Raw genomic sequence first — 57,068 nt, 5'->3', positions numbered from 1 at the left:
TGCCGCCGGGGAAGTACCGGTAGACCAGGGGCCGCGACACGCCGGCCGCCTCCGCCACGTCGTCCAGCGACACGTCCTCCGGCGCCCGGTGGGCGAACAGGGACAGCGCGGCCTCCAGGAGCTGGCTGCGGCGCTCCTCGACACTGAGACGCCGGTAGGCGGGGGTGGGGGCCTGCGAGGTCATGTCCGCAGCGTAACCGGCCGTGGCGCGCGCGGCGCGCGCCCGCCGGCCCTCGGCCGGATCCCGGCCCCCGGAGCCCGCGGGGCGCGGCTCCGGCCGGGCGCCCGGTCAGGCGAGCAGTCCCGAGGAGCGCCAGAGCCGGCGGCCCGGGCCGCGCAGCACGCCGATGTCGTCGAGGAAGTCCGTGAGCTTCTTCGCGCCCTGCTGCATCACCTCGCGCCGGTGCGCGCTCGCCCGCACCTGGGCGACGGCCTCGCGCCGGTCCAGGCCGACGTTCGTGTAGACCTCCGGGTTCACGAAGGCCACCGAGAACATCCGGGCGAACTCGCCCGAGGAGACCCGGGTGAACTCCTGCGACCAGCGCGGCGCGGTCATCATCTGGCGCCGCAGCTCCTCGCGGGCGTACCGGACGTGCCGCGCCTCCTCGATCACGTGGATCCGGGTGACGCCCCGGATCAGCGGCTGCACCCGCTCGTCGGGGAAGGTCAGCCGCTGCATCCAGTCGAGGACCTCCTCGCCGAGGAGGGTCGCGGTGAACGAGCCGGGTGTGGTGGAGACCGTCTTGAACACGCGGCCCAGGGCCTGGTGGACGCGGCCCACCGGGTACCAGGGGGTGCCGCTGCGCGCGATCACGCGGGCGAACATCTTCGAGTGGCGGCACTCGTCCTCGATCTCGGTGAGGGCGTACCGCACGTGCGCGCTGGTCGCGGACTTGTCGTAGATGTGGCGGACCAGCAACTGCATCAGGATCAGCTCGAACCAGATGCCGAGGGAGGCGAGCGCGGCGGCCTCGTGGCGGGAGAGCAGCAGACGCTGCTCCTCGCTCATCCGCCGCCACAGCGGGGTGCCGTACAGCGACACCAGCTCCGGCGGCCAGAACCACTTGCCGTCCTCGAAGGGCGCCTCCCAGTCCAGCTCCTGGTCCGGGTCGAAGGAGTGCTTCGCGGAGGCCTCCAGCAGCCGGCGGGCCACCGACTCGCGGTCCTTGAGCTGCCCGAGCGCGTCCCGCAGGCCGTCGAGCGCGTCGGTCTCCGACAGGGTCGTCATGACGGTTCCACCTCGGGGCGTCTCGGGTTACCGACAGGTCACCTTTATGAGACTGCCTGTCAGCAAGCCCGTCAATCCCCCGCGCACGACATGTCGCCGGCCGGACCGCCCGGTCCGCCCGGCGCATACGGGCCGGGCGGACCGGTGACGCACCGCAGGGAGCCGCACCGCAGGGATCACCCGGGCCTCAGCACCGCCTCCATCACCGCCCGCGCGACCGGAGCCGCCGTGCCGCCGCCGCTGATCTCCCCCCGGCTGCCCTCGGCGTCCTCCACCACCACGGCCACCGCCACCTTCGGCTCCATCTCGTCCTCCCGCTGCGCCCAGGAGATGAACCAGGCGTACGGCGTGCCCGAGTTGCCCAGCCCGTGCTGCGCGGTGCCGGTCTTCCCGCCGACCACCGCGCCGGGGATCGCCGCCTTCCCGCCGGTGCCGTCCTCCACCACCCCCCGCATCAGCTCCCGCATCCGCATCGCCGTCGCCGGGTGCATCGCCCGCCGCACCGGACGCGACCCCGCCGCGGACACCGTGCCGCCGCCCGCCCGCGTGGTCCGCTCCACCAGGTACGGCTCGCGCACCTGCCCGCCGCTCGCCACGGCCGCCGCGACCGTCGCCATCTGCAGCGGCGTGGCCCGCGTGTTGTACTGCCCGATCGACGACAGCGCGAGCTGCGCCGCGTCCACCGTGGTGTCGAAGGTGCTGGGCGCCACCCGGAACGGCACGCGCCGGTCCGGGTCGTTGAAGCCGAAGCTCTCCGCCGTCTCCCGCATCCGCGCCACCCCCGTGGCGACCCCGAGCTGGGCGAACACCGTGTTGCAGGACCGCACGAACGCGTCCCGCAGCGTGGCGTCCTCGCAGTCCCCGGCCCCGTTGACCAGCCGGGTCGTCGTCCCCGGCAGCAGGTACGGGTCGGGGGAGCGGGTCGGCTCGTCCAGGTCCTTCACCGTGCCCGCGTCCAGCGCCGCCGCCGCGGTGACCACCTTGAACGTCGAGCCCGGGGGATAGGTGCGCTGCACCGCCCGGTTCAGCATCGGCCGGTCCGGATCGGCGTTCAGCCGCGCCCACGTCTCCCTGGCCGTCCTGCCGTTCCCGGACAGCGGCTCCGGGTCGTACGACGGCATCGACACCAGCGCCAGGATCCGCCCGGTCGACGGCTCCACCGCCGCCACCGCGCCCTTCCGCCCGCGCAAGCCCTCGTACGCCGCCCGCTGCGCCCGCGGGTCGATCGTGGTCAGCACGTCGCCGCCCGCGCTGCGGGACCGGGTGAACTCGTTCCACAGCGGCAGCGGCGCCAGCACCGGGGCGGCCCCCGACAGCACCGCGTCCTCCGTGCTCTCCAGCAGCGTCGTGCCGTACTCCTGCGAGGCGAAGCCGGTCACCGGGGCGTACAACGGCCCGTCCCGGTACGTCCGTTCGTAGCGCAGGTGCTCCCCGGTGTCCCGGGACCCGGTGACCGGGCGGCCGTCGACCAGGATGTCGCCGCGCGGCTGCTGGTACCGCACGATCGCGGCACGGCGGTTGGCCGGGTTGGCCTCGTAGTCCTCGGCGTGCAGCACCTGCACCCGGGCCGCGTTGACCAGCAGCGCGACCAGCAGCAGCGCGCAGAACAGCGCCGCGTGCCGGATGTGCCGGGTCACCGGAGGGCACCCGGGGCGGCCTGCCGCCGCGCGCTGTCGCCGAGCCGGACCAGCAGCGCCACGATCGCCCAGTTGGTCACCACCGAGGAGCCGCCCTGCGCCAGGAACGGCATGGCCATCCCGGTCAGCGGGATCAGCCCGGTCACCCCGCCCGCGATCACGAACACCTGCAGCGCCACCAGCGAGGCGAGTCCCACGGCGAGCAGCCGCCCGAACGGGTCGCGCAGGGCGAGCCCGGCCCGGTAGCCGCGCTCCACCAGCAGCCCGTACAGCAGGAAGATCACGGAGAGGCCGGCCAGCCCCAGCTCCTCGCCGGCCGTCGCCAGGATGAAGTCGGACTTCACGGCGAAGCCGATCAGCACCGAGTGCCCGAGCCCGAGCCCGGAGCCCAGGATCCCGCCCTCCGCGAAGGCGAACAGCGACTGGGCGATCTGGTTGGGGCCCTCGCCCGCCTCGATGGAGGCGAACGGGTGCAGCCAGGTCTCGATCCGGTGGTGCACGTGCGGCTCCAGCCGGCCCACCGCGACCGCGCCCAGCGAGGCCAGCAGCAGGCCCACCGCGATCCAGCCGGTGCGGCCGGTGGCGACGTACAGCAGCACCACGAACAGGCCGAAGAACAGCAGCGAGGTGCCGAGGTCCCGCTCCAGGACCAGCACGCCCACGCTGACCAGCCACACGGCGAGGATCGGGCCGAGCACCCGCCCGGTGGGCAGCTGCATGCCCCAGACACGGCGGCCCGCGTAGGTCAGGGCGCTCCGGTTCGCGGCGAGGTACGCGGCGAAGAACACCGCCAGCAGCACCTTCGCGAACTCGCCGGGCTGGATGGAGAACCCGGCCACCCGGATCCAGATGCGGGCGCCGTTCACCGCGGGGAAGAGGATCGGCACGGTCAGCAGGACCAGCGCGGCGGTGACGCAGAGGTAGGCGTAGCGCTGGAGCGTCCGGTGGTCGCGCAGCACCAGGATCACCGCGATGAACAGCGCCACCCCGAGCGTCGACCAGATGAGCTGGGCGGGGGCGGCCCGGTCGCCGGGCGTCTCCAGGTCGAGCCGGTAGATCAGCACCAGGCCCAGCCCGTTGAGCAGCACCCCGATCGGCAGCGGCAGCGGGTCGGCGAGCGGGGCCCGCCAGCGCACCGCCAGATGGGCCAGCAGGGCGAGCACGCCGAGCCCGGCGCCGTAGCCGGCGGCGCCGGGCGGGACGGTGCCGTTCCTGGCGAGGCCGACGGCGCAGTAGCCGTACACCGACAGTCCGACGGCCAGGACGATGAGGGCGAGCTCCACGCCGCGGCGTCCGGTGGGGCGGGCGGCGGGCGCGGGCGGATCCGCCGTCGCCAGGGTCGTACCGGCCTTGCTCATGCCCGGAATTTACCCACATACGACGCTTCGCGTGGTGCGCTCATCAGCACCAGCGTGGCGCGGGACCGATGTTGTCGATGTACCGGGCCGGGGCCCAGGCCCAGGTGCCGTCCGTGAGGAGGTACCAGAGCGGGTTGCCGTCGACCTTGTCGCCCGGCACCTTGCAGTGGATCGAGACGACGTCGCCCTTGTGGGCGTACCGGATGACCTTGGAGCCGCGGTTCGGGGCGCTGCGCAGGGCCAGCTTCTGCGCGGTCACGACGCCGCGGTACTCGCCCTGGTCGCCGTGGTCGCCGCCGGCCTGGTTGCCCCCGCCCTGCTGGCCGTTGCCGCCCTGCTGGTGGGAGCCGCTGTTGTTCCCGGCGCCGTTGCCGCCCTGCTGGCTCCAGTCGCCCTGACTGCTCTGGCCGCTCTGGCCGGGGTCGTCGGCGGCGAGGGCGGGGGTGACGGCGGCCGCGACCGCGAGGGCCCCGGCGGCGAGCGCCATGGGCAGACGGCGGGTGAGCGGGAGACGCGGGGGACGCAGGGGCATGGCGGTACCTCCAGGGGAAGACAACGGGTCGAAGGTGACTTGTCGCCACATTAGGAGCGCCTCCCGGGCACCCGCCCGCCCTGCTGCGCCATCGGGGACGGCGCTCCGCCCTCCGGGTCATCCGCCGCGGCCCAGCGGCCGTCCCCGGTCACTCCGCCAGCATCCGCGCGGTGGCGAGCCCCGTCCGCAGGTAGTCGACGAACAGGTCGTTGTGCAGCGCCCAGGAGGAGCGGCGGGACCGGATCAGCCGGATCGCCGCCTCGGCCGGACGGCCCCGGCGCATCAGTGCGTGCGCGACCACCAGACCGGAGCGGTTGTAACCGTGGAAGCAGCGCACCAGCACCGTGCGGCCCTCGTCCAGGGCCTCGCACGCCGCCTCGGCCAGCCGGATCACCCCCGCGATCTGGGTGCCGTCCAGCGGGCCGTCCGGGATGGGCCACACGTGGTGCTCGACCCCGGGGTCGGGGCCGTGCTCCGGCAGCCGCAGCAGGGTGTGCACCAGGTCGAACTGCCGGCGCACCACCACCTGCTCCAGCCGGCCCGCGGGCCCGCGGACCTGGTGCCCGCCCATCCACAGGCCGGGCACGATCTCGTCCCACGGGCTGTCCGGAGCCGGTACGTCGGGTCGACTCTCGCGGGTACGCAACGGCGCCTCCCACCCTCACCGGCCAACTCCTGTCCACGGTATCCGGCTTCTTGCCCCCGCAGCACCCCGCCTGTTCCCATGGAAACGGGTGAAGACGGGGGGATGCGGGGGGAGACGGGGTGATGGCGCATGGACGGACCACGCGTCGTGCCGGCCCGCCGGCACGGCAGGGACCGGTTCCACGTCCGCCTCCCGGACGGCAGGACCGTCGCCTGGTACGACCCTGAGGCGGCCCGTGTGCACCTCCTCGACGCCGACCACGAGGAGGAGGCGCTCGCCGCCCTGGCCCCCTACCTCACCGGCCCGGTTTCCGTCGGACCGCCCCCGGTCCCCACCCCCGCCGACCTCACCCGGCTCTCCCTCCCTCCCGACGACGACCTCGCCCCGAACCGTCCCGGCGAGGCCCTGCTCGTCGACCTCGACCGGAACCCCGGCCCGGCCCGCCGGCTGCGCCCGGACCCGCGCCGCGGGGAGCCCGCCGCGCAGCAGGCGGTGGGCGCGGCCCTCGACGCGATGGACGGCGCAGGCTGGCACGCCCTGCACTCGCTGCCGCTCCCCGGCGGCCACGACGTCCACCACCTGCTGATCGGCCCGGGCGGCCTGTACGCCCTCCACGCCCGCTCCGCCCACCGGCAGCGGGTGACCGTCGCGGAGCCCCGGGTGCGCATCGGGCGGCGCCCGCCCGAGCCCGTGCTGCCCCGGGTGCGCGCCGACGCCGACCGGGCCGCCCACGCCCTGACCGCCGAGGTGCGGCCGGTGCTGGTCCTGGTCGGCGCCCGCCGGGTGACGGTCACCGCCGCGCCGCGCGGGGTGCGCGTCCTGACGGACGCGGACGTGCCGGGGCTGGCGCGCGGGGGAGGCGTGCTGAAGCCGGCGGACGTGGAGGCGCTGTACGCGACGGCACGGGACCGGAGGACGTGGGCGGGGCTGTGAGCGTCCGGGACGGACACCGTTCCCGTTCCGTCCCGGGCGGGGTGCCGACGGGCGCCGCCGCTCCGCCTCGGTGACGGGAGTCATACGATGAGAATCTAGTGCAAACTATGACAAACGCTCTGATGGTGATCGGCGGACGACCGGAGAGGTGCTGCACGTGAGGTCCATCTGGAACGGCGCGGTCTCGTTCGGGCTGGTCAGGATCCCGATCAAGCTGGTGAACGCCACCGAGAGCCATTCGATCCCCTTCCGCCAGATCCACATCGAGGACGGCGGCAGGATCCAGTACCGGAAGTTCTGCGAGCTCGAGGACCGCGAGGTCAGCGGCAAGGAGATCGGCAGGGGCTACGAGGACGCGGACGGCATGATCACCCCGATCACCGACGAGGACCTGGCCGGGCTGCCGATCCCCACCGCCAGGACGATCGAGATCGTCGCCTTCGTGCCGGAGGACCGCATCGACCCGCTCCAGATGGACGCCGCGTACTACCTCCAGGCGGGCGGGACGTCCGCGGCGAAACCGTACGCGCTGCTGCGGGAGGCGCTGAAGCGGAGCAGGAAGGTGGCCGTCGCCAAGTACGCCCTGCGGGGCCGGGAGCGTCTTGGCATGCTGCGTGTGGTGGGCGACGCGATCGCCATGCACGGCCTGCTGTGGCCGGACGAGGTCCGGGCCCCCGAGGGGGCCGCGCCGGCCGCCTCCGTCACCGTGCGGGACAAGGAGCTGGATCTCGCGGACGCGCTGATGGACGCGCTCGGCGAGGTGGACCTGGAGGACCTGGAGGACGAGTACCGCGCGGCGGTGGAGGAGGTCGTCGTCGCCAAGGCGGCCGGCGAGACCCCGCGGGGGGCGCCGGCCCCGGAGCCCGGCGGCGGCAAGGTCCTGGACCTGATGACAGCCCTGGAGAACAGCGTCCGCGCGGTCCGCGAGTCCCGCGGCGAGGACGCCGGGGTCGAACACCTGCCGCACGGCAGGACGTCCCGCTCGTCCCCGAAGGAGACAGGCGGCAAGAAGTCGACGTCGACGGCGAAGAAGACGACGTCCTCACCGCGCACGTCGACGTCGAAGACGTCCGGGACGAGCCGGAGCGGGAAGAAGGCGACGGCGAAGAAGACCCCGGCGAAGAAGGCGCCCGCCAAGAAGACGGCCTCCCGCAAACGCCCGGCCTGACCCCGGCCCGTGATCCGCAGGCATCCGTTCGTTCTGTACGGCTTGTTCCGTAGGGCTCGCGGGCGGACCGCGAGCCACTTCCAGCGGTGCCCGTTTCGCCCCGGTCCATCAGGCGGGTGACGCGGAACACACTCACCAAGGCGCCGATGCCGGGGAAGAGTTACCGAGACGTAGTGGCACTGTGGAGAACAGCACGAAGCCCGTGCAAGCGGCCTTGTCCGCCCCGCGGAACGCACCCGCACCTCACGTCCCGCGCGGCCGCCTCACCGGGCTCCGCCCCCGACCGGCACGGCGGTCCGACTGATCCCGGCGGCCGGTTCCGGCGTCTTCCCCTGGGGGCGCGTTCCGGCATACGCGACCCGCCGGACCGGCCGGCACGACCGCGCCGGACGGGCCGGAGGGTGATCCGAGACTGCGGTGGAGGGCATGGACGAGAACGAGTTCGACGCTTTCTACGCGGCCGCCTTCCCCCGTCTGACCGGCCGGCTGTTCGCCTTCACCGGGGACCTCGGCGAGGCCCAGGACGTGGTGCAGGAGGCGTTCGTGCGCGCGTGGGACCGGCGCCACCGGCTCACGGCCGACGAGGCGCCGGAGGCATGGGTGCGCACCGTCGCCATGCGCCTCGCCGTGAGCCGCTGGCGCCGCACGAAACGCTGGCTGGAACTGGTGCGGCACTCCCCGCCGCCCGAGGCGACGCCCGGACCGGACCCCGACCGCACCGCCCTGGTCGCCGCCCTGCGCCAACTCCCGGAGTCCCAGCGGATGGCGGTCGTGCTCCACCATCTGTGCGACCTCAGTGTCGAGCAGGTAGCCTCCGAGACCGGCGCACCGGTCGGCACGGTCAAGGCACGCCTGTCCCGCGGACGGGCGGCGCTGGCCAGACACCTGGCGGTGGACGAGGCCGAGGAGCCGGCCTGGGAGGAGGGCGGCCGTGTCGGATGAACTGTCCGCGGCCCTAAGGGAGCTGGCCGCCCGGCACGAGGCCGCGCCGCCCCTGGCCGCCGCGGAGGTCCGGGACCGCGCCCGGCGCCGCTCGCGCCGCCGCAGGACGGTCCTCGCGCTCGGCACGGCGGCCACGGCCGCCTGCGCGGTCACGGTCGTGACCCTCGCCCCGCACACCGGCCACCCCACCGGAGAGCGGCACCGCCCCGGCGCGCCCCCGGCCGCCTCACCCAGCCCCGCCCGGCCCTCCGCCACCTCCACCCCGACCCGCGCACCCCGCCCGTCCGGCCGGCTCGACCCGCGACTGCGCACCCTCACCTTCGGCGACCGCGTGCTGCGGGTCGACCTGCGCGCCGCCGGCCGCCTCCCGTCCGGCGCCCGGCTCACGGTGGTCGCCCGGAGCTCCGGCGCGGTGCTGCCGCTGCGGACCAGGACGGAGGTCCGCGAGGTGAAGGTGCCCCACCTGGTGGAGCTGCGCGCCCCCGGCGGCGAACACCTCTACGCGGGCGCCCTCTCCTTCGACGCCAAGGTGCTGCGCGCCCTCGCGGGCACCACGGGCTGGGTGGGCCTGAGCGCACGGGACGCCGAGTGGCTGCACGACCGGCTGCGCGACGGCGACCGGATCGAACTCGCGACGACACCCGCCCCGCGCTGAACGCCTTTCCCGGACAGGTCAGTCGACCAGTCCGCGCCGGTACGCGTAGACGACCGCCTGCACCCGGTCCCGCAGCTGGAGCTTGGACAGGATGCGGGACACGAACGTCTTGACCGTCTCCTGGCTGATCACCAGCGCCGCCGCGATCTCGCTGTTGGACAACCCGTCCGCGATCAGCCGCAGCACCTCCAGCTCGCGCGGGGTCAGCGGGATCTCCCGGTCGCCGCCCGCGACGGGCCGGATCCGGGAGGCGTACCGGCCCACGAGCTGCCGGGTCACGTCCGGGTCGAGCAGCGCCGCGCCCGAGGCCACCGTCCGGATGCCGAGCAGCAGCCGGTCCGGCGGCGCGTCCTTCAGCAGGAACCCGCTCGCCCCGGCGCGCAGCGCCTCGTAGACGTACTCGTCGAGGTTGAACGTCGTCACCACGAGCACCTTCACGGGATCAGGGACCCCGGAGCCGGCCAGCAGCCGGGTGGCCTCGATGCCGTCCAGCACCGGCATCCGCACGTCCATCACCACGACGTCCGGCCGCACCCGAGCGGCCAGGTCGACGGCGGCGCGCCCGTCCGCGCACTCGCCCGCCACCTCCATGTCGGGCTGCGCGCCGATGATCGTCACCAGCCCGGTGCGCACCAGCGTCTGGTCGTCGCAGACCAGCACCCTGATCGGGGCGCCGCTCACGACGGGCTGCCGGTGGGTATCCGCGCCCGCACGGCGAACCCCCCTCCGGGACGCGGCCCCGCCTCGAACGCGCCGCCCAGGACGTCCACCCGTTCACGGAGACCGGCCAGCCCCCGCCCGCCGCCGCCCGGCGAGGTCACGGCCCCCGCTCCGGGACCGTCCGTGCCGACCTCCACCGTGATGTCCCTCCCGCTGTGCCGCACCAGAACCGAAGTAGGTCGCCTGTGAGCGTACTTGAGCGCGTTGGTGAGGGACTCCTGCACCACCCGGTACGCCACCAGGTCCGCGCTCCCGGTCGACGCCGCCGGGGTTCCCTCCTCGGTGAACTCCACCGGCTGCCCGGCCCGCCGCGTCTGCTCCACCAGCGTCAGCAGCCGGCCCACCGGCGGGGTCCGGGAGCCCTCGCCGTGGTCCGGGTTCAGCAGGTCGAGCAGGTGCCGCAGATCGGCGACGGCCCGCCGCCCGGTGTCGCTGACCGCCGTCAGCGCCTCGTCGAGCCGCTCGGGCGCGGCGGTCAGATACCGCGCCGCCTCCGCCTGCACCACCATCGCGGTCACGTGGTGGGTCACCACGTCGTGCAACTCCCGCGCGATCCGCGCCCGTTCGGCCGCCCGCGTCCGCTCCGCCACCTGGTGGCGCCGCTCCGCCTCGGCGATCCGGGTGGAGCGCAGCCACGCCCCGCCGCCCCACAGCAGGCACAGCGCCACGTAGAACGACACGAACTCGGCCGGCGGCTCGCCCGCCCCGCGCCGCAGCAGCTCGGCGACGAACAGCACGTACGCCAGGGAGAGCACGGCGGCCGTGGTGCGCCGGTACCGCTCCAGGTGGGCGCCGGCGCTCAGCAGCGCGAGGGGGAGCGCCGTGCCCGCGAGCGAGTGGTAGCCGCGGAGCTGGTCGAGGACGAAACCGGCCGCCACCAGGGCCAGGCAGAGGGCCGGCCACTGCCGCCGCAGGGCGAGCGCGAGGGACTGCGCCCCGATCGCCACGGCGGCCACCGCGTCGTACGGGCGCTCCGCGACCGCGCCGATGTCGGTGCCGCTGCCGCGCAGGCTCGGGAGGAACGCCAGGGAACACAGCAGCACGGCGAACGGCAGGTCCCGGACCGTGACGTGCGTCCGGTCCCAGACCTGCCGCAGCCCGCGTGGACGGATCACCGGGAGAGCACGGCCGCGTCGGCCCGCTGCGAGCGACGGGGGGTCAGGTGGCCGCGCCGGCGGGCCAGCAACAGGAAGCCGGCGGTCAGCAGCAGCCCGGCCGCCAGCGTGTACAGGCTGGCCTCGGGGCCGAACTCACCCCCGCTGATCAGGGTCGGCCCGGACGTGGAGGCGTCCAGCAGACCCTGCTGGGTGTCGTTGCCGGAGACCTCGGTGCTGAAGAGACCGGACGCGGCGAAGTTCCACCCGAAGTGCACGCCGATCGGCATCCAGAGGTTACGGGTGGCCACGTACGCGGCCCCCAGCATCGGTCCCGCCGACAGCGCGATGACGGCGGCGCCCCACAGGCTCGCGTCGGGGTTCGCCAGATGCCACGCGCCGAACAGCACACTGGTCGGAACCAGCGCCCCCCACGTACCGAACCGCCCCTCCATGGTCCTGAACAGTACCCCGCGGAACAGCAGCTCCTCCGTGACGGAGGCGCCCGCCATGAACCCGGCCAGCCCCACGGCGCCGGTGTACGACCCCCAGCCCTCCACCTCGTAGTGCCCCAAGAAGGCGATGTTCGCCACCACGGACACGAACATCAGCGTCCCGATCAGCACCCCCCGGCCGACCGCCCCGGCCGCGCCCTTCCGGGCCACCTCCGCGACCGCCCGCCGCTCGGTGCGCCCCACCACCCAGGCGTAGACGTACACGGCCAGCACCGACGCCACCAGCCCTACGCCGAGGGTGGCCCACGGATTGTCCTGGACCGCGGCCACACTCTGTCCCGCGACCATGGACACCACCACCACGGCCAGCAACTGCCAGACGACACGCACGACTTGCTCCTCGGCGAAAGGGGGGGAACGCGGCGGTGAGAGGACCGCCGCTCCGACACCCCTGACGGTACGGATCCGCGTCGCGGGAAGCGTCACCAGCGAGTGGACACCTGCACGTAGCTCCTACGGGGGACAGGGGGCGCGGTGCACCCCGTTCACTGTCGGGGACCAGGGCGCCGCCGGGAGTGGCGGGGGAGTGTGTCACGCGGAGGCCGCTTCGCATGATCGCTGCCTACCGGGCGCATGACTCGTCATACTGTCCGACTAGCCTGCCTGCATGGGGCTTGGCGACATCAGGTACGACCACGTCATCGCGGCGACCGAGGAGTTCCGCCGCCTGGGCCGGGACACCTTCCTCCAGACGTACGGCTTCGGGCGAGCCAGGTCGTACGAGATCGTGCTGGACGGTCTCCGCTACGACTCGAAGGCCATCGCGGGCGTCGCCCACGGGTATGCCACGGGTGACTTCCTGAGGGCGGCGGACTTCAGCGGCGGCGCGGCCACGGTGGCCCGATGCCTGCGCGAGCTCGGCTTCGTGGTGGAGACCGGTGAACCATCCCGCGACCGCGCCGCCCTGCTGGCGTGCCTACGGAAACTCAAGGTCTCCCGTGGCCCCGGAAACCCGGCACCCAGCCGTCACCAGCCGTTGAGCCTCCTGTGGGCGATATCCCGCGCGGCCGACGAGCGGCCCCGCCTGATCCCGTGGCCGACGTTCCGGGACGAGGTCGGCCCGCTCCTCGTCGAGTTCGGCCTGCCCAACGCGAAGTCCACACCGGAGTACCCGTTCTGGCACCTCCAGGGCAGCGGACTGTGGGAGGTCCGAGGCATACCGGCCGAGCTCACCAAGAGCATGCCGAATACGCGTGCCTTCAACGAGCACCATCCGCAGGCCGGCTTCACGGCCGAGACCGCGGATCTCCTCCGCGACCCGGTGACCCGCCTGGACGCCATCGCCACGATCTGCGAGACGTATCTCGAGGACGTCGACCGCCAGGCCCTCTTCGCACGGATGGGCCTGTCCGGATACACCACCGCAGGTGGGCTGCTGAACCCCTCGGGGGAGGAGAGCGGCGGTGCCGCCATGGACGAGCACGGGCGGGCGACCGGCCCCGCACCGCGCCGTGAGGCGACCCGTTCCGTCATCGTCCGGGACGAAGCCCTGGCCAGAAAGGTCAAGGAGCTGGAGGACAACCGGTGCCAGATCTGCGGCACGACCCTCCGCCACCTGAACCGCCCGTACAGCCAGGCCGCGCACATAAGAGGCCTGGGCAGCCCCCACCACGGCCCCGACGAACTCCAGAACCTCCTGTGCCTGTGCGCGAACTGCCACGTCCTCTTCGACGGCTTGGAGATCTACGTCGACTCCGACGGCCTGGTCAGAGGGACGAGAGGCGACAGAGCCCCCAGCCCACTCCGCCGCGACCCCAGACACCCGGTGGACGAGGCGCACATCGCCTACCACCGCGCTCTCTGCGACCTCCATGCACGGACGCCTGGCGCCGGCTGACTCGGCCGCCCACGACCGGGACCGGGAACCGGCCGAGGCGGCCGAACACGCGGACGCTCGCGTCACTCGGCCACGTAACGCGGCATGCGTCCCTACAGCAGGTGGTCGGCCTTCCCGGCCTTGATGTCGGTGATGAGGGTGCGCAGGGCTTCGAGGGAGTCGGTGAGGGGGCTCTCCTCCTGGCCGGCGACAGCTATGTACCCGTTGCCGTCGACATCGGTACCGAGGCGGAAGCAGGAGCTGCCCTCACCGCAGAACGGGGCTTCCCAGGTGATGTCAGCCATGTGGTCACTCCTCATAGGTGATGAGCGATCTCGCGGATGAAGTCGCGGGACCGTTCCGGTGACAGTGCCAGACCTTCCAACAGGTCGAGCTGGGCACGGTATTTCGCGAGTTGGCCGTCCGCGTGGAGAAAATCCGGCCCGTGAGAGTTGTCGATCTGCACGGTGTCGAGCTGCCTCACCGGCCCCTCGGCGTAGACGACCGTCTGTCCCGCTCCTGGGAAGGCGCCGTGGTCGAAGGGGAGCACAAGTACGGTGACGTGGTCCCATTCGGACACTTCCAGCAGGTACTTCAACTGCCCCCGGGCAACGTCCCGTCCCCCGAACTGCATCCGAAGCGCCGCTTCATGGATGACGGCTACGTACGGGACGGGATCGTCGCGAGTGATCACGCTCTGGCGCTCTGAACGATGTGCCAGGCGGAGAGCGACCTCATGCTCGGGAAGTTCCGGTACGACGGCGCGGAAGATGGCCATGGCGTGCTCCGACGTCTGCAACAGCCCTGGCACGTGCACGGTGTTCGCGCCCCGTAGACGTACCGCGTATGCCTCGGTTTCCGAGATGTCCAGTAAACCCTGGGGGAGGCTTCCCCGGTAACGCTCCCACCATCCTGTCTGGCTCGGCTCCGCCATCTCGACGAGGGCTTCGACGTACGTCTCGTCGGTGCAGTCACAGTTGCAGGCCAGCGTGCGCAGCCGTTCGGCGTTGATGCCGCGCTGTCCGGACTCCATGTTGGAGATGCGGCTCCGGTCGACGCCGAGGAGCCCGGCAGCGTACTCCGCGGACATGCCGGCTGCGGTGCGCATCCTGCGCAGTTCACTGCCCAGACGCTTCTGACGCTGAGTGAGAACCGTCCTCGGGGGCATGACGTTCCTTCCGTACGGTGTGGTGTCCGGATCAGTCCTATAAGCACAGGTTCACCGCATCGAGGCCATTGTTCCGGACCACATGGCAAATATGGCCCCTGCTGCTCTACTGTCAGTATCGCGCAAGTTACACAACGCGATGCCGGAAGTGCACCGCGCGAACATGCCCGCCTGCCCTGGGACGGGTATGTCCGCGACCAGGGCGGTAGGCCACCGGCGAGTCCAACCCCTGTACAAGTGAACGGAGTTCGCCATGCCCGAGATCCCCCTGGTGCCCATCCACTGGCATCTCCCCGCCCACCCCGCTTCCGTACGGCGGGCCCGCCACGCCGTGACCGAATCCCTGCCGCGCGCCCTCCGCCCGCGCCTCGGCGACGACCTCGGACTGCTGACCTCCGAACTGGTCACCAACGCCATCCGCCACGGAGCGCGCGGGGAGGACGAGGAGCTGATCGAACTCGTCCTGTGGCCCGCCGAAGGACACTACTGGCTCGCCGTCTCCGACCCGGGCATCGGCAAGCCGGAACTGGCTCACCCGAGCGCGGACTCGGAGAACGGCCGGGGCCTCCTCCTCGTCGACCACCTCGCCGCGGCCTGGACCGTCCGCCCCCGCCCTGCACGGGGCACCTCCGTGGTCGCCGGCCTCGCTTACCGCCAAGACGACTGACCTGGTGAACCGGTCGGCAGGGCCGGCCTGACAGCAGGGCCCTCACCGCACTGTCAGGCCGACCGCCCCAACTCAGCGGAACCGAGGTCGTCGAGCGCGTAGAGACCCCTGGCGTTCCGCCCGCGGCGTCTTTGTGCTCTGCGTCTCAGCTCGTCGGATAGCCGATCTCCGCGATGTCCTCAGAGAGATCCGCCATGACGATTTCCGAGTTCAGCGCGCGGACCACCTCTTCGGTCAGCGGGCGGGAGGAGAAGACGTGACGAACGGCCTCCAGGTGGACCGGGACCTCGTAGTAGTCCTCGGCCCATCGCTGGAACGCCTCCGGGGTGCGATCCACCAGCAGTTGGAAGAGGTATCCGGCACCGTCCGGATCCTCTGTTGCCGTATCGGGAAAATCGATCGTTCCTGCCTTCCAGCGGTCGTCGACTGTCTCTCGCCACGTACAGGCGGTGACAACAGGCATCCCGTCCTCGTCGGAGAACGCCGGCTCCTCGACGTAGGCCCGGAAGACCTCGGGAACCTCGTCGAGCACGCCGGGCCATGGCCCGTCTTCCGCATAAGGGCTCATGGGCGACTCGTGGTCGAACCCTCGCACGTAAGCGCCGGCGGCCGAGAAAACGATCGAGTACTCGTCGCCCGACCCGCTCCGCATCGAGGCCATCGACTCCGTCTCGGACCAGTGGTCGTCGAAGGAGTGGCGACGGCTCTCCCACTCAGGGCTCAGGACTGCCTTCAGGACGGCCATGGAGCGGCAGTGCTCACGTAGGACGGCTATCTCGGGCAGGTGTCGAGCAACGTCATGAACGGTCACCCGCTCATCCAAGCGCACGCATCTGACACGCCAGGGTCCTGACCGGTGGATCACTCCGAAGACTGCGGCCTGTCCGTCCCACCTGGGCAGCTCCGACGTACGGCCGCTCCTAGCGGCATACGCCTGCACGCGAAGACCCCGTTTTCAGCGTTTCCGCTGGTAACGGGGTCCTTGGGCACCTCATGCAGGGTGCCCCCGGCAGGATTCGAACCTGCGCACACGGCTCCGGAGGCCCCTTTGCCTCACATCAAACGTGCTGGTCACAGTCTCAACCGTGTCACGCCGACTGCTTGTCGTCCACGGATAGTCCACGACCGAGCACTCCCTACGACGGCAGCCGTGAGGCGTGATCGGCGCGACCTCTCGCGCCTCCTGCTACTCAGGATGGCGCTACGCGCCCTGTGAGGGCTACGAGCGCTCCACGTTGGGCATCCCACCACGAACTGTCGGAGGCAGCGGCTAGTGTTGGTCCGTCGCTGGATCGGCCAGCGCGGTGGTTGACGGAGACGGTGAAGTTGTCGAGCAAGCGGTTGGCGTTGACTTGGTTCAATCAAGACAAGGCCCTGCTGCCGTTGCCAGCGGGCGGCTATGAGTGGATCGAGCGAGACGACCCCCGCGTGACGGAAGTCCGGCTGCTGAGCGAGACCGACCGCGTGGGTGAGGTGACCGGCACTACTGCTGACAACCTGCTCATCGTCGGAGACTCATACCAGGCCCTACACGCTCTGAACTCGATTCCTGAATACGCGCGGGAATATAAGGGCAAGGTCAAGCTGGTCTACATCGACCCGCCGTTCAATACCGAGCAGACTTTTGGTGAGTTCTACGACGATAATTTTGATCATTCGGTCTGGCTCACTATGTTCCGAGACCGCATCAAGCAGTTGAGTGAACTGATGAGCAATGACGGCGTGATCTGGGTGCATCTCGACGATGCCGAAGTTCACCGCGCGCGAATGGTTCTAGACGAAGAGTTTGGAATAAATAACCACCTGGGAACGGTTGTTTGGCAAAAGGCTGATGGGCCGCGGAATGACCTTCCGAACTTCTCGCCAGACCATGACACGCTGCTTGTTTATGGCAAGACGTCGGAGGCGCAACTCATCCGGTCCGCACGCGATGAGTCCCTGAACTCGATTTACAAGTCCGTAGATGGCGATCCCCGTCCGTGGTACGACGATAACCCGACAGCACCGTCCGCACACCGTAATCAGACGTGGGTGTACGCTATTCAGTCACCTATCACTGGTGAGCTCATGTACCCGGCCAATGGGCGGTGTTGGGGCACAAAGCAGGAGACGGTACTTGCCGCTCTGTCTGAGTATGCGCCCTATAAGCAGGTGGTCCTCGACGATGACGAGAAGCGCGCCGAAGTATGCGGCGTCTCTGTTGAGGAGCTACGCAAGGGAATTCCAGCATTGCTGCTAGATGTGCCTCTTGAGGAAGCGCGCGAGCTGACCGAGAAGCGGAAGGCTGCGGGCATGTGGCCGGAGTACATCATCCGCCCGAAAGGTTCAATTGGTCGTAAAAGAATCCAGCCGGACAAGGGTTCTAACGCGCGAACCATGTGGTTCAACTCAGAAGTAGGTCATAACCGTGAGGCCAAGGCGGAGATCAAGGCTCTCTTTCCGGGCATGAACCCCTTCTCCACACCTAAGCCGGAGAGGTTGCTGCGCAAGATCATCGAAGTGACCACTCGGCCGGGAGATGTCGTGGTCGACTGCTTTGCGGGATCTGGCACTACCGCCGCAGTTGCGCACAAGCTCGGGCGGCGATGGATCACAGTTGAGACCGTAAAGACTACGGTGGATAACTTTACGGCACCACGTTTGGCGAAGGTGGTGGACGGTTCTGACATGGGTGGCGTTACGAAACCCAAGGAACGTGTTGCCAGCATTTCCCTGCCGGATGAGGTAACAGTGGCCGCGCTCGATGAGGCGCGCAAGGTGTTCGAGAAACTTGTGAAAGCGGAAGTGCTGGAGGCCGACGCTGACACGCTCGCTTCACTCGTTAAGCAGATGAAGACGAAGCCCTCAAAGGAACGTCTGTGGCACGGAGGCGGCGGCTTCCGCATGTTGAGGGTAGAGGAGCCGAAGACTGTGGTTGTCGGCGACCGAGTGTTCCTTGCAGATGGTGCGGCCGACCTAGGGCCGTGGGTCGCTGCGCAGCTTGGTTACACGCTCACGCCCGACAGGCGCGGGATTGTCGGGTTGAAGAACCGTGATGCCCTCGTAGTCGTAGACGGCGTGGTGGATGAAGCGCAGATCAAGCATGCCGTTTCTCTGCTCAACGATGACGAGACACTGACCCTCGCTGGTGTCGCCGTACACCCTGATGCCACCTCTCTGCTCGCGGATATGCGGGTTGGCTCGCGAGTAATCAAGGTGCCGAACGGTCTCTTCAAGCAGTCAAGGGTGATCCGATGAGTTGGGTTGAGTACGAGCCGCAGAGGGTCGAAGCTATCGCAGCGCGATTGGACCTCCGTGACGCCAACCAGCGAGCGCTACACAAGGTTGCGGAACACCTGGCGGAAGGTGATGGGCGTGAGTTCATCTGCGACCTTGCTACCGGCGTCGGCAAGACGTATCTCGCAGCAGGTATCCTTGAGTACCTTGCCGAAGCGGGCGTGCGTAACGTCGTCATGATCGTGCCGCTGGACGTCATCTACGAGAAGACCATCCAGAACTTCACTCCCGGTAGTCGAAAGTACATTGAAGGCGCGGCATGGGAGCCCGTGGTCGTCACGGCTGAGAACTTCAAGCAGCACGTGGACGACATGAATGACTCCACGAAGCTCAAGCTTTTCATCTTCAAGGTGCAGACCCTCCTCAAGCCGAGCGAGGAAATGCGCCGAAAGATTCACGATGAGAACGAGAGCATGGGAGAAGCGCTCTATGCGCACCTACAGGGACTCGATGACCTTGTAGTGCTGGCTGATGAGCATCACGTCTACTCTGGTGACGCGGAGAAGTACGGGGCCACCATTCGTGAGTTGGGTGCTCGTGCCATCGTCGGACTGACAGCGACTCCCAACAAGGCCGATGCGAGGGCGGGCAAGGTCATCTTCCGCTACACGCTCGCGGAAGCCATCGCAGACGGCCTCGTGAAGATCCCCGTGGTGGTGTACCGCGAGGACGGCACCAAGGACACTCGCTCGCAGCTTGCCGACGCCTGCCACCTACGGGACGTGAAGGAGTCCGCATGGCGGGCCTACGCACACGCCATCGGCAAGACGACAGTTGTGCCTGTTCTCTTCGTGGTATGCGAGGAGGTCAAGAAGGCCGAGCAGGTAGCTGAAACGCTCCGCGCCGAGTTTCTGACCGAACCGGATCAGGTCTTGTTGATTACTGGTGGATCGAGCGACAAGGCACTACGAGCGCTCAAGGCGGTCGAAGATCCCACCTCCCCTGTCCGCGCCGTGGTCAGCGTGGACAAGCTCAAGGAAGGGTGGGACGTTCGGAACATCGGTGTCATCGTGAGCTTCCGCCCACTGCTATCTGCCACTCTCACGGAGCAGGTGCTTGGCCGCGGCCTGCGTCTGCCCTTCGGCGAGCGCACCAGCATTGAGGCCATCGATACTGTGGACATCGTTGCCCACGAGTCCTACCGACAGTTGCTCGCCAGTAAGCAAGCACTCCTTGAGCAGGTGCTTGAGGAACGTGCCGCCGGTGCCAAGGAGTTGAGCACCACGCCGGCAGTCCAGAAGTCGGGCAAGGAAGGCGGAGGACCCTCCGTACCGGGTGGTCTCGCGATGACTCAGCCGAGTCTGACCTTCGTCTTCGACAACACCCACGGCGGCGAGGTGATCGATCCCTCCGTGCTCCTCAAGGTGCAGCAGTATGACACCACGGTGGAGCAGCAAGAGAAAGGCGCTGCTGCCACCGTTCAGTTCGTATCCCCGGTCAACAGTGCTCCTCGTATCAAGTTCCCGCGGCTTGAGCGCCAAGCCATCCCCACGAAGTTCTCGCTGAGCTTGATCACGGAACAACAGGCTCGAGACCTTGGAAGCAAGTACCTCTCCGACGAGTCGGTCTACATGAAGCGTGTGGCGCTCGACGCCGAACGCGGCATCGATGGCGAGGTAGTGGTCGGTGAGCGCTTCCTAGAAGAAGAGAAAGCCTACATTGAGACGCTGCCATGGTCCACGGTGAAGAAGCAGCTTGAGACCAAGGTGCTTGGACTTAGCGTAGTTGCGTCCACGCTCACTGAGTTTCAAGCCGCAAGTAATGTCATCGGCTGGTTCCTCGACGGCGCAGGAGTGACCGGCAATGAACACGCCCAGTGGAGCGTGAAGCGCACAGCCCTCGCAACCCGCGCCATTGAGACCATGATTATCAAGGCGTACGAGCTGCGCGCCACCACGCCCACGTGGGACTTCAACGTCATCGAGGTGCCGATCTTGCCGCCCTCGCGGCCCATGCCTTCTCCCATACTGAGCAAGTGGGCGGAATTCGCAAAAGGCATCTGGTATGGGGAGTGGCAGAAGAGCGTCGAGAACGTCTCAAGTTTCGATGCCCGCACTACGGAGTTCTCGCTGGCGCAGATGCTCGACTCTTCCTCACAGATCAAGTGGTGGCTGCGCATCTACACCAACGGTCCTACATGGATCGAGTGGGAGGGAGGACGCTACTTTGCCGACTTCATCGCCATCGATACCAACGGGGTTCACTGGCTCATAGAAGGCAAGGCCGATGATGACGCTAACGACGAGAGCGTGGTAGCTAAGCGTAAGGCTGCCGAAGCGTGGGTGGAGCAGGTCAACGACGCGGGCGTATACGGCCAGTGGCGCTACCTCTTCGCCACGGAGACCGCCATAAAGGCAGCGAACGGGCGCTGGCTGGACCTAATCAAATAGCTGACGACTCCACGTGCGCGCCGACACAAGCGCAGGAATGCCCGTAGGATATGTGGCACCCGCGGGCGTTGCGACTACTGTTGTCACCCGCATCATCTTCGCGCTCAAGGGAGAAGGCCCAACCACGTTCGACGCGGTTGGGCCTTCTCGATCGCTGTATTAGGTCAAGTTGAGAAGCCGTTGTCTGCAGGCCGTCGTCGATTATTGTCGTGAAGTATTCCACCTTGTACGGCACAGTGGAGGCCAGGCCGGCGATTGCGGTCTCCTCCAAGTTCGTTAGATGGACGACCCGGCCTCGTACGCCGTCGTTCCCTGGCGGATGATGTGTGGAGCCGCCATATGCTATTCGCGGTGGCTACTCGTGGTCTATCGCTCGGCCCGAAACGCGGGCCGGGAGCGCGACTGCTGAGGTCTACTTAGGCTTCTAGAAACACTGCTCCAGGTTTTTCACTACGCCTTCATCCTGGATGTGCCAAAACCCCCAATTTAGCCAGATATTCTCAACCCCAAAGACTTCACTCGCCTTATTTCCTGGGAATCGATCAGGTATGCAAATCCCCAGATCGTGCACGACTTTCATCGGGAAGGTATGGGAGTATCTATCTGCGTCAGGCCATGGCGCCTCGCGGGCAATGCTCGCTGCTGCAGTTGCCTGGATCTTTGCTCTAAGCCCGCCGTCTCTTGACGGTCCATTTGCGAACCAGACAAATACCCGGTCACCCGCCTGAACCATCTCGGCCGCCTTCTTTGCGTTATTGCTCGCCCCTGGCACACCCCAAATGCCGTGATTCTTGCAAATGTCCCAATTTGATCGGTGTGTCGCCTTGATGCAGGCGATAAAGGCTCGCATGTCAGGGATGGTAGATGCTTCGGTTGCTGCGCAGAACAGGATTCAAGGGTCTGCGTCTGGTTGATGCCAGCGGTCGCTACTCACGCGGTCGGCGTAGCGATTTTGGCCGGGAGCTGCTTTGGCGCGAGTGATCATGGCCCCGTAAGCTTCCGGCGCGTCGGGCAGTCTGTGGACCTGCCCGCTAAAGCACGACGTTGGGGCCATGATCTTCGAGGCTCGCGCCAAAGTGGCTGGCTAAAATCGCGGAGCCGACCGCCCCAGCCACGACGTACTTCCTCTCTGGCGGTAAGCGGCTGATTGATGTGTGCGCGGCACGGGCGCCGGCCGGGCTGAAGCGGGGCGGAGACAGGAGCGCAGGCCCGGCCGGGGGCTGGGCCGCGCGCGGTGAGCGGAGCGAGCCGCCTTGATGTGAAGGTCTGGAGCGTTCGTAAGCGGGACACCAAGACGCCCTCATATGGAGTCCGCTGGTCTGTTGCGGGCAACGTCTTCTCGGAGTCCTTCCGGACCAAGGCGCTCGCCGACCACTACCGCACGAAGCTCATGCGCGCGATGCGCGACGGCGAGGAATTCGACACGGAGTCGGGCCTTCCGGCCTCGATGGAAGAGAAGAAGTCGACCGTGTCGTGGTACGCCTTCGCTCTCAGGTACCTCGCCATGAAGTGGCCCCATGCCGCCCCCAACACACGGGACGGCATCAACGAAGCCCTCACCAGCGTGACGCTGGAACTCCTCGACGAGCGCGCCGGACGATCGTCTGACGAGGTGATCCGCAGAGCACTGCGCAACTGGGCCTTCGTGCTGCCGGGGCCCGATGACCGGGAAGTCCCGGACGACGTGCGGAACGTTCTCCACTGGGTGTCCAAGGCGTCCCGGCCGCTCGCCGATCTTGCAGAACCGGCCAGGGCTCGCGCGGTCCTCGATTCGCTGAAGCTCAAGCTCGACGGCACGGCGGCAGCGGCGGAGACGGTGCGGCGCAAGCGTCGGACGCTCGTCAATGCCGCGAATTACGCCGTCGACCTGGGGGAGCTGCGGGAGAACCCCATCACGGCTGTCCGCTGGCAGAAGCCGAAGGTGTCCAACCAGGTCGATCCGCGGGTCGTCGCCAACCCGGAGCAAGCACGGAACCTGCTGGCGGCGGTTTCCTACGTGGGCGGGTACCGGCGTGCCCGTGGTCGTCGCCTCGTGGGTCTGTTCGCCGCCATGTACTTCGGCGGTCTCCGGCCGGCGGAAGCGGTCGGCCTCGTCGAGACGGACCTGAACCTTCCCGGGCAGGGCTGGGGCTCGGTGCTGCTCCACCGGACGCGTCCGTCCGTCGGCAAGCAGTGGACCGACTCGGGGGAGACCCATGACGACCGCGGGCTGAAGAACCGGCCGACCGAGGACGTCAGGAGGGTGCCCATCCCGCCCCACCTCGTCGCCGTGCTCCGCGAGCACCTGGCCACCTTCGGCACGGCGGACGACGGGCGGCTGTTCTTCAGCGAGAAGGGCTCGATCGTCCCGTCCTCGACCTACTACCGGGTGTGGCAGGAGGCCCGGCTCCTCGCGCTTCCGCCGGCCGTCGCAGCCTCGCCGCTCGCGAGTCGGCCGTACGACCTCCGGCACTCGGCGCTGTCGACGTGGCTCAACGCCGGAGTCGATCCCACCGAGGTGGCCGAGCGCGCCGGCAACAGTGTCGAGGTCCTGCTGACTCGCTATGCGAAGTGCCTCGACGGACGGCAGGACGTCGCCAACCGGCGCATCGAGGACCTGCTTCACGAGTACGAGTGAACTCATTGCATGTGCTTGAGGCCCCTGGACTTGTCCAGGGGCCTCACTGCCATCTGGGGGCCTGATCTCTTCGCCTACTTGCGGACCTTCGCCAGAGCCAGCTGCACCAGCTTCAGCGCTGTCTTAACGGAATCATCGTCGCGAAGTGGGCAGTTCACGACATACTGGTGCCCTGGTCGGACATCGCGGTAGCTGACGTGCGACTCGTGGAGATCGGTCACGTCCTCCTTGGTCAAGCGCAACGTCAGGCCACCGTTCCGGGGCTTGACGTATGCCACAGCCCCGTAGCGGCGGATGCCGGCGTCGCGCACCATCACGTAGTCAGTGAGACCGTCCTGGGTGCGCTCGGACGTGCCTGGACCGATCTCGACATTGCCGAGGTCTGCCACCCCCCGCAAGAAGTCCAGAACTCGCTTGGCGACATCTGCGCTGCGGGCTCGACCGTTGACCAGATCGCTGATCTGGGTCCACTCCAACGCGTCGACAGGTGTGTCGGTGGCGACCTCGGCGGGTGCCCCCGAGTCGCCGTCCTCGTCCGCGCCAGTAAGCCGAAGGAACTCGGCGATCTCCTGCGGCGTGCCATCAATTAGGCGCATTGTTCCCTCTCCCTCGCGAACACTTCATGGTGTGTTCGCTGACTCAAGCTTACTCACACATACTCACGCGAACGCAAGCGCTCGTGTGTAAGTGTGTATGTCCCGTTGGTGTGAGTCCGCGTCCCGAAGCGAGGCGAACTCCGTTTGTTGGCCAGTGAGCGTGGCGAGAACTGCTGGCAGGCGAGGCGAGGTTCAGGTCATCGCTGCCAGGCGCTTCGGTGAGCGCATGGGCAGGTGCCGATCGGCGGGGGCGCGGTTCCGTGAGAGCGAACGGCGTCTCTACCCGCGTTGGACGTTGGCCTGTAGGCCCCGCTTTCGCCAGCAATCACCTGCGGCGATGCTCCAAGATCCCGTCCACGCCTCGTCCACAGGCCCCGACATACGGCCGCTCCCGGCAGCACAAGCCTGCACATACGCGAAGACCCCGACCTCAGCGTTTCCGCTGGTGACGGGGTCTTTGGGCACTTAATCGATGGTGCCCCCGGCAGGATTCGAACCTGCGCACACGGCTCCGGAGGCCGTTGCTCTATCCCCTGAGCTACGGGGGCGTGTCGGGCGCGGTGATCGCGGCGACGGGTAGAACACTACCAGTTCTCCGGGGGTGGTCATGAACCACTTTCCGCGTCGAGCGGGGTCGGCCCCGCCCGGTTCCCCGCCCGACGCTCCATGCGGCCCGTACCCCGGTCGGGGTGGAAGTGGTCAAACGCCGGACGCGGTGGCCGGTCCCGACCTACTCTCGAGTGGTGCCGAGCACTTCGGGCCGGGTTCTTGTGGTGGACGACAACAAGGTCATCCGGCAGTTGATCAGGGTCAACCTCGAGCTGGAGGGCGTCGAGGTGGTGACCGCGGCCGATGGTGCCGAGTGTCTGGAAGTCGTGCATCAGGTGCGGCCCGATCTCATCACCCTGGACGTCGTCATGCCCCGGCTGGACGGGCTCGGCGCCGCCCGGCGGCTGCGGTCCGACCCCCGGACCGCCGGCATCCCCCTCGTCGTCGTCAGCGCCTGCACGCAGCACGAGGTCGAGAGCGGGCTCGACGTCGGGGTCGACGCCTTCCTCGCCAAGCCGTTCGATCCGCAGGAGCTGGTGCGGGTCGTGCGGTCGTTGATCGACGCGCCGGTCGGACATGTGCGGGGGATGCGGGGGAGCGGGGATGCCGAGGCGGCTGCCGGGCACGCCGGGGGATGACACCAAGCCTTTGAAGCTGTCCACGCCCGTCCACATCCCGGGACAGCCCCCAAACGTGTTCGCCTACCCACCCCCCTCCTCGCCTACGCTTGTCTCGTGACCCCCGTCGAGCTCTCCCGCACCGTGCTGCACGCGGTGCGCCGTGCCGTGGACGAGGGGGAACTCTCCGTGGCCGTGCCCGAGCGGGTCGTCGTCGCGCCCCCGGGGCCCGGAGGCTGCGGCGACTACGCCACCAGCGTCGCCCTCCAGCTCGCCCGTCCGGCAGGGCGGCCCGCGCCCGCCGTCGCCGAGCTGCTGCGCGCGCGTCTCCTGCATGCCGACGGGATCAGCGACGTCGTCGTCACCGGACCCGGGTTCCTCAACATCTCCCTCGCCGGCGCCGCCCCCGTCCGGCTCGTGCGCGCCATCCTGCGCGCCGGTCTCCGGTACGGGCACACCGACGACCTCGCCGGTCAGGTCGTACGGCTGCACGCCGCGCACGAGGTGCGGGCCGTCGTCCTCATGGACTCTGTCGCGCGGGTGCTGCGGTCGCAGGGCGCTCGCCCGGAGATGTCCAGCTCCCGTCCGCCCGAGGACGCCTGGGTGCGCGTCCTCGACGTGCCCAGCACCATCCCCACAAGCACAGACACCGAGGCCGCCCCCCTCCGCCCCGTCCCCGCCCCCGCCGACCCCCTGCCCCTCGGCCGCGACGCCGCCCGCTGGGCCCTGCTCCACCCCGCCCCGCACGACCGCCCCCATCTCGGCTTCGGTCACGACGCCGCGCACCTCGCCCAGCGCGAGAGCAACCCCCTCTTCCGCGTCCGGTACGCCCACGCCCGCACCCGCGCCCTCCTGCGCAACGCCGCCGACCTCGGCTTCACCCCCGAGCCCGGCCCTCTCACCCCCGGCGCGCAGGAGCCTGCGGGCGGCAATACCCGCGCCCTCCTGCGCAACGCCGCCGACCTCGGCTTCACCCCCGAGCCCGGCCCTCTCACCTCCGAGGGGGAGGTCCAAGCTCTCCTCCTCACCCTCGCCGACCACCCCCGCGTCCTCGCCGCCACCGCCGCGCACCGCGCCCCCGACCGGCTGGCCCGGCACCTGGTCGCCGTCGCCGACGTGCTGGCGCCCCTGCTGCCCGCCGTACTGCCGCTCGGCGAGGAGAAACCCTCGGCCGCCCACCGTGCCCGGCTCGCCCTCGCCGAAGCCGCCGGGACGGTGCTGGCCGGCGGCCTGACCCTGCTCGGCATCGACGCACCCGAACATCTCTAGGAAGCCCAAGACCTGCCATGAGCCGTTCCGCACACCCCGCCGGGCCCCGTCACGCCGACGTCCTCCCCGAGGGGCACTACCTCGCGCCGCCCGCCGACCCGAACGCCCTCGACCCCAAGGTGTGGGCGCAGACCGTCACCCGTGACGCCGACGGCGTGCTCACCGTGGGCGGGATCGACGTCAAGCGGCTCGCCGAGGAGTACGGCACCCCCGCCTACGTCCTCGACGAGGACGACTTCCGCGCCCGCGCCCGCGCCTGGCGGACCGCCTTCGGCGAGGACGCCGACGTGTTCTACGCGGGCAAGGCGTTCCTGTCCCGGGCCGTCGTGCGGTGGCTGCACGAGGAGGGGCTGAACCTCGACGTCTGCTCCGGCGGCGAGCTGGCCACCGCGCTGTCCGCCGGGATGCCCGCCGAGCGCATCGCCTTCCACGGCAACAACAAGTCCGTCGCCGAGATCCGCCGGGCCGTCGAGGCCGGCGTCGGGCGGATCGTGCTCGACTCCTTCCAGGAGATCGTGCGCGTCGCCCACATCGCCCGTGAGCTCGGCACCCGGCAGCGGGTGCAGATCCGCGTCACCGTCGGCGTCGAGGCGCACACCCACGAGTTCATCGCCACCGCCCACGAGGACCAGAAGTTCGGCATCCCGCTGGCCGGCGGGCAGGCCGCCGAGGCCGTGCGGCGCGCGCTGCAGCTCGACGGCCTCGAAGTGATCGGCATCCACTCGCACATCGGGTCGCAGATCTTCGACATGTCCGGCTTCGAGGTCGCCGCGCACCGCGTGGTCGGGCTGCTCAAGGACATCCGCGACGAGCACGGCGTCGAGCTGCCCGAGATCGACCTCGGCGGCGGCCTCGGCATCGCGTACACCAGCGACGACGACCCCCGTGAGCCGCACGAGATCGCCAAGGCGCTCACCGAGATCGTCACCCGCGAGTGCGAGGCCGCGAAGCTGCGCACCCCGCGGATCTCCGTCGAGCCGGGGCGTGCCATCGTCGGGCCGACCGCCTTCACGCTGTACGAGGTCGGCACCGTCAAGCCGCTCGACGGGCTGCGGACGTACGTCTCCGTCGACGGCGGCATGTCGGACAACATCCGTACCGCCCTGTACGACGCCGAGTACAGCGTCTCCCTCGTCTCCCGCGCCTCCGACGCCGAGCCGATGCTGGCCCGCGTCGTCGGCAAGCACTGCGAGAGCGGTGACATCGTGGTGAAGGACGCGTTCCTGCCGAGCGACCTGGCGCCGGGCGACCTGATCGCCGTGCCGGCGACCGGGGCGTACTGCCGGTCCATGGCCAGCAACTACAACCACGTGCTGCGGCCGCCGGTGGTCGCGGTCAAGGACGGTCAGGCGCGGGTCATCGTCCGGCGGGAGACGGAGGAGGACCTGCTCCGGCTCGACGTCGGATGAGGAACCCCGGGGGGAGACGACGGGCCGGCGGAAGATCTTTCGCCGGCCCGGTCATGGAAATGAAATAGATGTCTCACGATCCGGACTTGGTACAGAAAGTCCCGTTCGGTGGGTGAGACTGGTGCAACCGAGACGGTATTCAGGAAACGAGGTCGGATGATGCGTACGCGTCCGCTGAAGGTGGCGCTGCTGGGCTGTGGAGTGGTCGGCTCAGAGGTGGCGCGCATCATGACGACGCACGCCGACGACCTCGCCGCCCGCATCGGCGCCCCGGTCGAGCTCGCCGGCGTGGCCGTACGGCGGCCGGACAAGGTGCGCGAGGGCATCGACCCCGCGCTGATCACCACCGACGCGACCGCCCTGGTCAAACGCGGCGACCTCGACATCGTCGTGGAGGTCATCGGCGGCATCGAGCCCGCCCGGACCCTCATCACCACCGCCTTCGAGCACGGCGCCTCCGTCGTCTCCGCCAACAAGGCCCTCCTCGCCCAGGACGGCGCCGCCCTGCACGCCGCCGCCGAGGAGCACGGCAGGGACCTCTACTACGAGGCCGCCGTGGCCGGCGCCATCCCGCTGATCCGCCCGCTGCGCGAGTCCCTCGCCGGCGACAAGGTCAACCGGGTGCTCGGCATCGTCAACGGCACCACCAACTTCATCCTCGACAAGATGGACACCACCGGCGCCGGCTACCAGGAGGCCCTCGACGAGGCCACCGCGCTGGGCTACGCCGAGGCCGACCCGACCGCCGACGTGGAGGGCTTCGACGCCGCCGCCAAGGCCGCCATCCTCGCCGGGATCGCCTTCCACACCCGCGTGCGCCTCGACGACGTCCACCGCGAGGGCATGACCGAGGTGACGGCGGCGGACTTCGCCTCCGCCAAGGAGATGGGCTGCACCATCAAGCTGCTCGCCATCTGCGAGCGGGCCGAGGACGGCGCGTCGGTCACCGCGCGCGTGCACCCGGCGATGATCCCGCTGAGCCACCCGCTGGCCTCCGTGCGGGGCGCCTACAACGCCGTGTTCGTCGAGTCCGACGCCTCCGGCCGGCTGATGTTCTACGGCCCCGGCGCGGGCGGCTCCCCGACCGCCTCCGCGGTCCTCGGCGACCTGGTCGCGGTCGGCCGCAACCGGCTCGGCGGCACCACGGGACCCGGCGAGTCCGCGTACGCCGCGCTGCCCGTCTCGCCGATGGGCGAGGTCGTCACGCGCTACCACATCAGCCTGGACGTGGCCGACAAACCGGGCGTGCTCGCCCAGGTCGCCACCGTGTTCGCGGAGCACGGTGTCTCGATCGACACGGTGCGCCAGCAAGGCAAGGACGGGGAGGCGTCGCTCGTCGTCGTCACCCACCGCGCGTCCGACGCGGCCCTCGGCGGGACCGTGGAGGCGTTGCGCAAGCTCGACACCGTGCGTGGTGTCGCCAGCATCATGCGGGTTGAAGGAGAGTAACCAGCAATGACCCACCAGTGGCGCGGAATCATCGAGGAGTACCGGGACCGGCTGCCGGTATCCGACACCACGCCGGTCGTGACGCTCCGTGAGGGCGGTACGCCGCTCGTCCCCGCGCAGGTGCTCTCCGAGCGCACCGGCTGCGAGGTCCACCTCAAGGTCGAGGGCGCGAACCCGACCGGGTCCTTCAAGGACCGCGGCATGACCATGGCCATCTCGCGGGCCAAGGAGGAGGGCGCCAAGGCCGTCATCTGCGCCTCCACCGGCAACACCTCCGCCTCCGCCGCCGCGTACGGCGTGCGCGCCGGCATGGTCTGCGCCGTGCTGGTGCCGCAGGGCAAGATCGCGCTGGGCAAGATGGGCCAGGCCCTGGTGCACGGCGCGAAGATCCTCCAGGTCGACGGCAACTTCGACGACTGCCTCACGCTGGCCCGCTCGCTGAGCGACAACTACCCGGTGGCGCTGGTCAATTCGGTCAATCCGGTGCGCATCGAGGGGCAGAAGACCGCCGCCTTCGAGATCGTGGACATGCTGGGCGACGCCCCCGACATCCACGTCCTGCCGGTGGGCAACGCGGGCAACATCACCGCGTACTGGAAGGGCTACACGGAGTACGCCGCCGACGGCGTCAGCACCCGGACCCCGCGCATGTGGGGCTACCAGGCCTCCGGCAGCGCCCCCCTCGTGCGCGGCGAGGTCGTCAAGGACCCCTCGACCATCGCCACCGCCATCCGCATCGGCAACCCCGCCTCGTGGCAGCTCGCGCTCGCCGCGCGGGACGAGTCGGGCGGCCGCATCGACGAGGTGACGGACCGTGAGATCCTGCGCGCCTACCGGCTGCTGGCCTCCCAGGAGGGCGTCTTCGTCGAGCCCGCGTCCGCCGCGTCGGTCGCCGGTCTGCTGAAGGCCGCCGAGCAGGGGAAGGTCGATCCCGGACAGAGGATCGTCTGCACGGTCACCGGCAACGGCCTGAAGGACCCCGACTGGGCCGTTGCCGGCGCCCCGCAGCCGGTCACCGTCCCGGTCGACGCCGCCACCGCCGCCCAGCGGCTCGGTCTCGTCTGACCCGCGGCGACCGGCTTCGTCCGGTCCGCGGCGGCAGGTTCCGTCTAGCCCGCGGCGGCAGGCTCCGCCCGGCCCGTCCGGCTCGCGGCGGCAGGCTTCGTCCGGCCCGTCCGCGCGCGCTTCCGCCACCGCGGAACCGCGCAACCGGCGTAAGGGACGCGCCTGCCCGGGGACGCTCCCCACAGGGGGTGCACAGGGGGCTTGCGACACGCATCGTGCGCCTCCTGTGCGCCCTATGTCGCAGGTGAACCTTCCTTCGATAGGCTGTAGGGAACCCGCCCGCCGCATATGCCGCGGCAGTGCGTCGTCCCCAGGGTCCCGCCAGTGACCCGGGACGGCCCGGAAGCGGCCGGCCAGCCCGGTCGGCGGCGGCCCCAGGGTTCTCGTCCGCCGTCGAATGTCCATCGAACGTCATTCGACAGTCCACGCAGCTCAAGGAGAGTCTTCGAGCGATGGCCGGTCCCGCGTTCCGCGCCGCCGCCGTCCGGGTGCGCGTCCCCGCCACCAGCGCCAACCTCGGTCCGGGCTTCGACGCCCTCGGCCTCGCGCTGGGCCTCTACGACGACGTCGTCGTCCGGGTGGCCGACTCCGGGCTGCACATCGACATCGCCGGTGAGGGCGGCGAGACCCTCCCGCGGGACGAGAGCCACCTTCTCGTACGCTCCCTGCGCACCGCCTTCGACCTGCTCGGCGGACAGCCGCGCGGTCTGGAGATCGTCTGCGCCAACCGCATCCCGCACGGCCGGGGCCTCGGCTCCTCCTCGGCCGCGATCTGCGCCGGGATCGTCGCCGCCCGCGCCGTGACCATAGGCGCCGAGGCCAAGCTCGACGACACCGCGCTGCTCGAGCTGGCCACCGAGATCGAAGGTCACCCGGACAACGTCGCGGCCTGCCTGCTCGGCGGTTTCACCCTGTCCTGGATGGAGGGCGGCGCCGCCCGGGCGATCAGGATGGAGCCCGCCGATTCCATCGTTCCGGTGGTTTTCGTGCCCGCGAAGCCGGTCCTCACCGAGACCGCGCGCGGACTGCTCCCGCGCACCGTGCCGCACATCGACGCCGCCGCCAACGCGGGCCGTGCCGCCCTGCTCGTCGAGGCCCTGACCAGGCGCCCCGAGCTGCTGCTGCCCGCCACCGAGGACCGCCTGCACCAGGAGTACCGCGCCCCGGCCATGCCGGAGAGCGCCGCACTGGTGGAGCGGCTGCGCGGGGACGGCATCCCCGCGGTCATCTCCGGCGCCGGACCCACGGTCATGGCGCTGGCCGACGCGGGCACGGCCGACAAGGTCGAAGCGCTCGCCGGCGCCGGCTGGGCCGCCAACCGGCTGGGCCTGGACGTCCGGGGAGCGAGCGTCCTTCCGCTCGCCGCCTGACACGGTTGCCGGATTTGGAGAGGGGGAATGTTTGTTGGATCCGGTAGTGTTAATCTCAAGTCTGCACCCGACCCCACCATGGCGAGGTGCCTCGTGTCCCCGTCCGGGACAGACATTCTTCCGGGAGCCCCCCAAGCCGCACTGTGTTCACTGCTACGTACGCGGGCAGTACGTCGTACGCGGACACTGAACGGCCCGCAGGTGGGGGCACCCCCTCTGGGGGAGCTTCGGAACCGGTGCGACCACGCCACGTGACACTGGGTGCCACGGCTCGGGGGAGCGCCATCACCAGATATCTCTTCCGCCGCGCAGGCGGACAACCGCCCCGGCACGGTCCACACCTCAGGGAACGATGCCGGACAGCACAACCGGTCGCCGAGCCAGACAGGCCGACGTCCGCTCCAGGGAAGGACCCTTCGTGAGCGACACCACCGATCTGATGGGCGCACGTGTCGAGGAGACCGCTGCCGCGCCCGCCACGGACGCTTCCGCGCCTGCCTCCGGTGCCGGCTCCCGGCGGCGCCGCGGTACCGGCCTCGAGGGCATGGTGCTGGCCGAGCTGCAGCAGGTCGCATCCGGCCTCGGCATCAGGGGCACCGCGCGCATGCGCAAGAGCCAGCTGATCGAGGTCATCAAGGAAGCGCAGGCCGCCGGTGGAGGCTCCGCCTCCGGGGACGCCCCGGCCAAGGCCGAGTCCGCCGAGACCAAGCCCAAGCGCCGCGCCACCTCCCGCGCCCGTACGGGCGACACGGCCGAGAAGGCGGAGAAGGCCGAGAAGAAGGCCGAGGCCAAGGCCGAGCAGGCGCCCGCCGACAAGGCCGCGGCGCAGCAGCAGATCGAGATCCCGGGCCAGCCCTCGCCGAAGGCCTCCGCCGCCGAGCAGGCCGGGGAGAGCGCTCCCACCGAGCGCCGCCGCCGTCGCGCCACCGCCGACGCGGGCGCCCCGGCCGCCGCGACGGAGACGGTCACGGCCGAGGCGAAGACCGAGACCAGGACCGAGGCCCCGGCGCAGCAGCAGTCGCAGCAGGGCGAGGGCAAGTCCGACCACGACGGCGGCGAGGGCCGCCGGCGTGACCGGGACCGGGGCCGCGGCCGGGACCGCGACCGCGACCGTGACCGCCGCACCAAGGGCGACGATCAGCAGCAGAGCCAGGGCGGCGGCCGTCAGCAGACCCAGCAGGGCGGCGGCGGAGGCCGGCAGGACGACGGGTACGACGACGACGGAGGCGGCCGTCGTGGCCGTCGCGGCCGCTACCGCGACCGCCGTGGCCGCCGTGGCCGTGACGACGTGGCCGAGCCGCAGGTCGCCGAGGACGACGTCCTGATCCCCGTCGCGGGCATCCTCGACATCCTCGACAACTACGCCTTCATCCGGACCTCCGGATACCTGCCCGGTCCGAACGACGTGTACGTCTCCCTCGCCCAGGTCCGCAAGAACGGCCTGCGCAAGGGCGACCACGTCACCGGCGCGGTCCGCCAGCCCAAGGAAGGCGAGCGGCGCGAGAAGTTCAACGCGCTGGTCCGCCTGGACTCCGTCAACGGCATGGCGCCCGAACACGGCCGCGGCCGCCCGGAGTTCAACAAGCTGACCCCGCTGTACCCGCAGGACCGGCTCCGTCTGGAGACGGACCCGGGCGTGCTGACCACGCGGATCATCGACCTCGTGTCGCCGATCGGCAAGGGCCAGCGCGGTCTGATCGTGGCCCCGCCGAAGACCGGCAAGACCATGATCATGCAGGCGGTCGCCAACGCGATCACCCACAACAACCCCGAGTGCCACCTGATGGTCGTCCTCGTCGACGAGCGTCCGGAAGAGGTCACCGACATGCAGCGGTCGGTGAAGGGCGAGGTCATCTCCTCGACCTTCGACCGCCCGGCCGAGGACCACACCACGGTCGCCGAGCTGGCCATCGAGCGCGCCAAGCGCCTGGTGGAGCTGGGTCACGACGTGGTCGTGCTGCTCGACTCGATCACCCGCCTGGGCCGTGCGTACAACCTCGCCGCCCCGGCCTCCGGCCGCATCCTGTCCGGTGGTGTCGACTCGACCGCCCTGTACCCGCCGAAGCGCTTCTTCGGCGCGGCCCGCAACATCGAGGACGGCGGCTCGCTGACCATCCTCGCCACCGCCCTGGTGGACACCGGGTCCCGCATGGACGAGGTGATCTTCGAGGAGTTCAAGGGCACCGGCAACATGGAGCTCAAGCTCGACCGGAAGCTCGCCGACAAGCGCATCTTCCCCGCGGTGGACGTCGACGCGTCCGGCACCCGCAAGGAGGAGATCCTGCTCGGCAACGAGGAGCTCGCCGTGGTCTGGAAGCTGCGCCGGGTGCTGCACGCGCTCGACCAGCAGCAGGCGATCGAGCTGCTCCTCGACAAGATGAAGCAGACCAAGTCGAACGTCGAGTTCCTCATGCAGATCCAGAAGACGACGCCGACGCCGGGCAACGGCGACTGACGTCACCCCCTTCCCGGGCCCCCGCGCGGGCACGACGAACGGCCGTCCCTTAACGGGGCGGCCGTTTTTCGTGCACGGATGTCGTCGGACAGGTGTACGATCACGCTGCTTCGGGCTGTCCCTGAAGGGATCTCAGGCCCGAACTCATCATCCCGAGGGGGGAATTGCATGGATACACCCATGTCCGGATCCGGCCGCCACAGACGCCGGATCGCCGTCGTCGCGGCCGGTGCCGCCGCGGCGGTCGGCGCGGCGCTGCTGACGGCGCCGGCCGCCCAGGCCGCGCCCGTGCTGCCGCAGCCGACGGTCGCTCCGGCGATGGAGTCGCCGTCCCAGGCCGAGCTGATCCGCCGCGCCGTGGGAGCCATGGCGGCGGACGAAGCCGCGCGGGCGAAGGACAAGGCGCCGCTCAGCTCCACCACGAAGAGCGACTCCGGCATCGACGCGAAGATCATCGGTGGCACCACCACCACGATCGCCTCCGCGCCCTGGATGGCGCAGCTGCACTACTACGACAGGGCCAACGACTTCGGCTTCTTCTGCGGCGGCGCCGTCGTCGCGCCGACGAAGATCCTCACCGCCGCGCACTGCGTCAAGGGCTACGACTGGCACGCCAACGGCGTCGTCCTCACGGGCACCGCCCAGATGCTCTCCGAGGACGGCGACCTGAACGGCGGCACCGCCACCGGTGTCTGGCGGCAGTGGCACCACCCGGCGTACAAGGACGCCACCATCGACAACGACATCGCGGTGCTCACGCTGCCGGTGCCGGTGAAGGCCACCCCGATCCGCATGACGACGGCGGGCGACACCGCCTCGTACGCGGCCGGGACCAAGGCCCGGGTCTACGGCTGGGGGCGCACCACCTCCACCAACGACGAGGTCTCCGACGTCCTGAAGACGGCCACGCTGCCCATCCAGTCCGACGCCACCTGCGCCGGAGCCTGGGGCAGCGACTACGTCCGCGGGCACATGGTCTGCGCGGGCACGCCCGCCACCGGCAGCGACGCCGGCACCACCACCGCCTGCAACGGCGACTCCGGCGGCCCGCTCGTGGTCGGCAACCGGATCGTGGGCGTCGTCTCCTGGGGCGTCGAGGACTGCGTGGCGAAGGGCGCCTACGGCGTCTTCACCAAGGTGACCACCTACGTCGGCGCCACCTACCCGCGCATCGACGACACCGACATCAACGGCGACCACCGCGCCGACCTGTGGGCCCGCAAGAAGTCCACGGGCGTCGGCTACTCCCGGAACTCGCTGAGCTCCCGGTTCGCCGCCCAGGAGGAGTGGGGGGACTGGAGGGGCGTCAACACCGTCCTGCAGACCGACCTCGACCGCGACGGCTACCAGGACCTGGTCTACCGCGCCACCGACGGCACCGTGTACTGGGCGCACTACGTGATCTCCAGCGGCACCTGGGCCACCAAGCGGCTCAGCACCGGCTGGAAGTCCGTCCGGCAGATCGTCACCCCGGGTGACGTGACCGGCGACTACGTGCCCGACCTGCTGATGGTGGACTCCGCGGGCGTGCTGTGGACCTACCCGGGCAAGGGCAACGGCACCTTCTCGGCGCGTCTGAAGACCGGCACGGGCTGGGCCGGGTTCGACGTCCTGCGCGGCCACGGCGACTTCACCGGCGACGGCCGGACCGACCTGGTGGCCCGCGTCCGCAGCACCGGCGACCTGTACCTGTACAAGGGCACGGGCAAGGCCGGCTCCGGCTCCTTCACGGGCCGGACCAAGCTGGCCACATGGAAGAGCACCACGTACAACGCCCTCGTCACGGTCGGCGACGTCAGCGGCGACGGCAGGGCGGACCTGCTGGCCCGCACCCCGAGCGGCACGCTGTACGCCTACCGGGGCACCGGACGGAGCACCGCGCCGTTCTTCTCGGCACGGGTCTCCATGGGCACCGGCTACCAGCAGTACGACGTGCTGGGCTGAGCCCACAGCGCGTCCGCGGGACCGCGGGGCGGCCCCGGGAATGATTCCGGGGCCACCCCCGTTTTGGGAGACGGCCCCAGTCCTGGCAGACTGGTACGTCGGCTCCGGTTCACGCTCCCGCATCCCGCGGCGGCGACCCGGCGCCCTCCCGGAACCTAGGAGACACCTTGAAGCGCGACATCCACCCCGAGTACGTCGAGACGCAGGTCAGCTGCACCTGCGGCGCGTCGTTCACCACCCGCAGCACGATCTCCAGCGGCAACATCCGCGCCGAGGTCTGCTCCGAGTGCCACCCGTTCTACACGGGCAAGCAGAAGATCCTCGACACCGGTGGCCGTGTGGCCCGCTTCGAGGCCCGCTTCGGCAAGGCCGCCGGCTCCAAGAAGTAGCGAGCCCCGAATCGCCGGTCCACGGCCGCGCCCCCGTCCGGGGGGCAGGCCGGGACCGGCGTTTTTGGTCGCCCGCCCCTTCACCCACGTACCAGCAGGAGCCCAAGATGTTCGAGGCCGTCGAGGAACTCGTCGCCGAGCACGCCGACCTGGAGAAGAAGCTCGCCGACCCGTCGGTCCACGCCGATCAGGCGAACGCGCGCAAGCTGAACAAGCGCTACGCCGAGCTCACCCCGATCGTCGCCACGTACCGGTCCTGGAAGCAGCACGGCGACGACATCGAGACCGCGCGTGAACTGGGCGCCGACGACCCGGACTTCGCCGCCGAGGTCAAGGACCTCGAGCAGCGGCGCGAGCAGCTCACCGAGAAGCTGCGGCTGCTGCTCGTCCCGCGCGACCCCAGCGACGACAAGGACGTCATCCTCGAGATCAAGGCGGGCGCGGGCGGCGACGAGTCCGCCCTGTTCGCCGGCGACCTGCTGCGCATGTACCTGCGCTACGCCGAGCGCGTCGGCTGGAAGACCGAGATCATCGACGCCACCGAGTCCGAGCTGGGCGGCTACAAGGACGTCCAGGTCGCGGTGAAGTCCCGCGGGCAGACCGAACCCGGCCAGGGCGTGTGGGCCCGGCTGAAGTACGAGGGCGGGGTGCACCGCGTGCAGCGGGTGCCCGCCACCGAGTCGCAGGGCCGCATCCACACCTCGGCCGCGGGCGTCCTGGTGACCCCCGAGGCGGAGGAGGTCGACGTCGAGATCAACCCGAACGACCTGCGCATCGACGTCTACCGCTCGTCCGGCCCCGGCGGGCAGTCGGTGAACACCACGGACTCCGCCGTGCGCATCACGCACCTCCCGACCGGCGTCGTCGCCTCCTGCCAGAACGAGAAGAGCCAGCTGCAGAACAAGGAGCAGGCCCTGCGTATCCTGCGCTCCAGGCTCCTCGCCATGGCGCAGGAGGAGGCGGAGCGCGAGGCCGCCGACGCCCGCCGCAGCCAGGTCCGCACCGTCGACCGCTCCGAGAAGATCCGCACGTACAACTTCCCGGAGAACCGCATCTCGGACCACCGCGTCGGCTTCAAGGCGTACAACCTGGACCAGGTCCTGGACGGCGACCTCGACGCGGTGATCCAGGCCTGCGTCGACGCGGACTCGGCCGCCAAGCTCGCCGCCGCGTAAGCCCCCGTAGACAGTCCGGAGGACCAGTGAACCTGCTGCTCGCCGAGGTGGCCCAGGCCACCCAGCGGCTCGCCGACGCGGGCGTGCCCTCGCCGCGCACCGACGCGGAGGAGCTCGCCGCGTTCGTGCACGGCGTCAAGCGCGGCGAGCTGCACACGGTCAAGGACGCCGACTTCGACGCCCGGTACTGGGAGGTCATCGCCCGCCGCGAGGCCCGCGAGCCGCTCCAGCACATCACCGGCCGGGCGTACTTCCGCTACCTGGAGCTCCAGGTGGGTCCCGGGGTGTTCGTCCCGCGCCCCGAGACCGAGTCGGTCGTCGGCTGGGCCATAGACGCCGTCCGCGCGATGGACGTCGTCGAGCCCTGCATCGTCGACCTGTGCACCGGCTCCGGCGCCATCGCGCTGGCTCTCGCGCAGGAGGTGCCGCGCTCGCGCGTGTACGCCGTGGAGCTGTCCGAGGACGCCCTGCGGTGGACCCGCAGGAACATGGAGGGGTCCCGGGTCGAACTGCGCCAGGGGGACGCCCTGACGGCCTTCCCCGACCTCGACGGCCAGGTCGACCTGGTGGTCTCCAACCCGCCGTACATCCCGCTCACCGAGTGGGAGTACGTCGCCCCGGAGGCCCGCGACTACGACCCCGAACTGGCCCTGTTCTCCGGCGAGGACGGCCTCGAGCTGATCCGCGGCCTGGAGCGCACCGCGCACCGGCTGCTGCGCCCCGGCGGGGTGGTCGTCGTCGAGCACGCCGACACCCAGGGCGGCCAGGTGCCGTGGATCTTCGCCGAGGACCGCGGCTGGACCGACGCGGCCGACCACCCCGACCTGAACAACCGACCCCGGTTCGCCACCGCACGCAAGGCGCTGCCGTGACCGGCCGGGCGCACACTTCATCCCCCCAGCAGCACCTGTACGAGGAGGCCCGCTAGATGGCTCGGCGATACGACACCAACGACGCGACCGACCGCGCGACCGGTCTGCGTGAGGCCGCGTCCGCCGTGCGCCGGGGCGAGCTCGTGGTGCTGCCGACGGACACCGTGTACGGCATCGGCGCCGACGCCTTCACCGCGGAGGCCGTCGCCGACCTGCTCCAGGCCAAGGGCCGCGGCCGCAACATGCCCACGCCCGTCCTCATCGGCTCCCCGAACACCCTGCACGGCCTGGTCACCGACTTCTCCGAGATGGCCTGGGAACTGGTCGACGCCTTCTGGCCGGGCGCGCTGACGCTGGTCGCCCGCCACCAGCCGTCCCTCCAGTGGGACCTCGGCGACACCCGCGGCACGGTCGCGGTGCGCATGCCGCTGCACCCGGTCGCCATCGAGCTGCTCACCGAGGTCGGCCCGATGGCCGTCTCCTCCGCCAACCTCACCGGACACCCGGCGCCGGAGAACTGCGACGCCGCCCAGGAGATGCTCGGCGACTCCGTCTCCGTCTACCTGGACGGCGGGCCCACCCCGGGCAACGTGCCGTCCTCCATCGTCGACGTCACCCGCCCGGTGCCCGTGCTGCTGCGCGAAGGCGCGCTCTCGCCCGACGAACTGCGCAAGGTGGTACCCGATCTCGAGGTGGCGAATTGACGGCCCCTGAGGCGGGGCGTGGCATAGGCAACGAGGAATCCGACGCGGAGGTGACGACCACCTTCGGGTTTCCGCGCGACACCTTCCGCATCCTCCACGTCAGCACCGGGAACGTGTGCCGCTCGCCCATCACCGAGCGGCTGACCCGGCATTTCGTGCACCAGCGCCTGGGCGTCCTGGGCGGCGGGCTGATCGTCGAGAGCGCCGGCACCTGGGGCCACGAGGGCGCCCCGATGGAGGCCCACGCGGAGACCGTGCTGGCGGAGTACGGGGCGGACGCCTCCGGCTTCACGGGCCGGGAGCTGCTCGACGAGCACGTCATCCGCGCCGACCTCGTGCTGACCGCCACCCGTGACCACCGCGCCCAGGTCATCTCCATGGGCCACTCGGCGGGGCTGCGCACCTTCACGCTGAAGGAGTTCACCCGCCTGGTGAACGCGATCGACCCGGCGACCCTGCCGCCCCTGGAGGACGGGCTGGTCATGCGCGCCCGCGCCCTGGTCCGCGCGGCCGCCGCGCTGCGCGGCTGGCTGCTGGCGCCCACCGCCGAGGCGGACGAGGTGCATGACCCGTACGGCGCCCCGCTGACCTTCTTCCGGTCCATCGGCGACGAGATACACCAGGCGCTGGACCCGGTGGTGACGGCGCTGACCGGAGTGCCGACGCGGACCTGAGCGGCCGGCGGCGCCCCACGGGACGGGTGCGGGAACGCGGGCGCACCGGGACGGGCGGGCCTACATTGGTCGTACGCCAGTGCCGACGTCCGGGAGTCCATGATGACGGTCACCCATGCGCTCGAGGCCGATGTCCTGCGCCGGCAGGACCCCGAGCTCGCCGAGGTGCTGCTCGGGGAGCGCGAACGGCAGGCGACCACGCTCCAGCTGATCGCCGCGGAGAACTTCATGTCGCCCGCCGTGCTGGCCGCCCTGGGCTCGCCGCTGGCCAACAAGTACGCCGAGGGCTACCCGGGCAGCCGGCACCACGGCGGCTGCGAGGTCGTCGACGTGGCCGAACGGCTCGCCGTGGACCGCGCCAAGGCGCTGTTCGGCGCCGAGCACGCCAACGTCCAGGCGCACTCCGGCTCCTCCGCGGTGCTCGCCGCCTACGCGGCCCTGCTGCGCCCCGGCGACACCGTCCTCGCCCTCGGCCTGCCCCACGGCGGCCACCTCACCCACGGCTCGCCGGCGAACTTCTCCGGCCGCTGGTTCGACTTCGTCGGCTACGGGGTGGACGCGGAGAGCGGACTGATCGACCACGAGCAGGTCCGCGCCCTGGCCCGCGCCCACCGCCCCAAGGCGATCGTGTGCGGCTCCACCGCCTACCCCCGCCACATCGACCACGCGTTCTTCCGCGAGGTCGCCGACGACGTGGGCGCGTACCTGATCGCGGACGCGGCGCACCCCATGGGCCTGGTCGCCGGGGGAGCGGCGCCCAGCCCGGTGCCGTACGCGGACATCGTGTGCGCGACCACGCACAAGGTGCTGCGGGGGCCGCGCGGCGGGATGCTGCTGTGCGGCGAGGAGCTGGCCGAGCGGGTGGACCGGGCGGTGTTCCCCTTCACGCAGGGCGGCGCGCAGATGCACACCATCGCCGCCAAGGCGGTCGCCTTCGGCGAGGCGGCGACCCCGGCCTTCGCCGCCTACGCCCACCAGGTGGTGACCAACGCGCGGGCGCTGGCCGCCGCCCTCGCCGCCGAGGGGCTCGTGGTCACCACCGGCGGCACCGACACCCACCTGATCACCGCCGACCCGGCCCCGCTCGGCGTCGACGGCCGCACCGCGCGCGGCCGGCTGGCGGCGGCGGGCCTGGTCCTGGACTGCTGCGCGCTGCCGCGCGACGGCCGCGGGCTGCGGCTGGGCACGGCGGCGGTCACCACGCAGGGAATGGGAACCCGGGAGATGACGCTGGTCGCCGGTCTGCTGGCGAGCGTGCTGCGCGGCGGCACGGACCCGGCACGGGCCCGGAAGGACGTACGGGACCTGGTGGCGGCCTTCCCGCCGTACCCGCGCTGAGCCGGACGTCCGGGGCGGGCCGCCGTCGGCGGGACCGTCCGTGCAACCATCGTCGCCATCCGGAAGTCCCCACTTGTATGCGCCCCTCGCTAGGGTGTGGGGCTGTGAAGGCCAGCGAGATCTGTGGGGAAGCCCGTGCGTGAATACCTGCTGACGCTCTGCATCACGGCCGCGGTGACGTACCTCCTGACCGGACCGGTACGGAAGTTCGCGATCGTGGCGGGGGCGATGCCGGAGATCCGGGCACGCGACGTGCACCGGGAGCCCACTCCGCGGCTCGGCGGGATCGCGATGTTCTTCGGCCTGTGCGCGGGCCTGCTGGTCGCCGACCACCTCACCAACCTCGGCACGCTGTTCGAGAAGTCCAACGAGCCGCGGGCGCTGCTCTCGGGGGCCGCGCTGATCTGGCTGATCGGCGTGCTGGACGACAAGTTCGAGATCGACGCCCTGATCAAGCTGGGCGGGCAGATGATCGCCGCCGGCGTGATGGTCATGCAGGGTCTGACGATCCTGTGGCTGCCGATCCCCGGCGTCGGCTCGGTCGCGCTCACCCAGTGGCAGGGCACGCTCCTCACCGTCGCCCTGGTCGTCATCACCATCAACGCGGTCAACTTCGTGGACGGCCTGGACGGTCTCGCGGCCGGCATGGTGTGCATCGCGGCGACCGCGTTCTTCCTGTACGCCTACCGCATCTGGTACTCGTACGGCATCGAGGCGGCCGCCCCGGCGACGCTGTTCGCGGCGATCCTGATGGGCATGTGCCTGGGTTTCCTGCCGCACAACATGCACCCGGCGCGGATCTTCATGGGCGACTCCGGCTCGATGCTCATCGGGCTGGTGCTGGCGGCCGGCGCGATCTCCGTCACGGGCCAGGTGGACCCGGACGCGCTGAAGCTGTTCGCCGGTTCGGAGAAGGAGGCCGTGCACCAGACGGTGCCGGTGTACATCCCGCTGCTGCTGCCGCTGACCATCATCGCGGTGCCGGCCGCCGACCTGATCCTGGCCATCGTGCGGCGCACCTGGCGCGGCCAGTCGCCGTTCGCCGCGGACCGGGGGCATCTGCACCACCGGCTCCTCGAGATCGGCCACTCGCACAGCCGGGCGGTGCTGATCATGTACTTCTGGTCGGCGCTGATCGCCTTCGGCGCGCTGGCCTACTCGGTGAACTCGGCGTCGATGTGGATCGTGCTGAGCGTGGTGATCCTCTCCACCCTCGGTCTGGTGCTGCTCCTGCTGCCGCGCTTCACCCCGCGCGCGCCGCGCTGGGCGGAGGCCTTCGTGCCGCCGCGTTACCGCCGTCGCCGCGCCTCCGTGACGGCCCTGGGGTCCGCGGCCCCGGAGACGGCCCCGGAGACGGCCCAGGAGGCCGCCGAAGGCCCGCAGGCGGCTCTCCCGGCCGGCGACCGCGACCCGGTGGCCGCCGGGGTCTCGGGGGTCAACGGCGCTACGGCTGTCGGCGCCCGTGCCGAATGGGCAGACCGGTCGCGGTGAAGGTAAGAATCCGACTAGAGATTGCCAAGTCCTGGGGCTTCGATGGGCTCCCGTTGGCGCGGCAAAGCGCCTTATATCAGACATCGCGCCCTTGCTCACGCTCATCTGCGCACTTTCACCCTCGTGCGTGACGTGCTCCACACCTCGCAGGTAAAGTCTCGCCCAAATAGTTTGTGATACCGTTCACGAGTCTCGCCGGGCGGAGCCGGCGGACCGTGGTACGACGGTTCGCGGGCGACCGGTGCTGTGCACCCTGCCCGGGGTTTACGCTCGTCCACGACGACACTCCTCGTACCCCTTCTCGCTTTGCCCCCTGCACCAGCGGAGCTGCCGCCATGCCGTCCAACGACGCCCGGATCCTGATCCAGGCCGCCGTGCCCACCGCTGTCGTCGGTGCGGTCGCCGTCGCGATCGGCGCCGCCGTCGAAGGCGGCAAGGGGGCGATCGGGGCGCTGATCGGTGCCGTGCTCGTGATCGTCCTCATGGGCGCCGGGCTCTACGTGCTTCAGTGGGTCGCCCGGCAACTGCCCCATCTGTTCCAGGCGATGGGGCTGATGATGTACATGGCGCAGCTCCTGCTGATCTTCGTCTTCATCGCCCTCTTCAAGGACACCACGCTGTTCCACCCGAAGGTGTTCGCGCTCGGACTGCTCGCCTGCACCCTGACCTGGGTCGCGGCACAGGCGCGCGCCACCATGACGGCCAAGACTCCCTACGTGGAGCCCGAGGCTCCGGCGGACGCGGGCAAGAAGAACCAGGGGCACGAGCAGTGAGCTGTAGGGCCGGGATAAAGGCGCGCGGGCGGCCCTGCTATCGTCCGGTGCCAACCGCGGCATCGCGGGCGCGGGCATCCGAGACGACGCCTGCCGTATCGCGAGGCGAGACGCCTCACAGCCGCCCCCACATCCGTTCCACCAGTCCCGTGACGATCCGCGGCCTCGTGCCGCGCCGACTCCACGAGGTTGCCCCATCCATGCGCCACGCCGAAGGAGCCCGCGGTGAGTGCTGACCCGACGCAGGTGCTCGCCTTCGAGACCGACTGCCACATCTTCGACGGCTGTGGCTTTCCGTCTCCCGGGCTGCACTCGTTCCTGTTCAAGCCCCTCTGGGGCGACGGCGACAGCAACCTGTACTTCAACAAGCCGATGTTGCTGGCGCTGCTCGGCTCGCTCGTCGTGATCGCCTTCTTCTGGGCGGCCTTCCGCCGGCCCAAGGTGGTCCCCGGCAAGCTCCAGATGGTCGCCGAGGCCGGCTACGACTTCGTCCGCCGGGGCGTCGTCTACGAGACGATGGGCAAGCGCGAGGGTGAGAAGTTCGTCCCCTTCATCGTCGCGCTGTTCTTCTTCGTGTGGATCATGAACCTCTGGTCCATCGTTCCGCTCGCCCAGTTCCCGGTGACGTCGATCATCGCCTACCCGGCGGTGCTCGCCCTGCTCGTCTACGTGGTGTGGGTGTCGCTGACCTTCAAGCGGCACGGCTTCGTGGGCGCCTTCAAGAACTTCACCGGCTACGACAAGTCGCTCGGTGCGGCCCTGCCGGTCGTCATGCTGATCGAGGCCTTCTCGAACCTGCTCGTGCGGCCCTTCACCCACGCCGTGCGACTCTTCGCCAACATGTTCGCGGGCCACATCCTGCTGGTGCTGTTCACCATCGCGAGCTGGTACCTGCTGAACGGCATCGGGATCGCCTACGCCGGCGTCTCGTTCGTCATGGTCCTCGTGATGACGGCCTTCGAGCTCTTCATCCAGGCTCTGCAGGCGTACGTCTTCGTCCTGCTGGCCGTCACCTACATCCAGGGCGCGCTCGCCGAGCACCACTGAGCGTCCCTCACCCGCCCCAGTCGTCCGATGGCCCACCCCCATCGGAAACCGTGAAGAAAAGGAAGAACTGGCATGTCCCAGACCCTCGCCGCCGTGACCGGCTCGATCGCTTCCATCGGCTACGGCATCGCCGCCTTCGGCCCCGGCATCGGCGTCGGCATCATCTTCGGTAAGGGCACCGAAGCCATCGCCCGCCAGCCCGAGGCCGCCGGCCTGATCCGCGCCAACCAGATCCTCGGCTTCGCCTTCTGTGAGGCGCTCGCCCTCATCGGCCTGGTCATGCCGTTCGTCTACGGCCTGTAATCACCTGATCCACGACCGGGTCACTAGACGAAAGGCACTCTGATATGAGCCCACTGCTTCATATCGCGGCTGAGGAGCAGAACCCGCTCGTCCCGCCGATTCCCGAGCTCGTCATCGGCCTGCTCGCCTTCGTCATCGTCTTCGGCTTCCTCGCCAAGAAGCTCCTCCCGAACATCAACAAGGTTCTGGAAGAGCGTCGTGAGGCGATCGAGGGCGGGATCGAGAAGGCCGAGGCGGCTCAGACCGAGGCCCAGAGCGTGCTGGAGCAGTACAAGGCTCAGCTCGCCGAGGCCCGGCACGAGGCCGCGCGCCTGCGCCAGGAGGCGCAGGAGCAGGGCGCCGCGCTCATCGCCGAGATGCGCGCGGAAGGCCAGCGCCAGCGTGAGGAGATCATCGCGGCCGGTCACGCCCAGATCGAGGCCGACCGCAAGGCCGCGGCGTCCGCGCTGCGCCAGGACGTCGGCAAGCTCGCCACCGACCTGGCCGGCAAGCTCGTCGGCGAGTCCCTCGAGGACCACGCCCGGCAGAGCCGTGTGATCGACCGCTTCCTCGACGAGCTCGACCAGAAGGCAGAGGCCGCACGATGAACGGAGCGAGCCGCGAGGCCCTGGCAGCCGCACGTGAGCGTCTCGACGCGCTGACGGACTCCACGTCCGTGGACGCGGCGGCGCTCGCCGACGAGCTGGCCGCCGTCACCGCGCTGCTCGACCGCGAGGTGTCGCTGCGTCGGGTCCTCACCGACCCGGCGCAGCCCGGCGAGGCCAAGGCCGATCTGGCCCGGCGCCTGCTCGGTTCGCAGGTCAGCGGCACCGCCGTGGACCTGGTGGCGGGCATGGTGCGCTCCCGCTGGTCGCAGTCGCGCGACCTGGTGGACGCGCTGGAGGAGCTGGCGGACGTCAGCGACCTCACGGCCGCCCAGAAGGCGGGCGCGCTCGACGGCGTCGAGGACGAGCTGTTCCGGTTCGGCCGGATCGTCTCCTCCGACACCCAGCTGCGCGCGGCCCTCACCAACCGGTCCGCCACCGCCTCCGCCAAGGGCGAGCTGCTGAGCAGCCTGCTCGGCGGCCGGGCGCACGCGGCCACGGTGCGTCTGGTGACGCGCCTCGTGACCGCGCCGCGGGGACGTAGCCTGGAGTCGGGACTGGAGTCCCTGTCCAAGCTCGCCGCCGAGCGCCGGGACCGCACGGTGGCCGTCGTCACCTCCGCGGTGCCGCTGAGCGACCGGCAGAAGCAGCGCCTGGGCGACGCCCTGGCGAAGCTCTACGGCCGCCGCATGCACCTCAACCTCGACGTCGACCCCTCGGTCATCGGCGGGATGCGGGTGCAGGTCGGTGACGAGGTCATCAACGGCTCCCTGGCCGACCGGCTCGAGGACGCGGGCCGCCGGCTGGCGGGCTGAGCACCACATTCTTCATAGGCAGTACGTACTTACGGCCCTGGTTGGGCCGTGCAGAGGATTCACCTCCTGTAGGGGGGAGTCCCCATCCCCCCCAAGTGAAACTTCGGGCCCAACAAGGAGAGCAGGGAACTCAGATGGCGGAGCTCACGATCCGGCCGGAGGAGATCCGGGACGCGCTGGAGAACTTCGTCCAGTCGTACAAGCCGGACGCGGCCTCGCGCGAGGAGGTCGGTACGGTCACCCTGGCCGGTGACGGCATCGCGAAGGTCGAGGGCCTGCCCTCGGCCATGGCCAACGAGCTGCTGAAGTTCGAGGACGGCACCCTCGGCCTCGCCCTCAACCTCGAGGAGCGCGAGATCGGTGCCATCGTCCTCGGTGAGTTCAGCGGCATCGAGGAGGGCCAGCCGGTCACCCGCACCGGCGAGGTGCTGTCCGTCGCCGTCGGCGAGGGCTACCTCGGCCGTGTGGTCGACCCGCTCGGCAACCCGATCGACGGCCTCGGCGAGATCGAGACCGAGGGCCGCCGCGCCCTCGAGCTGCAGGCCCCCACGGTCATGCAGCGCAAGTCGGTGCACGAGCCGATGGAGACGGGCTACAAGGCCGTCGACGCGATGACCCCGATCGGCCGTGGTCAGCGTCAGCTGATCATCGGCGACCGCCAGACCGGCAAGACCGCGCTGGCCGTCGACACGATCATCAACCAGCGCGACAACTGGCGCACCGGCGACCCGAAGAAGCAGGTCCGCTGCATCTACGTCGCCATCGGCCAGAAGGGCTCCACCATCGCGTCGGTCCGCCGCGCGCTGGAGGAGAACGGCGCGCTGGAGTACACGACCATCGTCGCCGCCCCGGCGTCCGACCCGGCCGGCTTCAAGTACCTGGCGCCGTACACCGGCTCGGCCATCGGCCAGCACTGGATGTACCAGGGCAAGCACGTCCTGATCATCTTCGACGACCTGTCGAAGCAGGCCGACGCCTACCGTGCCGTGTCGCTGCTGCTGCGCCGCCCGCCGGGCCGTGAGGCCTACCCGGGTGACGTCTTCTACCTGCACTCCCGTCTGCTGGAGCGCTGCGCGAAGCTCTCCGACGACATGGGCGCCGGTTCGATGACCGGTCTGCCGATCGTCGAGACCAAGGCCAACGACGTCTCGGCGTTCATCCCGACCAACGTCATCTCCATCACCGACGGCCAGTGCTTCCTGGAGTCGGACCTGTTCAACGCCGGTCAGCGCCCCGCGCTGAACGTCGGCATCTCCGTCTCCCGAGTCGGTGGTTCCGCGCAGCACAAGGCGATGAAGCAGGTCTCCGGCCGTCTGCGCGTGGACCTCGCCCAGTTCCGCGAGCTGGAGGCGTTCGCCGCCTTCGGTTCCGACCTGGACGCCGCGTCCAAGGCGCAGCTGGAGCGCGGTCAGCGCATGGTCGAGCTGCTGAAGCAGGACCAGTACCAGCCGATGTCGACCGAGGACCAGGTCGTCTCCGTCTGGGCCGGCACCACCGGCAAGATGGACGACGTGCCGGTCTCCGACGTCCGCCGCTTCGAGAAGGAGCTCCTGGAGTACCTGCACCGCAAGGAGCAGGGCCTCATGACCTCCATCCGCGAGGGCGGCAAGATGTCGGACGACACCCTGCAGGCCGTGGCCGACGCGATCGCCGAGTTCAAGAAGCAGTTCGAGACGAGCGACGGCAAGCTGCTCGGCGAGGACGCCCCGTCCGCCGCCAAGTGACGTAAGGAAGGGACCTGACTCATGGGAGCTCAGCTCCGGGTCTACAAGCGTCGCATCCGATCCGTCACCGCGACCAAGAAGATCACCAAGGCGATGGAGATGATCGCCGCCTCGCGCGTCGTCAAGGCGCAGCGCAAGGTGGCGGCCTCCACGCCGTACGCGCAGGAACTCACCCGCGCGGTCAGGGCGGTCGGAACCGGGTCGGACACCAAGCACCCGCTCACCACGGAGGCGGAGAACCCGACCCGTGCCGCGGTCCTGCTCCTCACGAGCGACCGCGGCCTGGCCGGCGCCTTCAACGCCAACGCCATCAAGGCGGCGGAGCAGCTGACCGAGCGCCTGGAGCGCGAGGGCCGGCAGGTCGAGACGTACATCGTCGGCCGCCGCGGTGTGGCCCACTACAACTTCCGTGAGCGCACCATCGCGGAGACGTTCACCGGCTTCACCGACGAGCCCTCCTACGCGGACGCCAAGAAGGTCGCGGCGCCGCTGATCGAGGCGCTGCAGACGGAGACGGCGGACGGCGGCGTGGACGAGCTCCACATCGTCTACACCGAGTTCGTCTCGATGATGACGCAGACGGCGGTCGACTCCCGGCTGCTGCCGCTGCGGCTCGAGGACGTGGCCGAGGAGACCGCCGACAAGGGCGACATCCTCCCGCTGTACGACTTCGAGCCCTCCGCGGAGGACGTCCTCGACGCGCTGCTGCCGCGGTACGTGGAGAGCCGGATCTACAACGCGCTGCTCCAGTCGGCCGCTTCGAAGCACGCCGCCACGCGGCGCGCGATGAAGTCGGCCACCGACAACGCGGGCGAGCTGATCAACACGCTCTCCCGTCTTGCCAACGCGGCCCGCCAGGCCGAAATCACCCAGGAAATCAGCGAGATCGTCGGTGGCGCCAGTGCCCTGGCCGACGCGACCGCGGGGAGTGACAACTAATGACCACCACTGTTGAGACCGCGACGGCTACGGGCCGCGTCGCCCGGGTCATCGGCCCGGTCGTCGACGTGGAGTTCCCCGTCGACGCCATGCCGGAGATCTACAACGCGCTGCACGTCCAGGTCGCCGACCCGGCCAAGGAGGGCGAGCTCAAGACGCTGACCCTCGAGGTCGCGCAGCACCTCGGTGACGGCCTGGTCCGCACCATCTCCATGCAGCCCACCGACGGTCTGGTCCGCCAGGCCCCGGTGACCGACACGGGCGCCTCCATCTCCGTGCCGGTCGGCGACTTCACCACCGGCAAGGTGTTCAACACCCTCGGTGAGGTGCTGAACGTCGACGAGGAGTACACGGGCGAGCGCTGGCCGATCCACCGCAAGGCGCCGAACTTCGACGAGCTCGAGTCGAAGACCGAGATGTTCGAGACCGGCGTCAAGGTCATCGACCTCCTCACCCCGTACGTCAAGGGCGGCAAGATCGGCCTGTTCGGCGGCGCCGGCGTGGGCAAGACGGTGCTCATCCAGGAGATGATCTACCGCGTCGCCAACAACCACGACGGTGTGTCGGTGTTCGCCGGCGTCGGTGAGCGCACCCGTGAGGGCAACGACCTCATCGACGAGATGAGCGAGTCGGGCGTCATCGACAAGACCGCGCTGGTCTTCGGCCAGATGGACGAGCCCCCGGGCACCCGTCTGCGCGTGGCCCTGGCCGGTCTGACCATGGCGGAGTACTTCCGCGATGTGCAGAAGCAGGACGTGCTGTTCTTCATCGACAACATCTTCCGCTTCACCCAGGCCGGCTCCGAGGTGTCGACCCTGCTCGGCCGTATGCCCTCCGCGGTGGGCTACCAGCCGAACCTGGCCGACGAGATGGGTCTCCTCCAGGAGCGCATCACCTCGACCCGTGGTCACTCGATCACCTCGATGCAGGCGATCTACGTCCCCGCGGACGACCTGACCGACCCGGCCCCGGCCACCACCTTCGCCCACCTCGACGCGACGACGGTGCTCTCCCGTCCGATCTCGGAGAAGGGCATCTACCCGGCCGTGGACCCGCTGGACTCGACGTCCCGGATCCTGGACCCGCGCTACATCGCGCAGGACCACTACGACGCGGCCATGCGCGTGAAGAACATCCTGCAGAAGTACAAGGACCTGCAGGACATCATCGCGATCCTCGGCATCGACGAGCTCGGCGAGGAGGACAAGCTCGTCGTCCACCGTGCCCGTCGCGTGGAGCGCTTCCTGTCCCAGAACACCCACGTCGCCAAGCAGTTCACCGGCGTGGACGGTTCGGACGTGCCGCTGGACGAGTCGATCGCCGCGTTCAACGCGATCTGCGACGGCGAGTACGACCACTTCCCGGAGCAGGCGTTCTTCATGTGCGGTGGCATCGAGGACCTGAAGAAGAACGCGAAGGAGCTGGGCGTCTCCTGACCCCCGCGCTCTGAAGTGAGCCGAACGGCTCACCCTTGAGGGGGCGGGCGCGTCCCGCCCCCTCTGCCACGCCCACTAGACTTGTAACCAACACCCGGCACTACCGCCGGGTGGTGACCCGAGGAGCCACCTTGGCTGCTGAGCTGCACGTCGCGCTGGTCGCGGCCGACCGAGAGGTCTGGTCCGGCGAGGCCACCCTGGTCGTCGCGCGCACCACGTCCGGCGACATCGGCGTCATGCCCGGTCACCAGCCGCTGCTCGGTGTGCTGGAGTCGGGCCCGGTGATCATCCGTACGCCCGAGGACGGAACGGTCGTCGCCGCGGTGCACGGCGGATTCATCTCGTTCGCGGACGACAAGCTGTCGCTGCTCGCGGAGACCGCCGAGCTGGCGGACGAGATCGACGTCAGGACGGTGGAGCAGGAGCTCTCCCGCGCCAAGGCGGAGAACGACGCCGAGGCCCAGCGCCGTGCGGATGTCCGCCTCCGGGCGGCGACGGCGGGGCGCTGACCCCGACGAGGTGCGATGACGTAACTCAGCCGCGGCCGGCACCGGAGCGATCCGGAGCCGGTCGCGGCTGAGGCAGATCTGGATGATTTTTCCGTTCCGTTACCTAGGAGACGAGGAGGTCGGTGTCGATGGTCCTCGCTCTGACTGTGTGCGGAATCGTCGTGGCCCTCGTGGTGGTGGGGCTCTTCGTCTTCGGCCTGCGCCGCCGCCTCATCCAGCGGTCCGGCGGCACCTTCGACTGCAGCCTGCGCTGGGACGCGCCCGAGAAGGGCGACGCCGGCGGCAAGGGCTGGGCGTACGGGGTGGCACGCTACAACGGTGACCGGGTCGAGTGGTTCCGGGTCTTCTCCTACGCCCCGCGTCCCCGCCGCGTCCTGGAGCGTTCCGCGATCGAGGTGGCCGGCCGCCGCGTCCCGGAGGGCGAGGAGGAGCTGGCGCTGCTGTCCGACGCGGTGATCCTCGCCTGTCTGCACCAGGGCACGCGTCTCGAGCTCGCGATGAGCGAGGACGCGCTGACCGGTTTCCTCGCCTGGCTGGAGGCGGCGCCTCCCGGACAGCGGGTGAACGTCGCGTAGCGGCGTTCAGGGTCCCGCTGGTGGGGGTCCCCCCGGCAGCGGAGCTGTTGGGGGAGGGTGAACGTCGCGTAGCGGCGTTCAGGGTCCCGCTGGTGGGGGTCCCCCCGGCAGCGGAGCTGTTGGGGGAGGGTGAACGTCGCGTAGCGGCGTTCAGGGTCCCTCCCCCTGGCAGTGGAGCTGTTGGGGGAGGGTGAGCGTCGCGTGGCGGCGTTCAGGGTCCCTCCCCCTGGCAGTGGAGCTGTTGGGGGAGGGTGAACGGCGCCTGATCCTCCGTTCCAGCACATCGCCCCTCCTCCCGGCCGGGAGGAGGGGCGATCGCTCTCTCAGGGGGAGGGAGGGGTTACCTCAGACCGGCGTCGACGGCGGTCGCCAGCTCACCGTTGCTGGTGTCGCCGCTGAACTCCCAGTAGAAGGCGCCGCCCAGGCCCTGGGCCTTGGCCCACGCCATCTTGGAGCCGATGGTGGCGGGGGTGTCGTAGGACCACCAGTTGGTGCCGCAGTGGGCGTACGCGGTGCCGGCGATGGTGCCGGTGGCCGGGCAGCTGTTCTTGAGGATCTTGTAGTCCTCGATGCCCGCCTCGTAGGTGCCGGGCGCGGCGCCGGTCGCGGTGCCGCCGGGGGCGGACTGGGTGACGCCGGTCCAGCCGCGGCCGTAGAAGCCGATGCCGAGCAGCAGCTTCTTGGCCGGGACGCCCTTGGCCTTCAGCTTGGCGATGGCGTCGGCGGAGTTGAAGCCGGCCTGCGGGATGCCCGGGTACGACGTCAGCGGCGAGTGCGGGGCCGTCGGACCCTGCGCGTTGAAGGCGCCGAAGTAGTCGTACGTCATCACGTTGTACCAGTCGAGGTACTGGGCGGCGCCGCCGTAGTCGGCCGCGTCGATCTTGCCGCCGTCGGAGCCGTCGGCGGTGATGGCCGCGGTGACCAGGTAGTCGGGGCCGAACTCGGCGCGGAGCGCCTGGGACAGCGTGCGGAAGGCGGCCGGGCCGCTGTTGTCACAGGTCAGACCGCAGGCGTTCGGGTACTCCCAGTCGATGTCGATGCCGTCGAAGACGTCGGCCCAGCGCGGGTCCTCCACGACCTGCTTGCAGGAGCGGGCGAACGCGGCGGCGTTCTGCGCGGCCTGGCCGAAGCCGCCGGAGTAGGTCCAGCCGCCGAAGGAGTACAGCACCTTGATGTGCGGGTACTTGGCCTTCAGCTGACGGAGCTGGTTGAAGTTGCCGCGCAGCGGCTGGTCCCAGGTGTCGGCCTGTCCGCTGACGGACTGGTCGGCGGTGTAGGCCTTCTCGTACGCGGCGAAGGTGTCGTCGACGGTGCACTGACCGTTCTTGACGTTGCCGAAGGCGTAGTTGATGTGGGTGATCTTCGAGGCGGTGCCCGAGGTCACCAGGTTCTTGACGTGGTAGTTGCGGCCGTAGACGCCCCACTCGGTGAAGTAGCCGAGCTTGATCTTGTCGCCGGGGGGCGGGGGCTCCTCGGTGTTGCCGGTGGTGCGCACCCGGACCGAGCCGCTGACCGGGCCGGTCTGGTCGGCGGTGTCCCGGGCCTGCACGCTGTAGGAGTAGTCGGTGCCCTTGGACAGGCCGGTGTCGGTGTAGGCGGTGCCGGTGACGGTGGCGACGCGGGAGCCGTCGCGCAGCACGTCGTAGTTCTTGACGCCCTTGTCGTCGGTGGCCGCGGACCAGGACAGGCGCACCGAGGTGTCGGTGATGTTCGAGGCGGTGGGGGCGCCGGGGGCGCTCGGCGGGTTGTCACGGGGGTCGGTGGATCCGCCGTCGCAGCTGCCGCCGTTGAGCTTGCAGTTGGCGGGGGAGCCGGAGCCGGCGCCGTTGAAGCCGAAGGTGAGGGAGGCGCCGGGGGCGAGGGTGCCGTTCCAGGGCTTGTTCTTGGCGGTCCAGTGGGTGCCGGAGGAGGTGACGTCCGCGTCCCAGGCGGAGGTGACCGAGGTGCCGGAGGGGAAGTCCCACTCGACGGTCCAGGAGCTGAGGCTGGTGGTGCCGGTGTTCTTGATGGTCCACTTGCCCTCGAAGCCGGAGCCCCAGTCCTGGGTCTTGACGTACGTGGCGGTCGCCGACGTCGCCGCCTGGGCGGGATTCGCGAGGCCGACGAGGCCGGCGAAGGGGAGCACGAGGGTCGCGATCCCGGCCGCGACTCTGTGTCTGAAGCGCATGCCGCGCCTCCTTACTGGGGAGGGGGGCACGACTGAGCCTTCGTGCCCACGGTGCGGCGAGAATAGAAAGGTCTGGACCACGGGTCAATAGGTCTGGACCAGTGGACGCGGTGTTTGCGTTCTAAACCTTCGAGCGGCCTTCAGATGCCCAACTCCTGCGCCAGCACCGCGGCTTGCACCCGGCTGCGCAGCTCCAGCTTCCCCAGCAGGCGGCTGACATGGGTTTTCACCGTGGCCTCGGCCATGTCCAGCCGCTCCGCGATGGCGGCGTTCGACAACCCCTCCCCGAGACACGACAGCACCTCGCGCTCCCGCCGGGTGAGCGCGTCCAGCGCCGACGCGTCGGCCGTCACCGGCCGGGCGGGCTTCGCGGCGAACTCCGCGATCAGCCGCCGGGTCACCGCCGGGGCGACGATCCCCTCGCCGCCCGCCACCGTGCGCACCGCCGTGATGAGGTCCCTCGCCTCCGTGTTCTTCAGCAGGAACCCGGCTGCACCGGCCCGCAGCGCCCCGAACACGTACTCGTCCAGGTCGAACGTGGTCAGCACCAGCACGTCCGCCAGGTTCTCCCCGACCACCTTCCGGGTCGCCGACACCCCGTCCAGGCGCGGCATCTGCACATCCATCAGCACCACGTCCGGGCGCAGTTCACGGGCGAGCGCCACGGCCTGCTCGCCGTCCGCCGCCTCACCCACCACCGCGATGTCCGGCGCGCTGCGCAGGATCAGCACCAGCCCCGCACGGACGGCGGACTGGTCCTCGGCGACCAGGACCCGGATCATCAGGCTTCTCCTTGTTCGACGTCGGTGACCGGAAGGACGGCGCGCACCACCCACAGCGTGCCCTCGGGGCCGCTCTCCGGGCCCGCCTCGAAGGAACCGTCCAGCAGGGCCGCCCGCTCCCGCATCCCGACCAGACCGGCCCCCGAGCCCGGTGCGCGCGGGCCGTCGCGGTCGCCGTAGGCGCTGGTGACCAGGATCTCCAGGGCGTCGGACGAACGGCACAGGGACACGGTCACCCGGCCCGGAGCGGCGTGCTTCAGCGCGTTGGTCAGCGACTCCTGCACGATCCTGTACGCGGCCAGCTCGACCGGCGCGGACACGGCGCCGGGCTCGGCGTCCAGGGTGACGTCGAGGCCGTTGGCGTGGGCGCCCGCCACCAGAGCGGCGAGACCGTCGAGCGTCGGGGTGGCGGCCGGCTCCCGGTCGTCGGCGCCGTCGCGCAGGATGCCGATGAGCCGTCGCATCTCGGACAGACCCTGGACGCTGTTCTCCCGGATCACCGTGAGCGCCTCCTTGGAGGTGGCCGGGTCGTCCAGGGAGAGGGCGGCGGTGGAGTGGATGGCGATCGCGGAGAGGTGGTTGGCCACCAGGTCGTGCAACTCCCGCGCCATGCGCGAACGTTCCGCGGTGACCGCCTGGACCCGGTCCATCTCCGCGAGCAGCGCGGTCTGTTCCGCCTGGAGCCGGGCGGCGTCGGCGGCGTCCCGGTGGTTGCGCACGATCAGACCGGTGGACGCGGGCGCGAAGGCCACCGCGCCGACCACCAGACCGATCAGCAGCGCCTCGGGCACCCGCCACGCGGCGTACGGCACCAGCGTCGCCGCCAGCGTGAGGACCCCGGTGATCCACGGCAGGCGGCGGGCGGTCGCGGGGGAGCCGTAGACGACGGCGGCGTACATCAGGTCGGTGTACATCACGATCGCGGCGACGCTGCCCTGCGTCATGGCGTCCGCGGCCAGCGCCAGCGTGCCGGCCGTCAGCGCGGTGCGCGGGGCGGTGCGGCGCAGCAGCTCGCAGCAGGCCATCACGCCGAGCGGCACCAGCAGCGCCCAGCGGCCCTCGAACAGCACGATCGGGTCGTCGCCCGGCCGCACGCCCAGCCCGAACCCCCACAGCAGCAGTCCGCCCAGGAGTCCGGCGAGCGCGACCGAGACGTCGAAGCGGGGCGGGCGGAGGGGTGGTACGGCCATGGATCCCATCCAACACGGTGCGCGCGGCGTGCGCCTGATCCCCGGGGCCGGTCCTGGACTGCATCTTTCGATGTACCGCGGATTCGTCGGCCGCGACGACGCGCGGAGCCGGCGCGCACGGAAGTCTGGAGGGGTGACCGAGAGGAGCGAACCGTGATCGTCGCCTTGATCATCGCCTGCGAGATCGGGTTCTGGGTGCTGCTGGCGGCCGGCCTGGCCTTCCGCTACCTGCTGCGGATGCCCCGCACCGGCCTGGCGCTGCTGCTGTGCGAGCCGGTGCTGGAGGTCGTGCTGCTCGTCGCCACCGCGTGGGACCTGAGGAACGGCGCCGAGCCGAACTGGACCCACGGGCTCGCCGCGCTCTACATCGGCTACACGGTGGGCCACGGCCACCGCACCGTGAAGTGGCTCGACGGGCACGCGGCGCACCGCCTCGACGGCCGCCCGCTGGTGCGGCCGCCGCGCTACGGCCTGGCCCGCGCCCGGCACGAGGCCACGGTGTGGCTGGGCACCCTGACCGCCGCCGCGGTGGCGACCGTGCTGCTCCAGCTCGCCATCTGGTACGTCGACGACCCGAGCCGCGTCACCTCCCTGGAGTCCTGGCGCTCCACCGCCTGGCGGGCGGCCGGCATCCACGGCGTGATCGCCCTCAGCTACTGGCTCTGGCCGAAGAAGACGCCCCCCGGGCACGGGGAGTCCGCCCCGGACGCGGACGGCCGCGCGGACCGGGAGAAGACGGTCCGATGAGCAGGGCGTCGCGGAACATGCTCGCGGGAGCCCTCACCGCGGGCGCCGGGCTGCTGCTGTGGCGGTACGCCGGGGAGGTGGACGTGCCGGTGGTGACGCCCGCCAAGGCGGGCGTGGTGCTGATGTGCGCCGGGGCCGCCGAGACGCTGCTCGGCGTCTTCCGCGCGCTGATCCGGAGCGGCCGGGCGGCCCCGCCGGGCCGGCCCGGCGGATGACGCCGGAGGAACCGGCGGCGCTGCGCGTCCCGGGTGAGCGGGGTCCGGTGGGACCGGCAGCGCAGCCGATCGCCCCGCGCGGCGGCCGGCGCGTCCCGTGCACCGCCGGACCCCGCGTCTCGGCATGGTCCGCCGACCGGCCCTACCGCTCGCCGCCCGGCACCCACAGGACGTCGCCGGTCTCCTTGTTGGCGACGCGGGCCAGGATGAACAGCAGGTCCGACAGGCGGTTGAGGTAGGTCGCGGTGAGCGGGTTCATCGTCTCGCCGTGCGCCTCCAGGGCCGCCCACGTCGAACGCTCGGCCCGGCGTACCACCGTGCACGCCTGGTGCAGCAGGGCCGCGCCCGGCGTGCCGCCCGGCAGGATGAAGGACCGGAGCTTGTCCAACTGCTCGTTGAAGCGGTCGCAGTCCTCCTCCAGCCGGTCGATGTAGAACTGCTCGACCCGCAGCGGCGGGTGCTGCGGGTTCTCCACCACCGGCGTCGACAGGTCGGCGCCCACGTCGAACAGGTCGTTCTGCACGCGGGTGAGGA

54 protein-coding genes and 1 tRNA gene (2 of these 55 running past the window's edge) are annotated in these 57,068 nt (G+C 70.3%); 36 read left to right on the top strand and 19 right to left on the bottom strand.

The features are described from left to right. From ACIQ8B_RS06000 to ACIQ8B_RS05975, 6 genes are all read right to left on the bottom strand, one after another. Nucleotides 1–184: the beginning of a TetR/AcrR family transcriptional regulator gene (locus ACIQ8B_RS06000; protein WP_403545612.1), read on the bottom strand. It extends 470 nt beyond the left edge of the window; 184 of the gene's 654 nt are visible here — the first part of the coding sequence; its start codon is at nt 182–184; its stop codon lies off the left edge, out of view. A 105-nt stretch (nt 185–289) separates the two neighbouring features. Further along, entirely contained in the window at nt 290–1,228 is a 939-nt protein-coding gene (locus ACIQ8B_RS05995; RefSeq protein ID WP_403545610.1) for a diiron oxygenase, read from the bottom strand. A gap of 176 nt (nt 1,229–1,404) precedes the next feature. Then, nucleotides 1,405–2,865, bottom strand: coding sequence for a penicillin-binding transpeptidase domain-containing protein (locus ACIQ8B_RS05990; protein WP_403545608.1), 1,461 nt, complete (start codon nt 2,863–2,865; stop codon nt 1,405–1,407). Next, a complete protein-coding gene (locus ACIQ8B_RS05985; RefSeq protein WP_403545606.1) occupies nt 2,862–4,223 on the bottom strand; it encodes an FtsW/RodA/SpoVE family cell cycle protein in 1,362 nt (453 codons plus the stop codon). Before ACIQ8B_RS05985 ends, ACIQ8B_RS05990 begins: the two co-directional genes overlap by 4 nt. Before the next feature lie 43 nt (nt 4,224–4,266). Further along, nucleotides 4,267–4,755 carry an SH3 domain-containing protein gene (locus tag ACIQ8B_RS05980; protein ID WP_403545604.1) on the bottom strand — a complete coding sequence of 163 codons (489 nt, stop codon included), beginning with the start codon at nt 4,753–4,755 and terminating at the stop codon, nt 4,267–4,269. A 148-nt stretch (nt 4,756–4,903) separates the two neighbouring features. Further along, on the bottom strand, nt 4,904–5,401 hold the full coding sequence (locus tag ACIQ8B_RS05975; protein WP_403545602.1) for a dual specificity protein phosphatase family protein: 498 nt from the start codon (nt 5,399–5,401) through the stop codon (nt 4,904–4,906). A gap of 129 nt (nt 5,402–5,530) precedes the next feature. On the opposite strand from ACIQ8B_RS05975, the gene ACIQ8B_RS05970 reads away from it, so the two are divergent. The 4 genes from ACIQ8B_RS05970 to ACIQ8B_RS05955 all read left to right on the top strand — a co-directional run bounded on the left by ACIQ8B_RS05970 (nt 5,531) and on the right by ACIQ8B_RS05955 (nt 9,099). Beyond that, complete coding sequence (locus ACIQ8B_RS05970; protein WP_403545600.1) at nt 5,531–6,334, top strand: NERD domain-containing protein; 804 nt, start codon at nt 5,531–5,533, stop codon at nt 6,332–6,334. Between the two features lie 148 nt (nt 6,335–6,482). Continuing rightward, on the top strand, nt 6,483–7,502 hold the full coding sequence (locus ACIQ8B_RS05965; RefSeq protein ID WP_403545598.1) for a Ku protein: 1,020 nt from the start codon (nt 6,483–6,485) through the stop codon (nt 7,500–7,502). A 426-nt stretch (nt 7,503–7,928) separates the two neighbouring features. Beyond that, the gene (locus ACIQ8B_RS05960) at nt 7,929–8,444 is read left to right on the top strand and encodes a SigE family RNA polymerase sigma factor (protein WP_403545596.1); all 516 of its coding nucleotides are present in this window, start codon (nt 7,929–7,931) and stop codon (nt 8,442–8,444) included. Next, nucleotides 8,434–9,099, top strand: coding sequence for a hypothetical protein (locus ACIQ8B_RS05955; protein ID WP_403545594.1), 666 nt, complete (start codon nt 8,434–8,436; stop codon nt 9,097–9,099). The genes ACIQ8B_RS05960 and ACIQ8B_RS05955 overlap by 11 nt, the downstream gene beginning before the upstream one ends. Nucleotides 9,100–9,117: 18 nt before the next feature. Here ACIQ8B_RS05955 and ACIQ8B_RS05950 read toward each other — a convergent pair whose 3' ends face one another. Genes ACIQ8B_RS05950 through ACIQ8B_RS05940 form a run of 3 tightly spaced genes read right to left on the bottom strand, consistent with a single transcriptional unit; the run spans nt 9,118 to nt 11,758 of the window. Further along, a complete protein-coding gene (locus ACIQ8B_RS05950) occupies nt 9,118–9,780 on the bottom strand; it encodes a response regulator (protein ID WP_403545593.1) in 663 nt (220 codons plus the stop codon). Then, nucleotides 9,777–10,934, bottom strand: coding sequence for a sensor histidine kinase (locus ACIQ8B_RS05945; protein ID WP_403545591.1), 1,158 nt, complete (start codon nt 10,932–10,934; stop codon nt 9,777–9,779). The genes ACIQ8B_RS05950 and ACIQ8B_RS05945 overlap by 4 nt, the downstream gene beginning before the upstream one ends. After that, nucleotides 10,931–11,758 carry a lysostaphin resistance A-like protein gene (locus ACIQ8B_RS05940; RefSeq protein WP_403545589.1) on the bottom strand — a complete coding sequence of 276 codons (828 nt, stop codon included), beginning with the start codon at nt 11,756–11,758 and terminating at the stop codon, nt 10,931–10,933. Before ACIQ8B_RS05940 ends, ACIQ8B_RS05945 begins: the two co-directional genes overlap by 4 nt. Before the next feature lie 277 nt (nt 11,759–12,035). Between ACIQ8B_RS05940 and ACIQ8B_RS05935 the strand changes: the two genes are divergently transcribed. Further along, a complete protein-coding gene (locus tag ACIQ8B_RS05935; protein WP_403545587.1) occupies nt 12,036–13,265 on the top strand; it encodes an HNH endonuclease in 1,230 nt (409 codons plus the stop codon). A gap of 92 nt (nt 13,266–13,357) precedes the next feature. On the opposite strand, the gene ACIQ8B_RS05930 is transcribed toward ACIQ8B_RS05935, so the two are convergent. After that, nucleotides 13,358–13,549, bottom strand: coding sequence for a hypothetical protein (locus ACIQ8B_RS05930; protein ID WP_403545585.1), 192 nt, complete (start codon nt 13,547–13,549; stop codon nt 13,358–13,360). A gap of 11 nt (nt 13,550–13,560) precedes the next feature. Beyond that, a complete protein-coding gene (locus ACIQ8B_RS05925) occupies nt 13,561–14,412 on the bottom strand; it encodes a helix-turn-helix domain-containing protein (protein WP_403545583.1) in 852 nt (283 codons plus the stop codon). Between the two features lie 253 nt (nt 14,413–14,665). On the opposite strand from ACIQ8B_RS05925, the gene ACIQ8B_RS05920 reads away from it, so the two are divergent. After that, nucleotides 14,666–15,079, top strand: a complete 414-nt coding sequence (locus ACIQ8B_RS05920) for an ATP-binding protein (protein WP_403545581.1) — start codon at nt 14,666–14,668, stop codon at nt 15,077–15,079. A gap of 145 nt (nt 15,080–15,224) precedes the next feature. On the opposite strand, the gene ACIQ8B_RS05915 is transcribed toward ACIQ8B_RS05920, so the two are convergent. Beyond that, nucleotides 15,225–15,890: a hypothetical protein gene (locus ACIQ8B_RS05915; RefSeq protein WP_403545579.1), complete on the bottom strand. Its 666-nt coding sequence runs from the start codon at nt 15,888–15,890 to the stop codon at nt 15,225–15,227. 509 nt (nt 15,891–16,399) lie between these two features. Here ACIQ8B_RS05915 and ACIQ8B_RS05910 point away from each other — a divergent pair. Beyond that, nucleotides 16,400–18,316 (top strand): site-specific DNA-methyltransferase, encoded by a 1,917-nt coding sequence (locus ACIQ8B_RS05910; protein ID WP_403545577.1) that lies wholly within the window; start codon nt 16,400–16,402, stop codon nt 18,314–18,316. Continuing rightward, entirely contained in the window at nt 18,313–20,745 is a 2,433-nt protein-coding gene (locus ACIQ8B_RS05905) for a DEAD/DEAH box helicase (RefSeq protein ID WP_403545575.1), read from the top strand. The genes ACIQ8B_RS05910 and ACIQ8B_RS05905 overlap by 4 nt, the downstream gene beginning before the upstream one ends. A 424-nt stretch (nt 20,746–21,169) precedes the next feature. On the opposite strand, the gene ACIQ8B_RS05900 is transcribed toward ACIQ8B_RS05905, so the two are convergent. Continuing rightward, nucleotides 21,170–21,595 carry a hypothetical protein gene (locus ACIQ8B_RS05900; RefSeq protein WP_403545573.1) on the bottom strand — a complete coding sequence of 142 codons (426 nt, stop codon included), beginning with the start codon at nt 21,593–21,595 and terminating at the stop codon, nt 21,170–21,172. A 384-nt stretch (nt 21,596–21,979) separates the two neighbouring features. Here ACIQ8B_RS05900 and ACIQ8B_RS05895 point away from each other — a divergent pair, with 384 nt between their 5' ends. After that, a complete protein-coding gene (locus ACIQ8B_RS05895) occupies nt 21,980–23,362 on the top strand; it encodes a tyrosine-type recombinase/integrase (protein WP_403545571.1) in 1,383 nt (460 codons plus the stop codon). Nucleotides 23,363–23,436: 74 nt separating this feature from the next. Here ACIQ8B_RS05895 and ACIQ8B_RS05890 read toward each other — a convergent pair whose 3' ends face one another. Continuing rightward, entirely contained in the window at nt 23,437–23,958 is a 522-nt protein-coding gene (locus tag ACIQ8B_RS05890; RefSeq protein ID WP_403545567.1) for a hypothetical protein, read from the bottom strand. Nucleotides 23,959–24,431: 473 nt separating this feature from the next. After that, nucleotides 24,432–24,506: transfer RNA gene (locus tag ACIQ8B_RS05885), tRNA-Arg, on the bottom strand. 141 nt (nt 24,507–24,647) lie between these two features. Here ACIQ8B_RS05885 and ACIQ8B_RS05880 point away from each other — a divergent pair. The 25 genes from ACIQ8B_RS05880 (at nt 24,648) to ACIQ8B_RS05760 (ending at nt 51,433) form a co-directional block, all read left to right on the top strand. Next, a complete protein-coding gene (locus tag ACIQ8B_RS05880) occupies nt 24,648–25,145 on the top strand; it encodes a response regulator (RefSeq protein WP_391662883.1) in 498 nt (165 codons plus the stop codon). 96 nt (nt 25,146–25,241) lie between these two features. After that, nucleotides 25,242–26,393, top strand: coding sequence for an ArgS-related anticodon-binding protein NrtL (gene nrtL, locus ACIQ8B_RS05875; protein ID WP_403545565.1), 1,152 nt, complete (start codon nt 25,242–25,244; stop codon nt 26,391–26,393). A gap of 17 nt (nt 26,394–26,410) precedes the next feature. Beyond that, the gene (gene lysA / locus ACIQ8B_RS05870; protein WP_403545563.1) at nt 26,411–27,802 is read left to right on the top strand and encodes a diaminopimelate decarboxylase; all 1,392 of its coding nucleotides are present in this window, start codon (nt 26,411–26,413) and stop codon (nt 27,800–27,802) included. Between the two features lie 156 nt (nt 27,803–27,958). Further along, the gene (locus ACIQ8B_RS05865; RefSeq protein ID WP_290006056.1) at nt 27,959–29,251 is read left to right on the top strand and encodes a homoserine dehydrogenase; all 1,293 of its coding nucleotides are present in this window, start codon (nt 27,959–27,961) and stop codon (nt 29,249–29,251) included. Between the two features lie 6 nt (nt 29,252–29,257). After that, entirely contained in the window at nt 29,258–30,316 is a 1,059-nt protein-coding gene (gene thrC, locus ACIQ8B_RS05860; RefSeq protein WP_403545560.1) for a threonine synthase, read from the top strand. A 452-nt stretch (nt 30,317–30,768) separates the two neighbouring features. Then, nucleotides 30,769–31,686 (top strand): homoserine kinase, encoded by a 918-nt coding sequence (thrB, locus tag ACIQ8B_RS05855; protein ID WP_403545558.1) that lies wholly within the window; start codon nt 30,769–30,771, stop codon nt 31,684–31,686. A 418-nt stretch (nt 31,687–32,104) separates the two neighbouring features. Next, nucleotides 32,105–34,141, top strand: coding sequence for a transcription termination factor Rho (gene rho / locus ACIQ8B_RS05850; protein ID WP_403545556.1), 2,037 nt, complete (start codon nt 32,105–32,107; stop codon nt 34,139–34,141). Between the two features lie 180 nt (nt 34,142–34,321). Continuing rightward, complete coding sequence (locus ACIQ8B_RS05845) at nt 34,322–36,085, top strand: trypsin-like serine protease (protein ID WP_403545554.1); 1,764 nt, start codon at nt 34,322–34,324, stop codon at nt 36,083–36,085. A 167-nt stretch (nt 36,086–36,252) separates the two neighbouring features. Beyond that, on the top strand, nt 36,253–36,474 hold the full coding sequence (rpmE, locus tag ACIQ8B_RS05840; protein WP_006130146.1) for a 50S ribosomal protein L31: 222 nt from the start codon (nt 36,253–36,255) through the stop codon (nt 36,472–36,474). 107 nt (nt 36,475–36,581) lie between these two features. Beyond that, nucleotides 36,582–37,649: a peptide chain release factor 1 gene (prfA, locus tag ACIQ8B_RS05835; protein ID WP_106412428.1), complete on the top strand. Its 1,068-nt coding sequence runs from the start codon at nt 36,582–36,584 to the stop codon at nt 37,647–37,649. Nucleotides 37,650–37,675: 26 nt separating this feature from the next. Further along, on the top strand, nt 37,676–38,521 hold the full coding sequence (gene prmC / locus ACIQ8B_RS05830; protein ID WP_093768131.1) for a peptide chain release factor N(5)-glutamine methyltransferase: 846 nt from the start codon (nt 37,676–37,678) through the stop codon (nt 38,519–38,521). A gap of 56 nt (nt 38,522–38,577) precedes the next feature. Further along, the gene (locus tag ACIQ8B_RS05825; protein WP_365421439.1) at nt 38,578–39,225 is read left to right on the top strand and encodes an L-threonylcarbamoyladenylate synthase; all 648 of its coding nucleotides are present in this window, start codon (nt 38,578–38,580) and stop codon (nt 39,223–39,225) included. Further along, nucleotides 39,222–39,899, top strand: a complete 678-nt coding sequence (locus ACIQ8B_RS05820; protein ID WP_106412425.1) for a protein-tyrosine-phosphatase — start codon at nt 39,222–39,224, stop codon at nt 39,897–39,899. Before ACIQ8B_RS05825 ends, ACIQ8B_RS05820 begins: the two co-directional genes overlap by 4 nt. 102 nt (nt 39,900–40,001) lie before the next feature. Beyond that, nucleotides 40,002–41,237 (top strand): serine hydroxymethyltransferase, encoded by a 1,236-nt coding sequence (gene glyA, locus ACIQ8B_RS05815; protein ID WP_403545550.1) that lies wholly within the window; start codon nt 40,002–40,004, stop codon nt 41,235–41,237. A gap of 135 nt (nt 41,238–41,372) precedes the next feature. After that, nucleotides 41,373–42,728 (top strand): MraY family glycosyltransferase, encoded by a 1,356-nt coding sequence (locus tag ACIQ8B_RS05810; protein WP_403545548.1) that lies wholly within the window; start codon nt 41,373–41,375, stop codon nt 42,726–42,728. 335 nt (nt 42,729–43,063) lie between these two features. Then, entirely contained in the window at nt 43,064–43,501 is a 438-nt protein-coding gene (locus ACIQ8B_RS05805; RefSeq protein WP_403545546.1) for a hypothetical protein, read from the top strand. Nucleotides 43,502–43,726: 225 nt separating this feature from the next. After that, nucleotides 43,727–44,548, top strand: coding sequence for a F0F1 ATP synthase subunit A (gene atpB, locus ACIQ8B_RS05800; RefSeq protein WP_106412421.1), 822 nt, complete (start codon nt 43,727–43,729; stop codon nt 44,546–44,548). Nucleotides 44,549–44,620: 72 nt separating this feature from the next. Then, nucleotides 44,621–44,851 carry an ATP synthase F0 subunit C gene (atpE, locus tag ACIQ8B_RS05795; protein ID WP_106412420.1) on the top strand — a complete coding sequence of 77 codons (231 nt, stop codon included), beginning with the start codon at nt 44,621–44,623 and terminating at the stop codon, nt 44,849–44,851. 44 nt (nt 44,852–44,895) lie between these two features. Then, nucleotides 44,896–45,438 carry a F0F1 ATP synthase subunit B gene (locus ACIQ8B_RS05790; RefSeq protein WP_106412419.1) on the top strand — a complete coding sequence of 181 codons (543 nt, stop codon included), beginning with the start codon at nt 44,896–44,898 and terminating at the stop codon, nt 45,436–45,438. Next, nucleotides 45,435–46,250: a F0F1 ATP synthase subunit delta gene (locus ACIQ8B_RS05785; protein ID WP_403545543.1), complete on the top strand. Its 816-nt coding sequence runs from the start codon at nt 45,435–45,437 to the stop codon at nt 46,248–46,250. Before ACIQ8B_RS05790 ends, ACIQ8B_RS05785 begins: the two co-directional genes overlap by 4 nt. Before the next feature lie 134 nt (nt 46,251–46,384). Beyond that, nucleotides 46,385–47,974, top strand: a complete 1,590-nt coding sequence (atpA, locus tag ACIQ8B_RS05780; protein WP_403545541.1) for a F0F1 ATP synthase subunit alpha — start codon at nt 46,385–46,387, stop codon at nt 47,972–47,974. Nucleotides 47,975–47,995: 21 nt separating this feature from the next. Continuing rightward, entirely contained in the window at nt 47,996–48,913 is a 918-nt protein-coding gene (locus ACIQ8B_RS05775) for a F0F1 ATP synthase subunit gamma (protein WP_365421451.1), read from the top strand. After that, nucleotides 48,913–50,349: a F0F1 ATP synthase subunit beta gene (gene atpD / locus ACIQ8B_RS05770; RefSeq protein ID WP_106412415.1), complete on the top strand. Its 1,437-nt coding sequence runs from the start codon at nt 48,913–48,915 to the stop codon at nt 50,347–50,349. The genes ACIQ8B_RS05775 and atpD overlap by 1 nt, the downstream gene beginning before the upstream one ends. 131 nt (nt 50,350–50,480) lie before the next feature. Then, the gene (locus ACIQ8B_RS05765) at nt 50,481–50,858 is read left to right on the top strand and encodes a F0F1 ATP synthase subunit epsilon (protein ID WP_106412414.1); all 378 of its coding nucleotides are present in this window, start codon (nt 50,481–50,483) and stop codon (nt 50,856–50,858) included. Between the two features lie 128 nt (nt 50,859–50,986). Continuing rightward, nucleotides 50,987–51,433 (top strand): DUF2550 domain-containing protein, encoded by a 447-nt coding sequence (locus ACIQ8B_RS05760; RefSeq protein ID WP_106412413.1) that lies wholly within the window; start codon nt 50,987–50,989, stop codon nt 51,431–51,433. Nucleotides 51,434–51,773: 340 nt separating this feature from the next. Here the strand turns inward: ACIQ8B_RS05760 and ACIQ8B_RS05755 are convergent, their stop codons facing one another. From ACIQ8B_RS05755 to ACIQ8B_RS05745, 3 genes are all read right to left on the bottom strand, one after another. Continuing rightward, entirely contained in the window at nt 51,774–53,600 is a 1,827-nt protein-coding gene (locus ACIQ8B_RS05755) for a glycoside hydrolase family 18 chitinase (RefSeq protein WP_290006096.1), read from the bottom strand. 140 nt (nt 53,601–53,740) lie between these two features. Next, nucleotides 53,741–54,382: a response regulator transcription factor gene (locus tag ACIQ8B_RS05750; RefSeq protein ID WP_290006099.1), complete on the bottom strand. Its 642-nt coding sequence runs from the start codon at nt 54,380–54,382 to the stop codon at nt 53,741–53,743. After that, nucleotides 54,382–55,572, bottom strand: coding sequence for a sensor histidine kinase (locus ACIQ8B_RS05745; RefSeq protein ID WP_403545537.1), 1,191 nt, complete (start codon nt 55,570–55,572; stop codon nt 54,382–54,384). The genes ACIQ8B_RS05750 and ACIQ8B_RS05745 overlap by 1 nt, the downstream gene beginning before the upstream one ends. A gap of 153 nt (nt 55,573–55,725) precedes the next feature. On the opposite strand from ACIQ8B_RS05745, the gene ACIQ8B_RS05740 reads away from it, so the two are divergent. Further along, nucleotides 55,726–56,319 carry a hypothetical protein gene (locus ACIQ8B_RS05740; protein ID WP_290006106.1) on the top strand — a complete coding sequence of 198 codons (594 nt, stop codon included), beginning with the start codon at nt 55,726–55,728 and terminating at the stop codon, nt 56,317–56,319. After that, on the top strand, nt 56,316–56,534 hold the full coding sequence (locus tag ACIQ8B_RS05735) for a DUF5708 family protein (protein WP_290006108.1): 219 nt from the start codon (nt 56,316–56,318) through the stop codon (nt 56,532–56,534). The genes ACIQ8B_RS05740 and ACIQ8B_RS05735 overlap by 4 nt, the downstream gene beginning before the upstream one ends. 142 nt (nt 56,535–56,676) lie before the next feature. On the opposite strand, the gene ACIQ8B_RS05730 is transcribed toward ACIQ8B_RS05735, so the two are convergent. Continuing rightward, nucleotides 56,677–57,068, bottom strand: the 3' portion of a protein-coding gene (locus ACIQ8B_RS05730) for a cob(I)yrinic acid a,c-diamide adenosyltransferase (RefSeq protein WP_290006111.1). 181 nt of this gene lie beyond the right edge of the window; the window shows 392 of its 573 coding nt (coding positions 182–573); its start codon lies beyond the right edge, outside the window; its stop codon occupies nt 56,677–56,679.

Origin of the sequence: Streptomyces sp. NPDC096105 (genome assembly GCF_044763335.1) — a bacterium.
Taxonomy (GTDB): domain Bacteria; phylum Actinomycetota; class Actinomycetes; order Streptomycetales; family Streptomycetaceae; genus Streptomyces.
The sequence above is the reverse complement of the archived record's forward strand: the minus strand, read 5'-3'. Positions and strand labels throughout refer to the sequence as shown.

Coding starts and splice junctions, on each gene's coding strand:
- ACIQ8B_RS05995 (WP_403545610.1), bottom strand. CDS start 1,228: ATGACGACCCTGTCGGAGACCGACGCGCTCGACGGCCTGCGGGACGCG.
- ACIQ8B_RS05985 (WP_403545606.1), bottom strand. CDS start 4,223: ATGAGCAAGGCCGGTACGACCCTGGCGACGGCGGATCCGCCCGCGCCC.
- ACIQ8B_RS05980 (WP_403545604.1), bottom strand. CDS start 4,755: ATGCCCCTGCGTCCCCCGCGTCTCCCGCTCACCCGCCGTCTGCCCATG.
- ACIQ8B_RS05970 (WP_403545600.1), top strand. CDS start 5,531: ATGGACGGACCACGCGTCGTGCCGGCCCGCCGGCACGGCAGGGACCGG.
- ACIQ8B_RS05960 (WP_403545596.1), top strand. CDS start 7,929: ATGGACGAGAACGAGTTCGACGCTTTCTACGCGGCCGCCTTCCCCCGT.
- ACIQ8B_RS05935 (WP_403545587.1), top strand. CDS start 12,036: ATGGGGCTTGGCGACATCAGGTACGACCACGTCATCGCGGCGACCGAG.
- ACIQ8B_RS05930 (WP_403545585.1), bottom strand. CDS start 13,549: ATGGCTGACATCACCTGGGAAGCCCCGTTCTGCGGTGAGGGCAGCTCC.
- ACIQ8B_RS05925 (WP_403545583.1), bottom strand. CDS start 14,412: ATGCCCCCGAGGACGGTTCTCACTCAGCGTCAGAAGCGTCTGGGCAGT.
- ACIQ8B_RS05920 (WP_403545581.1), top strand. CDS start 14,666: ATGCCCGAGATCCCCCTGGTGCCCATCCACTGGCATCTCCCCGCCCAC.
- ACIQ8B_RS05905 (WP_403545575.1), top strand. CDS start 18,313: ATGAGTTGGGTTGAGTACGAGCCGCAGAGGGTCGAAGCTATCGCAGCG.
- ACIQ8B_RS05900 (WP_403545573.1), bottom strand. CDS start 21,595: ATGCGAGCCTTTATCGCCTGCATCAAGGCGACACACCGATCAAATTGG.
- ACIQ8B_RS05890 (WP_403545567.1), bottom strand. CDS start 23,958: ATGCGCCTAATTGATGGCACGCCGCAGGAGATCGCCGAGTTCCTTCGG.
- lysA (WP_403545563.1), top strand. CDS start 26,411: ATGAGCCGTTCCGCACACCCCGCCGGGCCCCGTCACGCCGACGTCCTC.
- ACIQ8B_RS05865 (WP_290006056.1), top strand. CDS start 27,959: ATGATGCGTACGCGTCCGCTGAAGGTGGCGCTGCTGGGCTGTGGAGTG.
- thrC (WP_403545560.1), top strand. CDS start 29,258: ATGACCCACCAGTGGCGCGGAATCATCGAGGAGTACCGGGACCGGCTG.
- thrB (WP_403545558.1), top strand. CDS start 30,769: ATGGCCGGTCCCGCGTTCCGCGCCGCCGCCGTCCGGGTGCGCGTCCCC.
- ACIQ8B_RS05845 (WP_403545554.1), top strand. CDS start 34,322: ATGTCCGGATCCGGCCGCCACAGACGCCGGATCGCCGTCGTCGCGGCC.
- prfA (WP_106412428.1), top strand. CDS start 36,582: ATGTTCGAGGCCGTCGAGGAACTCGTCGCCGAGCACGCCGACCTGGAG.
- ACIQ8B_RS05825 (WP_365421439.1), top strand. CDS start 38,578: ATGGCTCGGCGATACGACACCAACGACGCGACCGACCGCGCGACCGGT.
- glyA (WP_403545550.1), top strand. CDS start 40,002: ATGACGGTCACCCATGCGCTCGAGGCCGATGTCCTGCGCCGGCAGGAC.
- ACIQ8B_RS05805 (WP_403545546.1), top strand. CDS start 43,064: ATGCCGTCCAACGACGCCCGGATCCTGATCCAGGCCGCCGTGCCCACC.
- atpE (WP_106412420.1), top strand. CDS start 44,621: ATGTCCCAGACCCTCGCCGCCGTGACCGGCTCGATCGCTTCCATCGGC.
- ACIQ8B_RS05790 (WP_106412419.1), top strand. CDS start 44,896: ATGAGCCCACTGCTTCATATCGCGGCTGAGGAGCAGAACCCGCTCGTC.
- ACIQ8B_RS05785 (WP_403545543.1), top strand. CDS start 45,435: ATGAACGGAGCGAGCCGCGAGGCCCTGGCAGCCGCACGTGAGCGTCTC.
- atpA (WP_403545541.1), top strand. CDS start 46,385: ATGGCGGAGCTCACGATCCGGCCGGAGGAGATCCGGGACGCGCTGGAG.
- ACIQ8B_RS05775 (WP_365421451.1), top strand. CDS start 47,996: ATGGGAGCTCAGCTCCGGGTCTACAAGCGTCGCATCCGATCCGTCACC.
- atpD (WP_106412415.1), top strand. CDS start 48,913: ATGACCACCACTGTTGAGACCGCGACGGCTACGGGCCGCGTCGCCCGG.
- ACIQ8B_RS05760 (WP_106412413.1), top strand. CDS start 50,987: ATGGTCCTCGCTCTGACTGTGTGCGGAATCGTCGTGGCCCTCGTGGTG.
- ACIQ8B_RS05755 (WP_290006096.1), bottom strand. CDS start 53,600: ATGCGCTTCAGACACAGAGTCGCGGCCGGGATCGCGACCCTCGTGCTC.
- ACIQ8B_RS05750 (WP_290006099.1), bottom strand. CDS start 54,382: ATGATCCGGGTCCTGGTCGCCGAGGACCAGTCCGCCGTCCGTGCGGGG.
- ACIQ8B_RS05745 (WP_403545537.1), bottom strand. CDS start 55,572: ATGGCCGTACCACCCCTCCGCCCGCCCCGCTTCGACGTCTCGGTCGCG.
- ACIQ8B_RS05735 (WP_290006108.1), top strand. CDS start 56,316: ATGAGCAGGGCGTCGCGGAACATGCTCGCGGGAGCCCTCACCGCGGGC.